This window comes from Micromonospora sp. M61, from assembly GCF_018070245.1.
In the GTDB taxonomy this organism is placed as follows: domain Bacteria; phylum Actinomycetota; class Actinomycetes; order Mycobacteriales; family Micromonosporaceae; genus Micromonospora; species Micromonospora zamorensis.
Genome location: NZ_JAGPYA010000007.1, coordinates 110,457 through 168,127, shown reverse-complemented (window position 1 = coordinate 168,127; position 57,671 = coordinate 110,457). Strand labels below are relative to the sequence as shown.

Below are 57,671 nucleotides of genomic sequence, written 5' to 3'. Positions count from 1 at the left end.
CGAGGCTGGCGTGCCGATGTCGGTGCCGGCGCTGACCATCAACAAGGTCTGCCTCTCCGGCCTGGACGCGATCGCCCTGGCCGACCAGCTGATCCGTGCCGGCGAGTTCGACATCGTGGTGGCCGGCGGCATGGAGTCGATGACCAATGCCCCGCACCTGCTGATGGGCCAGCGCACCGGCTACAAGTACGGCGACGTGGTGGTCAAGGACCACATGGCACACGACGGGCTCAGCGACGCCTGGGACTGCTGCTCGATGGGTGAGTCGACCGAGCGCCTCGGCACCAGGCACGGCATCACCCGCGAAGAGCAGGACGCCTTCGCCGCCGCCAGCCACCAGCGGGCCGCCGCCGCGCAGAAGAACGGCCACTTCGCCGACGAGATCGCCCCGGTGGTGATCCCGCAGCGCAAGGGCGACCCGCTGGTCATCAGCGAGGACGAGGGCATCCGCCCGAACACCACAGTCGAATCGTTGGCCAAGCTGCGCCCCGCCTTCGCCAAGGACGGCACCATCACCGCCGGCAGCTCGTCGCCGATCTCCGACGGCGCCGCCGCCGTGCTCGTGATGAGCAAGGCCAAGGCCATCGAGCTGGGGCTGACCTGGCTGGCCGAGATCGGCGCGCACGGCAACGTGGCGGGCCCGGACAACTCCCTGCACTCGCAGCCGTCCAACGCGATCAACCACGCCCTGAAGAAGGGCGGCCTGAGCGTCGCGGACCTGGACCTCATCGAGATCAACGAGGCGTTCGCCCAGGTCGGCGTGCAGTCCACCCGGGACCTCGGGATCAGCCCGGACAAGGTCAACGTCAACGGCGGCGCGATCGCGCTGGGGCACCCGATCGGCATGTCCGGCGCGCGTCTCGTCCTCACCCTCGCCCTGGAGCTGAAGCGACGCGGTGGCGGCACCGGCGCGGCGGCCCTCTGCGGCGGCGGTGGCCAGGGCGACGCGCTGATCATCCACGTGCCGGGAAGCGCAGCGGCGGACCGGTGAGCGCGAGGAGCGAGCCGGTTCTGCGAGCACCGCAGTCGCGAACGAAGACGGCACTGTGAGCGAGGCGGCCGAGCAGGTCCCGGCAGCTGGCAGCACGTCGGTGCGCCGCAGTCGGGACGTACCGCAGCTGGTCGAGCGGGCCCGCGCGGGCGACCCCCGCGCGGTGGCCCGGTTGATCACATTGGTGGAGAACGGCGACCCGCTGCTGCCGGCGGTCGCCGCGGCGCTGGCGCCGTACGCCGGGCAGGCCCAGGTGGTCGGGTTGACCGGCTCACCCGGGGTGGGCAAGTCGACCACCACGAACGAGCTGGTCCGCTCACTGCGCGCACGCGGGCACCGGGTCGGCGTGCTGGCGGTGGACCCGTCCAGCCCGTTCACCGGCGGCGCGATCCTCGGCGACCGGGTGCGGATGCAGGACCACGCCACCGACCCGGGCGTCTACATCCGGTCCATGTCCAGCCGGGGGCATCTCGGCGGGTTGTCCGCAGCGACGCCGCAGGCGGTCCGGGTGCTGGAGGGCGCCGGCTGCGACGTGGTGCTGGTGGAGACCGTCGGCGTCGGGCAGGCCGAGGTCGAGGTGGCGTCGCTGGCCGACACCACGCTGGTGCTGCTCGCACCCGGGATGGGCGATGCGATCCAGGCGGTCAAGGCCGGCATCCTGGAGATCGCCGACGTCTTCGTGGTCAACAAGGCCGACCGCGACGGCGTCGACGCGACCGTCCGCGACATCCAGGGCATGATCGCGCTCGGTGAGCGCGGCCCCGGGCAGTGGCGGCCGCAGGTGGTCCGCGCGGTCGCTTCGCGGGGCGAGGGCATCGACGACATCGCCGCCGCCATCGACAAGCACCGGGGCTGGCTGGTCGAGCACGGCGAGCTGCGCCGCCGCCAGGAGGCGCGGGCCGCCGCCGAGGTCGAGGCCATCGCGCTCGGCATCCTCCGGGCCCGGATCGGCTCCCTACGCGACGGTACGGAGCTGGCCACGCTCGCCGCGAAGGTGGCCGAGGGCGGCCTCGATCCGTACGCGGCGGCGGACACCCTGCTCGCCCAGCTCGCCCGCTGACCCGCCCGCTCGTTGGTCGCCGTCTCGCGCGGTCTGCTGAGCCGAAACGACCCGGCGGGTCGCGTCCCGGCGACGTCCGGCGAGGTGCTGGCAGTCAGGTGCGTGTGAGGGCGTCCCGTTCACACCTGCTGAGCAGCCACGGAAGGTGCGGGGCGCCCACCCGCCCGCCGCCGAGCGCGGTGAGGACCAGCGTGGTGTCGCCGACGCGCATCACCACCCGGTTGCCGCTGGCGTACGCCTCGTCGCCGATGCCCGGCAGCGGGGTGGCGACACCGCGCGCGTTGGCCCGCCACGCGATCCGTCCCGCCGTACCATCCGCCCACGCGGCCCGCAGCACAGTGGTGTCGTCGAGCTCGGAGCGGAAGTCGACGCGCTGCGGGCGGCGTTCCACGCGTACCGGTTGACCGACGAACCGCGCGACGTCCTCGACGGACACCGGAAGCGGCCCGGCCCGCACATGACGTACCTCCCCGAAGACGTCGGTGACCAACGGGCCGGTCAGTTCGCTGTCGGGTCCGGCCGACGGCCGGGGGCCCGGGTCTGCCGGTGCGTGCGCGCTGACCGCGATGACGCGTCGGCTCCACGGCCGAACGGTGATCGTCACGACGTCGCCCTGCCGCCAGCGGTCGCCCCACTCGTGGGGCAGCGCCCAGGCGGTGGTCTCGTCGGCGGTCCCGTCGTCGATCACGAGGTGGCTGACTCGTGGGCTGTCCTGCGCCCGCCGCAGGTGGAGCGCGAGCACCCGGCCGGTGATGGTCACGGACCGCGTCCGGTCCACCAGCGTGCGGATCAGCAGGTAAGCGCCGCCGGTGAGCAGCACGTACCCCGGCAGCGCGTACCAGCCCGCGTGGCCGGCCACGATCAGCACGAGCGTTCCCGCCAGCACGACCAGCAGCGCCTGGAGGAACAGGGCTGGGGTGCCGCTGCCGTACCAGGGGCGTCCTCGCGGATAGCGCACCCGGATCCTGCGACAACCGCCGTGGTAGGTCGACCAGAGGTTGCGCCGGACACCGGCGCTGAGGTCGAGGACGTCGCTGGCCTGCCGGGTCACGCCCAGCGCGGCGCCGTACGCGAGGTAGCGGTCCCAGATCGCCACCGCCGACGGCGGCAGCTCGGCGAACTGCTGGTGGTTTCGCAGCCAGGACCGCACCCCGAGCCAGCGGGCGGTGGCTTTCGACCCGGCCGGAGTGGCGCGCTCGCCGATGCGCTGCACCAGGCCCGCGAGCACAGCGGCGACGGTGAGGGAGACGAGGAACGTCCAGCGGAGGTGGGTGCGGTGCACAGCCACGAGGCCGCAGACCACGCCGACCGCGAGTGCCCCGAGGTACAGCGCGGTCATCATCGTCGGCCCGAATCGGCGTTGCGACAGCCCGGCCGCGCGGGCATCGGCGACCACGGCGGCGCGCAGCCGGCTGTTCCAGGTCCTGGACTCGTTGTCGTCCCGGAAGGTCAACGCCGTCAGCGGCACCACACCGTCGACGGCGAGCTCGCGGACCCGCGCCAGCACCTGCCGTTCGTACGGCCGTAGGCCGCCCTCGTCGGGATGCTCCCCGGCGAGATGGATGGTGGTCCCATAGGGGTCGGCGTCCGGCTGTCGCAGCTCGTAGTAGCCGGCCGCGGCCAGGTCGAGCAGCGTCGAACCCGCTGCGCCCGCGTGAGTCGACCCGCCGTCGACCAGCAAGCCCGCCACGGCGGGCGGCTCCGGGCCGAGATCCATGGTGGCCGGTAGGGCGGCAGGCGGCAGTGGGCGGGTGGCGACCCGGCAAGCCGCGTACGCGAGGAGCCAGAGCCCGAGACTGGCACCGGCGAGGAGGAGGTCGGGCACGGCCTAGAAACCGATCGCGATCACTGCACGGTCGGAGTCGGCCACGGTGAACAACTCACGCCGATGGAAGCCGAGCATGCCGGCGACCAGGTTCGTGGGGAAGCTCTCGATCGCCGTGTTGTACTGCTGGACGGCGTACGTCAGGAACTGCCGTGAGTAGGCGATCTTGTCCTCGGTGGTGGCCACCTCGCTCTGCATCGCCGCGAAATTCTCGCTCGCCCGCAGCTGCGGATATGCCTCGGCGAGGGCGACGAGACGACCCAGAGCCCGGCTCAGCGCGTTCTCGGCGTCGGCCCGCCCCGCGTCGCCGCCACTGTGCGCGATCGCCACCCCGCGTGCCGCCACCACGGCGTCCAGGGTGCCGCGCTCGTGCGACGCGTATCCCTTGACGGTCTCGACAAGGTTCGGGACCAGGTCGTGCCGTCGCTTGAGCTGCACGTCGATCTGGGACCAGGACGCATCGACCTGGTTGCGCATGCGGACCAGCTTGTTGTAGACCCGGATCAGCCACACCGCGACCAGCAGGACCACCGCCGAGCCCACGAGGCCGGCGGCAAGGATCGATGTCATCTGGGCAAGATAGCGAACGGGGCGTGCCGCACCGACCGGGCGTCCACAGCGGACGTCGCCCTAGTACGCTCGCACGGCCCCCACGCCGCCGGCGCGGGGCCGGTGCGACGGGTGGGTGGGAGAGCATGGCTGACGACGCGACCCAGGAGCTGTCGGTGACCCCGGACGCGGTGGCGGGCGGGAGCACGCACGTCTCCGACGAGGTGGTGGAGAAGATCGCGGCGGCCGCCGCCCGAGCGGTGCCCGGGGTGGCCGAGCTGGGCGGCGACGTGGCCCGGTTCTTCAACACGGTGCTCGACAAGATCGGGCTCGACCAGGTGGGCGACGCCCGGCGCGGCTGCTCGGCGCACGTCACCAACGGTGCGGCGGTGATCAACCTGGTCATCGTGATCGACGCTGGCCGTCCGGTGCCGGAGGTGACCGACGCGGTCCGGGCGAGGGTGACCGAGGCGGTCGAAGCGTACGGGCTGCGAGTTGACGAGATCAACATCCGGGTCGACGACGTGGCGATGGGTGCACCCTCGGCTTCGACGGTCTGACCTGAGCGCGCACCGGTGGGTGCCCTAAGCTCCTGACGTCAAGATCCTCAGTGGAGGGTCCACCGGAATGGAGTAAAGATGCCGAAGATTCTGCGTCGTCCGCGCCGCCGCACCCTCATTGCTGCTGCCGCCCTGGCCGGCGGCATCGTGCTGGGCACCGCGTCGCCCGCTCTCGCGGACTACAACAGCCCGATGTACCCGACGATGTCGGCGTGCAAGGCGGCCCGGCCGACGTACGTCTCGTCGTGGACGTCGCCCCAGCAGTGCTGGCCGATGTACAACAACAGCGGCACCGTGGTGGTTGGTTACCAGTTCCTCGTGAAGACCCGTTACTGAGATCAGTCTCGTGACCTCGGGTGGCGGTGGGCGGCAGGTGCCCGTCGTCGGGGAATGACGGACGTCCGTCGTGCCACCGGGGTCCCCTCGTGCCGGTGCGGCGGTGGCAACGGCCACCGCCGCACCGAAACCGGGCGAGAGTTGGACGTCGGCGATCCACGCACTCGGCCTGCCGCCGCTCCGGAGTCGGCCCAGCGCACGTTACCCGTCGGTACGACGTGACTTAGCGATCGTTCAGGTGAGGGCCTTACACTCGACGTGCTGTCGAGGAACCGAGGAGGAGCCCTGCTCATGGACGCCGACGAGATCGACGCCGGACGCGCGCGCTGGCAGGCCCGCTACGACGCCGCGCGCAAGCGGGACGCCGACTTCACCACGCTTTCCGGCATGCCGGTGGAACCGGTCTACGGGCCGCCGGAGGGCGCCACCTATCCCGGCTTCGAACGGATCGGCTGGCCGGGCGAATATCCGTACACCCGGGGTCTGTATCCGACCGGATACCGCGGACGGACCTGGACGATTCGGCAGTTCGCCGGCTTCGGCAACGCCCAGCAGACCAACGAGCGTTACAAGATGATCCTCGGCGCCGGCGGCGGCGGCCTCTCGGTCGCGTTCGACATGCCGACGCTGATGGGCCGCGACTCGGACGACCCACAGGCGCTCGGCGAGGTCGGTCACTGCGGCGTCGCCATCGACACCGCCACCGACATGCAGGCGCTCTTCGACGGCATCGACCTGGCCGACGTCACCACCTCGATGACCATCTCCGGCCCGGCCGTGCCGGTGTTCTGCATGTACCTGGTCGCCGCCGAGCGGCAGGGCGCCGACCTGTCCAAGCTGGACGGCACACTGCAGACCGACATCTTCAAGGAGTACATCGCGCAGAAGGAGTGGCTCTTCGACCCGGAGCCGCACCTGCGCCTGATCGGCGACCTGATGGAATACTGCGCCGCCGAGATCCCACGCTACAAGCCGCTGTCGGTCTCCGGCTACCACATCCGTGAGGCCGGCTCGACCGCCGCGCAGGAGCTGGCGTACACCCTGGCCGACGGTTTCGGCTACGTGGAGCTGGGCCTTTCGCGCGGGCTGGACGTGAACGTCTTCGCGCCCGGGCTGAGCTTCTTCTTCGACTCGCACCTCGACTTCTTCGAGGAGATCGCGAAGTTCCGGGCCGCCCGCCGGATCTGGGCCCGCTGGCTGCGCGACGTCTACGGCGCGACCAGCGAGAAGGCCCTCTGGCTGCGGTTCCACACGCAGACCGCCGGTGTGTCGCTGACCGCGCAGCAGCCGGTCAACAACGTCGTACGCACAGCCGTCGAGGCCCTCGCGGCGGTGCTCGGCGGCACCAACTCGTTGCACACCAACGCGCTGGACGAGACCCTGGCGCTGCCCACCGACGAGTCCGCCGAGATCGCCCTGCGTACGCAGCAGGTGCTGATGGAGGAGACCGGTGTGGTCAACGTGGCCGACCCGCTCGGCGGCTCCTGGTACGTCGAGGCACTGACCGACAAGATCGAGGCCGAGGCGGAGGAGATCTTCGCCCGGATCCGGCAGCTCGGCGGTGACGGGCCGCACCAGATCGGCCCGATGACCTCGGGCATCCTGCGCGGCATCGAGGACGGCTGGTTCACCGGGCACATCGCCGAGTCGGCCTTCGTCTACCAGCAGGCTCTCGAAAAGGGCGACAAGAAGATCGTCGGGGTCAACTGCCACACCGGCACGGTCGCCAAGGAGCTGGAGATCCTGCGCATCTCGCACGAGGTGGAGCTGGAGCAGCGCCGGGTGCTCGCCGAGCGCAAGGGCGCCCGGGACGATTCGGCGGTCCGTGCGGCGGTGGCCCGGATGGTCGACGCCAGCCGCACCGACGAGAACATGATCCCCGCCATGCTCGACGCGGTCCGCGCCGAAGCGACCCTGGGGGAGATCTGCGACGCGCTCCGCGCCGAATGGGGCACCTACCGCGAACCCGCCCGCTTCTGACCCATACCACCACCCCCGTCGATCACGCATCCGCTGCCCGCTTCCGGGCGGCAGAAATGGCCGATCGCCGGGGGTGGGGGTGGGGCGTGAGAGTTGCAACGTCGGGGTTGCGGGTGAGCTGAGATCGGGGGCTCACGTGCGAGACTAGGTAACCATGAGCGACCCACGGATCACCTCGTCGATCTTCACCCGCGGCGCGGTCGACCTCAGCACGCTGCGTGGCCCCGCACCAGCAAGTCCCCGCCCCGGCACGCCCCCGCAGGGCGGCCCGTCCAACGGCGCCCCGGGCGCGCCCACCGCAGGCGGTAACACCGCCATCGTGGACGTCACCGAGGCGACAATCCAGTCCGACGTGCTCGAACGGTCGATGGCCATGCCCGTCGTCGTGTTCTTCGGCGCCGCCGGCTTCCCGGAGAGCGACGAGTTCGCCCCGGTGCTGGAACGGCTGAACGCCGAGGGCGACGGCCCCTGGGTGCTGGCACGGGTCGACGTGCAGGAAAACCCGCGAATCGCCCAGATGTTCCGGGTCCAGGGCATTCCCATGGTCTACGCGGTCGTCGGCGGGCAGCCCGTCGACGCCTTCTCCGGGGTCGTGCCCGAGGCGCAGCTTCGGCAGTGGCTCCAGGCCGTCCTCAAGGCCGGCGGCGTGGCCGTCGCCGAGCCGGAGGACCCCCGCCTCGACGAGGCGGACGACGCGCTGATGAGCGGGGATCTGGACGCCGCCGAGCAGGCGTACAGGAAGATCCTGGCCGACGCGCCCGCGGACGCCGCTGCCACCGCGGGGCTGGCCCAGGTAGGGGTGGCCCGCCGGGTGGCCGGCGCAGACCCCACCACCGCCATGGCTGCCGCCGAGAGCGCCCCCGACGACGTGGCCGCCCAGCTGCTGGCCGCCGACATCGAGGTGCTCAGCGGCCTGGCCGAGCAGGCGTACGCCCGGCTCGTCGGTCTGGTCCGGCGCACCGCCGGCGAGGACCGCGAGACCGTCCGCCAGCACCTGGTCTCGCTCTTCTCCATCGCCGGCCCGGACGATCCGGCGGTCGCCTCGGCACGCCGGGCCCTGGCCAGCGCCCTGTTCTGAGTTCGTAGCACGCCAGCGCGGGCCGGCGTTCCGGCCGGCCCGCCCGACCACCGAGGACGGGAGCTCATGATGCGCCGGATCGCCGTCCTCGACGCGCCGACAAACCTTGGCCTGCGGCCACCGACGTCCACGTCGGTCCCCGGTTGCGGCAAGGCGCCCGGCGCGCTGCGCGACCACGACCTGCTGGCCCGGCTGCGTGCCCGCGACGCCGGCTGCATCACCCCACCCCGGTACGACCCGGGCGACTGGCGGCCCGGCGACGGCGTGTGCCACGCCCGGGAGATCGCCGACTACTCGCTGGCGCTCGCCGAACGGATCGGCTCGATCATCGACCGGGGGGAGTTCCCGGTGGTGCTGGGCGGCGACTGCTCGGTGCTGCTCGGCTCGGCGCTGGCCATGCACCGCCTCGGTGAGGCCGTCGGCGGGCGGATCGGGCTGGTCTTCGTCGACGGGCACTCCGACTTCCGGCACCCCGGCAACGCCTCCTACGTCGGCGCGGCTGCCGGTGAGGACCTTGCCCTCGTCACCGGGCGTGGGCAGGCCGACCTGGCCGCCCTGGAGGGCCGCCGACCCTACTTCCGCGACATCGACGTGGTGGTGCTCGGCATCCGCGCGCAGGACGAGTATCGGCTCGACCTCCAGGCCGCCGGGATCACCACCCGGCCGGTCCCCGCGCTGCGCGCCGAAGGTGCCGCCCGCACGGCCCAGTGGGCGCACGAGCAGCTCGCCGACTGCGCGGGCTACTGGGTGCACATCGACGTGGACGTGCTCGACCCCGCGGTGATGCCCGCCGTGGACGCTCCCGACCCGGGTGGCATCGCCTTCGCCGAGCTGGAGATCCTGCTCGCCGGCCTGGTCGACACCCCGCACTGCCTCGGCGTGGAGCTGACCGTCTTCGACCCCGACTACGACCCGGACGGCTCGTACGCTGCCGAGATCGTCAACACCGTGGTCGCCGGCCTGGCTCCGGTCAGCGCACCGGAAGCGGTGCCGCCCCGACTGCTCTCGGTCCGGCCGACCCCCGGCCCCCGGCGCGGCAACGGCCGGACCCCGGGCACCACCGAACGACCCGACCGCTCCCAGCGGCTCGACGGGCCGGACCGTGCCGACCAGCTCGATGGGCTCGTTCGTGGTGCGCGCCCTGATGGGCTGGAGCGGGGCGAGCGGTTCGATCAGCTCGTTGCTGCCGAGCGGCTCGATGCGCTGCCGAGCGCGATTCATGGCGAGGAATCGTTCGCCGACGTTGCCCCGTGGGACCCGTCCGTCGACGCCAGGTCGCTCGCGGAGGCCGGACCCTCCGATCTCGGGTCTGCCGGCGACGCACCCTCGGGCTTCGGGTCTGCCGGCGTTGGTTCTTCCGACGGCCGCTTCTTCGGGGGCACAACGCCGCATGACATCGTGGCCGAGACGGAACCAGCAGTCACCAACGGTCAGGCCCGGTCCGAGCAGTCGACCGTCGCAGCGGACATCGCCGCCACGTTCGAGCGGGAGCCGGTCGAGCGGGAGCTGGTCGAACCGGAGCCGGTCGGTCCGCCCGCGTCGGCCGGCCCAGGCCTGCTGCGGCGACCTTCCGCACCGGCCCAGGACCCCTCGGACCACCACAAAGCTGACACGGCCTGACCCGTCTGGCGGCCCCTCCGGGCCGTGATCGACTCGGTTTCACGGAAGTCGCGGTATCCAGGTGGCTCGGACACCGCAGTTTCCGTGAAACCGAGTGGATCAACGCCTTCGTGGTGCGCGGTGCTTTGGGCCGCTCGCTGCGGGGCGCGCTTGTCGCGCGGGTGTCAGGACTGTGGGAGGGCGCGGAGGAAGCGCTCGGCGATCGGGACGGCCGAGGCCGTGCTGGCCCCGCCCTTCTCCACGAACACGGCGAACGCCACGTCGCCCCGCCAACCCACGAACCAGGCGTGGGTGTGGGCCGGGTTGTCGTCGTACTCGGCGGTGCCGGTCTTGCCGTACACCTCGCCCGGCACATCCTTGAGCGCGCTGCCGGTGCCGCTGGTGACCACCTCGCGCATCATCGAACGCAGCGCCGCGACCGATTCCGGCTTGAGCTGCTCACCCGCCGCGGCCGGCTTGGCCGGCGCCGGGTCGAGCAGGAGCTTCGGCTGCTCGAACCGGCCTCGGGCGACGGCGGCGGCGGCACCGGCCATGGCCAGCGGGCTGACCAGCGTGGTGCCCTGCCCGAACGATGCCGCGGCCTGCTCGGCCGGGCTGCCGCCCGTGGACACCTTGCCGGTGAAGGCGTCGGTGCCGAGGTCCCATTGACCCTCCAGGCCCAACGTGCGGCCGGCAGCGGCCAGCCCGTCGCCGCCGAGCTTCGGGGCCAGCGAGGCGAACGCCGTGTTGCAGGACTTGGCGAAGTCGGTGCGGAACGGCACCGAGCCCAACTCGAAGTTGTCGGAGTTCTTGAAGGACCGACCATCGACGGTGAAGGTCTTCGGGCAGGCCACCGGCCCGTCCAGAGTGACAGCGCCCCGGTCCAGCAGGCCCAGCGTGCTGACCACCTTGAACGTGGAACCCGGCGGCACCTGGGCGGTGAAGGCCAGGTTTTCACCGGCCGGCCCGGGACCGTTCGCCGCGGCGAGCACCGCGCCATCGCTGATCCGGAGAGCCACCAGGGCGGAGCGGCGGGACTCGGCGCGCAGCGCCCCGTCGGCCGCGTTCTGGGCGGCGACGTCCAGCGTGGTCTTCAGCGTCTGCCCGGGCTGCGGCTCCCGACGGAAAAGCTCAGTGCCGGTGGACTCCAGTTTGCCGCCCTCGGCCGGCCGCTCGACCACCACGGTCAGCCCGGGCGCGCCGCGCAGCCGTTCGTCGTAGCGGCCCTGCAACCCGCCGTGCCCGACCAGGTCACCGGCGACGTACCGGTCCGGGTGTGCGGTGAGGTCGTCCGCCTGCGCCGGGTCGACAGTGCCGAGCACCGCCCGGGCGAACTCCCGGGTCGGCGCCAGGTCGACCTTGGCGGAGATGAACTTGGTGCCGTCCAGGTCGTAGATCCGGGGCTTGATCTGGAGGTACGCCTCCTCGCGCAGCGACACCACCTCGACGAAGGCACCCGGCTCGGCCTTGTCGACCCGCTCGGGCAGGTCGGCCAGGTCGACGGCGGGCACCAGCGCCGGGCGGATCGCCCTGAACGCCCCGTCGAGGTCCTTGACCAGCTTCTTGATGTCGGTGACCCCGTCGGGCTGCACGCCCACCCGGACCACCGGGCGCGGAGTCACGAGCGGTTGCCCCGCGGCGTCCAACACCGCGGCCCGGGCACCGGCGTCGCGGCGCAGCGCCAACCGGTCACCCTTGGTGAGCTGCTCGTGCACCACCCTGGGCTCCCAGATCACCTGCCACTGGTCGTCATCGCCGTGCGCGAGGCGTAACTCCCGGTCGTACGTCCAGCGGGTCTGACCGGGCAGGTTCCACTCCACCTGGACCGTCGCGGTCGCGATGTCCTTCGTGACCTTCGGCTCGCCGCGCCGCTTCAGCGTGGGCGGGGTGGCCGCCAGCTCGCCGGAGAGCTCCTTGATCTCGCGAGTCACCTCGGCCGAGGGCAGCTTGTTGCCGGTCGGGTCGATCATGCCGACCGCCTGGAGATCGCCGCTGCGCCAACCGCTGAGGAAGGCGTCGACGGTGCTCTGCGGCCCGTCGTCACCCGAGCAGCCGGCGAGAACACCGGCCGTGAGCAGCGCCGTGGTGAGGGCGGCGGTCAGGCGGCGGGCGCGGTTCGGCCGGTGGGGCCGGGGGTACGACAAGGGCATGGAGCTTGTCCTTCCGATCTCAGACTGCCCCCGCACGGTAGTACGCCAACGCCGTCCCCAACGTCCCCCAGGCGTGCGAGCGCGGGTAAAGACGGGCCCCGCCCGTGTGATGAACATCGCGTGGCGGGGTATCCCGCAGCCGGCCAACCTCGGACCCGCAACGGGTGAAAGGACAAAGTCCCGATCCGGACGTCTGGCCAGTGGTCCGCCGACGAAGGCGAAGAACGGCAGGGCCTAGGCTGGGCGGCAGAGTGACCCACAACGCGGTGGGTCGAGGGGAGTGGCACCGATGGACCGGCGTCCGGCGATCAAACCGGAACCCGACCTCCGGCAGGATGACTCCGGCCGGGACGATGACAGCTTCGATTCGGCGACCGACGGGGACGGCTACGGCCGGCTCGACACGGGAGTCACCGGGCTGACCGGGTCGAGCATCGACACCATCTACGATCTGGGCCTGCCGACCGAGGCGTTGGCCGACGACGTGGAGGACGCCGAGCTCGACGAACCAGTTCCCAACGCGGAGCGCCTGGTGGCCCAGGCTGTCGCGCTCGCCGGGGACGACCACGACGCGGCGACACTTGTCGGCCGTTTCTGGCGGTTCGCCCCGGACGAGGAACTGGTCGGTTTCACGGCAGAGGAGATGCTCGACGCGGCCCGGGCACACCGGGACCTCGCCCAGCAGCGGGTTCCCGGCGAGTTGAAGCTGCGGATCCACGAACCGCACGCGGACCAGCACCACACCGTCGTCGAGATCGTCACTGACGACATGCCGTTCCTGGTCGACTCGGTCACCGCGCTGCTCAACTCGTACCACCTCGACGTGCACCTGCTGGTGCACCCGCTCGTGGTGGTCCGGCGTGAGCCGCTGGGGCGGCTCACCGAGGTCTCCGCGGACGTGGAGCCGGATGACGCGATCTCCGGCGACATCATCGAGAGCTGGATGCGGATCGAGATCGACCCGGTCCGGGACGCGGCCGAGCGGGACCGGCTGCGTCGCGAGTTGCAGCGGGTGCTCACCGATGTGCGGGAGGCTGTCGAGGACTGGCCGAAGATGCGTCAGCGGGCCCTCGCGCTCGCCGACGAGCTCGCCTCGGCCCGCACCTCGGACAATCGCCCACCGGTGCCGGAAAAGGACATCACGGACTCGGTGGAGCTGCTGCGGTGGCTCGCCCACGACCACTTCACGTTCCTCGGCTACCGGGAGTACCGCCTGGTGGACGCCCCCGGGGGTGACGCCACCGACCCGGTGGACGGCAAGGCGTTGGAGGCGGTGCTCGGCACCGGGCTGGGCATCCTGCGCTCGGATTCGCCGGACCCGCGGTCGTTGTCGTCGATGACGCCCGAGGCGCACGAGAAGGTGCTGGAGAAGCGCCTGCTCATCATCACCAAGGCCAACTCGCGGGCCACCGTGCACCGCTCGGCCTACCTCGACTACATCGGCTTCAAGATCTTCAACTCGGACGGCGAGGTGATCGGCGAGCGGCGGTTCCTGGGCCTGTTCTCCACGGCCGCGTACCGGACCAGCGTCCGCGAGCTGCCGGTCGTACGCCGCAAGGTCGCCGAGGTGCTGGACCGCTCCGGCCTGAGTCAGCGCAGCCACTCCGGCAAGGATCTGATCCAGATCCTGGAGACGTACCCGCGCGACGAGCTGTTCCAGATCAAGACCGACGACCTGTACCACGCGGTGGTCGGTGTGCTGCGGATGGCGGGCCGCCGGCAGCTGCGGGTCTTCCTGCGCCGGGACGCGTACGGGCGGTTCATCTCCTGCCTGATCTACCTGCCCCGGGACCGGTTCACCACGCAGAACCGACTTCGCATGCAGGACATCCTGCTGCGCGAGCTGAACGGTGTCGGGGTGGACTACACCACCCGGGTCACCGAGTCGATGCTGGCCCGGGTGCACTTCATCGTCCGCACCGACCCGACCCGGCCGCCCAGCGACATCGACGCCGATCTGTTGGCCGAGGAGCTGGCCGACGCGACCCGGCTCTGGGACGACGACTACCGGCTGGTGCTGGAGCGCAAGCTCGGCGACGAGCAGGCCAAGCACCTGTTCACCCGGTACGCCGACGCGTTCCCGGAGGGCTACAAGGACGGGCACACGCCGTACGAGGCGATGAAGGACCTGGCGAAGCTGGAGCTGCTGGAGGAGCCCGGCCAGCTGGAAATGCACCTGTTCCGCAAGCAGCTCGCGCCCCGACCAGGGACCCGGGTGCCCGGTGCGGACCTCGCCGAGGCCATGGACGTCCGGTTCAAGGTCTACCGGTACGGCGAACCGATGATGCTCTCCGCCGTGCTGCCGGTGCTGCACTCACTCGGCGTACGAGTGGTCGACGAGCACCCGTACGAGGTGGACCGGATCGACGGTCGGGTCTACCTGTACGACTTCGGCCTCCTGCTGCCCGAGGGGCACCACGAGCTGTCCGAGGTGCGCCCACACGTGGAGAACGCGTTCGCGGCGGCGTGGCGCGGCGAGGCCGAGGTGGACCGGTTCAACGAGCTGGTGCTGCGCGGCGGGCTGACCTGGCGGCAGGTGGTGGTGCTGCGGGCGTACGCGAAGTACCTGCGGCAGGCCGGCACGGTCTTCTCGCAGGACTACATGGAGCAGACCTTTGTCGCGTACCCGAAGATCGCCGCGTTGCTGGTGGATCTGTTTGAGACCCGGTTCGCGCCGGGCGAGCAGACGACCGAGCAGCGGCAGCAGCGCAGCGGTGAGCTGGTGGAGATGATCCGGGAGGCGCTGGACGACGTGTCCAGCCTCGACCAGGATCGGATCCTGCGCTCGTACCTGACGTTGATCGAGGCGACCCTGCGGACCAGCTTCTACCAGAAGCGCGCCGACGGGCGGCCGAAGGCGTACGTGGCGTTCAAGCTCGACCCGCAGGCCATTCCGGACCTGCCGGCGCCGCGACCGAAGTTCGAGATCTTCGTCTACTCGCCCCGCTTCGAGGGTGTGCACCTGCGGTTCGGGCCGGTGGCCCGGGGCGGGTTGCGCTGGTCCGACCGTCGGGAGGACTTCCGGACCGAGGTGCTCGGCCTGGTCAAGGCGCAGATGGTGAAGAACACCGTGATCGTGCCGGTGGGTGCCAAGGGCGGCTTCGTGCTGAAGCAGAAGCCGGGTGACCGGGACGAGGCGGTCGCCTGCTACCAGGAGTTCGTCGGCGCGATGCTGGATGTCACCGACAACATCGTCAGTGGGCAGATCGTGCCCCCCGTGGACGTGGTCCGGCACGACGGCGACGACCCGTACCTGGTGGTGGCCGCCGACAAGGGCACGGCGACGTTCTCCGACGTCGCCAACGAGATCTCCAGGACCCACAACTTCTGGATGGGCGACGCGTTCGCCTCCGGTGGTTCGGCGGGCTACGACCACAAGAAGATGGGCATCACCGCCCGGGGCGCCTGGGAGTCGGTCAAGCGGCACTTCCGGGAGCTGGGCCTGGACACCCAGACCCAGGACTTCACGGTGGTCGGCGTCGGCGACATGTCCGGTGACGTGTTCGGTAACGGGATGCTGCTCTCCGAGCACATCCGCCTGGTGGCCGCCTTCGACCACCGGCACATCTTCCTCGACCCGGACCCGGACGCGGCCACCTCGTACGCGGAGCGGCGGCGGCTGTTCGATCTGCCCCGCTCGTCGTGGGAGGACTACAACCCGGAGCTGATCTCGGCAGGCGGCGGCATCTTCCCGCGTACCGCCAAGTCCATCCCGATCACGCCGCAGGTCCGGGCGGCGATCGGCCTGGACGACGACGTCACGCAGCTGTCGCCGCAGGAGTTGATGAAGGCGATCGTGACCGCCCCGGTGGATCTCTTCTGGAACGGCGGCATCGGCACCTACGTCAAGGCGTCCACCCAGACCAACGCCGAGGTGGGCGACAAGTCCAACGACGCGATCCGGGTGGACGGGCGCAGCCTGCGCTGCCGGGTGGCGGGCGAGGGCGGCAACCTGGGCTGGACCCAGCTCGGCCGGATCGAGTACGCGTTGACCGGTGGCCGGATCTACACGGACTTCATCGACAACGCGGCCGGGGTGGACACCTCCGACCACGAGGTGAACATCAAGATCCTGCTGAACACCGCGGTGGCCGACGGCGAGTTGACCACGGCCGAGCGGGACGAGCTGCTGGCCGGGATGACCGACGAGGTCGCCGAGCTGGTGCTGAGGGACAACTACGACCAGGCGCGGGCGATCAACAACGCCCAGGCCCAGGCCGCCTCCCTGCTGCCGGTGCACCGCCGGATGATCAACGAGTTGGAGCGGTCGGGCGGGTTGGACCGGGCGCTGGAGGCGCTTCCTCCGGACGAGGAGCTGGCGGTCCGCAGCGAATCGGGCCTGACCGCGCCGGAGTTCGCGGTGCTGCTCGCGTACGTGAAGATCGTCCTGGAGCGGGAGATCCTCACCGAAGGGCTGGCCGACGAGGAGTGGACGACCGAGGTCCTGGTCAACTACTTCCCGACGCCGATGCGCGAACGGTTCGCCGACCGGATGGGCCAGCACCGGCTGCGCCGGGACATCGTCACCACAGTGCTCGTCAACGAGGCGATCAACCGGGGTGGCATCTCGTTCATCTTCCGGGTGGTCGAGGAGACCGCGGCCAGCGCGGCGGACGTGATCCGTGCGTACGTGGTGGTCAGCGAGGTGTTCGGCCTGCGGGACCTGTGGGACGCGGTGGAGGCGCTGGACAACAAGGTCGCACCCGAGTTGCAGACCAGCGTCTACCTGGACACCCGCCGGCTACTCGACCGGGCGGTGCGGTGGCTGGTCTCCAACCGCCGCTCGCCGATCGACGTGCCGGCCGAGATCGCCCGGCTGCGGGACGGGGTGACCCGACTGCTCCCGGGTCTGGAGGACCTGTTCTACGGCGACGAGCGGCAGGGCATCGCCTCGCACATGGACTCGATGACCGAGCGTGGGCTGCCCCGCGAGCTGGCCGAGCGGGCGACCCGACTGATGTACAGCTTCGGTCTGATGGACGTGGTGGAGACCGCGAACGTCAGCGGACGGGACGTCGGCGAGGTGGCCTCGGTCTACTTCGTGCTGTCCGACCTGTTCCGGGTGGACTCGCTGCTGTCGAAGATCTCCCTGCTGCCGCGGGAGGACCGCTGGCAGACGCTGGCCCGGATGGCGCTGCGTTACGACCTGTACGCCGCGCTGGCCGCGCTCACCGCTGAGGTGCTGGACTCCACCCCGGGCGACCTGCCGCCGCACGAGCGGGTGCAGCAGTGGGAGCAGTCGAACGCCACCTCGATCCACCGCGCTCGACGGGCGATGGGGGAGTTCGACGAGTCGCGGGCGGACCTCGCCGCCCTCTCGGTGCTGCTGCGCCAGATCCGCACCCTGGTGCGGACCTCCGCGGCCGCCTGAGTCAGGCACACCGGACGCGGTCCGGCCGATCGGGTGACCCCGACCGGCCGGACCGCGTTTCGTTTCGTCCCCGCTCAGGCCACCAGGCTGGCGAAGACGACGATGTTGTCCGGGTAGCTCTTGGCGACCGCGTCGAACTGACCGCCGCAGGTGACCACCCGCAGGCCAGGCCGGTCGCTGGGCCCGTACACCAACTCGGTGGGGAAGGCTGTCTTCGGGTACGACTTCACCGAGTCGACGGTGAAGGTGGCCGGCACCCCGTCGGCCCGGCGCACGGTGACGGTGTCACCGGGGGTGAGCGCGCCGAGGTCGAAGAAGACGGCCGGACCGAGCACCGCCGAGTCCACATGCCCGACGATGACCGCGTTGCCCGTCTCGCCGGGACTCGCACCCGGCTCGTACCAACCGGCCTTGTCGGCCTGGTCGAGCGGAGGGACCTGGACGGTGCCGTCCGGGTTGGTGCCCAACGACATGATCGTCGCGTCGACACCGATCCGGGGGATCTCGATGCTGGTCGGCGCCGAACGGGCCAGTCCCGCCGGCGCGTCTCCGACCGGCTGCCCGTCGACCGGCGGGGCGTCGTCGGTGGTGCTCGCCGACCCGGTGACCTCGGGACCGGCCTGAGCCAACGGCTGCGGCGGTCGGGGAGCGGGTGTGTCCTTCAGACTGGCGCCGATCATCCCGGCGCCAATCATGGCCATGGTGACGACGACGGCCGCGCCGGCGGCACGCCACGGTCTCCCGTGACGGCCGCCGGCCCGTGTCGTCGTCACGTCAGACGAGCGAACCATCGGTCCGCCGGCGACGCATCAGCACGATCCCGCCCAGCGCGGCAGCGCCGAGCAGGCCCGCCCCGCCGGTGGCCAGGCCACGGTCGGTGCCGGTGCTGGCGCCACCGTCACCACCGTCGACACCGCCGTGCGGCAGCACGACGAGCTCACCCTCGCCGCACGAGCCCTTGAGCTCGTAGCGACCCGGCTTCGCGTCCTTGTCGACCTTGGCCTCGCCGTAGTAGACGAACTCGCGCTCCTTGTCCCAGTCGCGCTCGTCGGAACGGCCCTCTTCCGAGCCGTAACCGCCGTGCTCGTCCTTGGACTCCCAGCCCTTGTCCGAGCCGTACTCGTCGGAGCCGTGCTCGTCCTTGGACTCCCAGCCCTTGTCCGAGCCGTACTCGTCGGAGCCGTGCTCGTCCTTGGACTCCCAGCCCTTGTCCGAGCCGTACTCGCCGGAGCCGTGCTCGTCCTTGGACTCCCAGCCCTTGTCCGAGCCGTATTCGCCGGAGCCGTGCTCGTCCTTGGACTCCCAGTCCTTGTCCGAGCCGTACTCGTCGGAGCCGTGCTCGTCCTTGGACTCCCAGCCCTTGTCCGAGCCGTATTCGCCGGAGCCGTGCTCGTCCTTGGACTCCCAGTCCTTCTTGCCTTCGTCCTTGGAGTCCCAGTCCTTCTTGTCGCGGCTGTCGTCCGCGTCCTGGCCGTGCTCCTCGCCCTTCCAGTCCTTGCTGCCCTCGTCGCCGTAGGCGTCGGCGGCAGCGCCGCCACCCTGGCCACCGGGCTGGGCGCCGTCGGCGGGCGGCTGCGGCTTGTCCTTGCCGTCTTCGCCCTTGCCCTCTTCGCCCTTGCCGTGCTCGTCCTTGCCCTCGTGGTCCTTGCCCTTGTCGTCCTTGCCCTTGTCGTCCTTGCCGTGCTCGTCCTTGCCGTGCTCGTCCTTGCCGTTTTCGTCCTTGCCCTCGTGGTCCTTGCCCTTGTCGTCCTTGCCGTGCTCGTCCTTGCCCTTGTCGTGGTCCGAGGAGTTCTCCTCCTCGCGCCACTCGCGGTCCTCGCCCCGGTCTTCGTGGGCCGGCTTGAGCTTGACCTTGCCGGTGACCTTGGACCACACGTACGCGTGCTCCTGCCGATCCGGGCAGATCTCGAGGAGCTTGACCTCTTCGCCAGCCTTTACGACGTGCGGCTTGGCGTAGACCTTGCCGTCGCGGTCCTTGGCGTCGTCGTGGCCGTCCGCGAACGCGATCCCCGGCGCGAACACCAGGAGCGATGCACCGCCGAGCGCGGCGCCCGCAACGACCTTCCCGAGCATCTTCTTAGCCATGACCTGCGTCACTCCATCCCTGTTGTCCTGTGCCCGGCGACAACCGAGCTAAGACCGACGTTAGACGGTTTCATGACTTATGAAGTGAAAGATTCGCGTTTTGACCTTTGGTCCAGGTAAGAGGTGAAGGGGTGCTACGCGGCTTTCGCCGCGCTCAGTGTCGTCTCAGGTGCGGGAAGCCCTTGCGTGCGGCGCACGGCGTTCCGGCCTCCCCGTGCCCGACCCGCGACGGTCATCCCGGTCGCGGCGGCTCCGGTCCGCAACGTGCTGCCCGAGCGCACTCGGGGGTATCGTCCCAAACGGGTTCGAGGGACGGCCGGCGCGCGCAACGCATCGAGCCATTGCCATGGAAGCGCTCCCATGCGAGAATCGTCCAACGCGGTGAGGTGAGCCACACCGCGCAGGCTGGGAGTCGAGGGCACCGGTTCACCGGGCGACGTCCCGCCGCCGATCGACCGGCCGACGCATCGGCCGCGCACCACCACCACCATCGCCCGTCCGGGTCGGGCGCCCCCCAAAGATTCCCGTTGGCGCCGGAGGCCGTCCGTGCAGGACGCCCGCCGGGCCGTCTCGCCGGGCCGTACGCGGGCCCGGTCTCGCCCAAGGAGATCAGTGGCATGAATGTGTGGAGAAGGCTGTCCGGCCCACGCCGGACCATGGCGCTCGCCGGCGCGGGTGTCCTGGTCGCCGGCGGGTTGGTGACGATTCCGGTCACCGCGGCGCAGGCCGCGACTCAGTGCGACATCGCCTACACGAGCAACGAGTGGCCCGGCGGCTTCACCGCCAGCGTCACCATCAAGAACGTCGGTGACCCGCTCAACGGCTGGACGCTGGGCTGGACCTTCCCCAACTCCAGCCAGCGCGTGCAGCAGGGCTGGTCGGCGGAGTTCACCCAGTCCGGCAGCCAGGTCACCGCCAAGAGCCTGTCCTACAACGGCACCCTCGCCACCGGCGCGTCGACGAGCATCGGCTTCAACGGCGCGTGGAGCGGCAGCAACCCGAAGCCGACCTCGTTCACCCTGAACGGCGTGGTCTGCAACGGTGGCACCACCCCGCCGACCACGCCCCCGCCGACCACGCCTCCGCCCACCGACCCTCCGCCCACCGACCCGCCGCCCACCACGCCGCCGCCCGGCACCAAGGTCGACAACCCCTACGCCGGGGCGCGCGGCTACGTGAACCCGGAGTGGAAGGCCAAGGCGGGCGCCGAGGCCGGCGGAAGCCGGGTCTCCAACAACCCCACCGCCGTCTGGCTGGACCGGATCGCCGCGATCAACGGCACGCCGGACAGCAGCTCCAACGGCGCCTTCGGTGTGCGTGAGCACCTGGACGAGGCGCTGCGTCAGGGCGCCGGCTACATCCAGTTCGTGATCTACAACCTGCCCGGCCGGGACTGCTCCGCGCTCGCCTCCAACGGTGAGCTGGGCCCGGACGAGCTGCCCAAGTACAAGGCCCAGTACATCGACCCGATCGCCGCGATCCAGGGTGAGTCGAAGTACAGCAGCCTGCGGATCATCAACGTCATCGAGATCGACTCGCTGCCGAACCTGGTCACCAACACGTCCGGTCAGCCCGGCGGCACTGTCATGTGCGACACGGTCAAGGCCAACGGCGCGTACGTCAACGGCGTCGGCTACGCCCTCGCCAAGCTGGGCGCGATCGGCAACGTCTACAACTACATCGACGCCGGTCACCACGGCTGGCTCGGTTGGGACTCCAACTTCGGCCCGACCGCCGACATCCTGAAGACCGCCGCGGTGGCCTCCGGCAGCACTGTCAACAACGTGCACGGGTTCATCACCAACACCGCCAACTACTCGGCGCTGACTGAGCCGTACTTCAAGGTCACGGACAACGTGAACGGTCAGACGGTGCGGCAGTCCAAGTGGGTCGACTGGAACTTCTACGTCGACGAGCTGTCCTTCGCCCAGGCGTTCCGCACGAAGCTGGTCTCGGTCGGCTTCAACTCCAACATCGGCATGCTGATCGACACCTCCCGCAACGGGTGGGGCGGCTCCGCGCGGCCCACCGGGCCGGGCGCCACGACCAGCGTCGACACGTACGTCAACGGAGGCCGCATCGACCGTCGGGCCCACCTCGGCAACTGGTGCAACCAGGCCGGCGCCGGCCTCGGCGAGCGGCCGCGGGCCAACCCGGCGACGGGCATCGACGCCTACGTCTGGGTGAAGCCGCCGGGTGAGTCGGACGGCTCCAGCAAGGAGATCCCGAACAACGAGGGCAAGGGCTTCGACCGGATGTGCGACCCGACGTACGGCGGTAACGCCCGCAACGGCAACAACCCGTCCGGGGCTCTGCCGGACGCGCCGATCTCCGGTGCGTGGTTCTCCGCCCAGTTCCAGGAGCTCATGCGCAACGCGTACCCGGCTCTCTGACCGGAACGCTGCACACCCACCGGCCGCCGGCAGTTGGTGAGGCACTGCCGGCGGCAGGTTCCCCCCGGGTCCCCGGTCCGACCGTTCTGGTCGGGCCGGGGACCCCCCTTGCCCGATCAGGGCACGGTGCGCTCGATCGCCGCCCGGCCCTGCTCGGCCAGGTCACGGCGGGCCTTCTCCAGGTTTTCCGGCGTGAGGTCCTGCCCGCGGGCCATCACCAGGTCCTCCGGCTCCCAGGGCTGCTCGCTCCCGGTGCGGATGTTGTCCCCGCCAGCGCCGGTGCCCGTCCCGGTCGCCCCGGTGCCGGCGGCGTACGGGTCGCCGATCAGCTCGTCGGTGTCCGGAGCGAGGTCGTCGGGTCGGCTGCGGGGTTCGGCGAAGCCCGGAGTGTCCCGGTCGGGCCCACCTCCGGTCCGAAACTGCGAGACGGTGATGTCATCATCCACCGCCGAGGCCACCTCCGGGCTGTCCTCCAGCGGCGGTTGGCGATCGCGATCGGTCATGGTGCTGCCTCCTGGGTCCGACACGGTGCCTGGATTCCCTCGCGTACCCCTTCGTGCCGCGCTCATGCCGCACGGCCCGGCGGTCAGGCCGGGCCGTGCCTCATGCCGTGCGGTCAGGCCGTGCGATCAGCTCCCGGGAGGCTGCTCGTTCGGGGCCGGCGGGTCCGCGGGACGCAGCCACTGCCAGAGCAGCATGAGCAGGCCGAAGACGAGCATCGACAGCCCGGCCCACAGGTTGATCCGCACACCCTCGGCCTTGTCGATCTCGGCCCGGCTGTCGAAGATGCCGATCAGCGTCACGATGATCCCGTACGCCACGAAGAGGCCACCGATCACCCGGCGGATGTCGAACAGCCGGGCCGCAGCGGACCGCCGTTGCTCCGCCTCCGACTCGTCGATCAGCGGGTCCTGTGCCGGCTGGCTGTGGTTGTCCATCTGCCGACCCCTTTCCTAGAAGACCGGGATGTAGAAGAGGGCGGCCAGCGCGACCGCGATCACGCCGAGGAGCACGGGGGAGCGGTACCAGACGGCGTCGCCGGCGAGCACGTCGCCCTTCAGGTCGATGCCGCCCATCCCGTAGACCAGCCCGCGCAGTTCCTCGTCCCGCTTGGGCGCGGTGAGCGGGGTGATGATCGCGGCGACCACCACCGCCGTGACGAAGGCGAGGCCGGCACCCCAGAAGCTCTCCTCCAGGTCGGAGTTGAAATCGATCACTCCGCCCTTGTAGAGCAGGTAGAGGCTCAGCGACACCAGGGTGCCCAGCAACAGCGACCAGAAGCCGGCCAGCGCGGTCATCCGCTTCCAGAACATGCCGATGATGAAGGTGGCGAACAGCGGCGCGTTGAAGACGGAGAAGAGCGCCTGGATGTAGTTCATGATGTTGCTGAACCCGGCCGCGATGAACGCGGTGCCGATCCCGATCACCACGGCGCCGACCGTCGCCCACCGGCCGATCCGCAGGTAGTACTCGTCCGACCGGTCACGGCGGATGTACGCCTGCCAGATGTCGTAGGTGAAGACGGTGTTGAAGCCGCTCACGTTGGCCGCCATGCCAGCCATGAACGAGGCGAGCAGGCCGGTGACCGCGACCCCGAGCACGCCGTTGGGGAGCAGGTCGCGCATCAGCAGCGGGATGGCGTTGTTGTACTGGAGGTCGCCGCTCTCCGCGCCGAGCCCCTTCACCGTCACCAGGGCCACCAGACCGGGGATGATCGTGACCAGGGGGATGAACAGCTTCGGGTACGCGGCGATGATCGGCGTACGCCGGGCGGCGCTCATGTTCTTGGCCGAGAGGGCCCGCTGCACCTCGGCGAAGTTCGTCGTCCAGTAGCCGAACGACAGGACGAAGCCCAGGCCGAAGACGATGCCGATCCAGTGCGCGCCCAGCGGGTTGGCGGTGCTGCCGGTGTCCTGCCACGCGTGCAGGCCCGCCTCGCCGAGTTTGGTGTCGCCGACCGCGTCCATCAGACCGTTCCACCCGCCGACCTTGACCAGGCCGATCACGGTGACCGGGATGAGACCGGCCAGGATGACGAAGAACTGGAGCACCTCGTTGTAGATCGCCCCGGACAGGCCACCGATGGTGATGTACGCCAGCACGATCGCCGCGCCGACCACGATCGCCGTCCAGAGCGGCCAGCCGAGCAGCGCCTGCATGACGAGGGCCAGCGCGTAGAGGTTGACACCGGCGATCAGCACCTGGGCGACGGCGAAGCTGAGCGCGTTGAGCAGGTGGGTGGGGCGGTTGAACCGCAACCGCAGGTATTCCGGCACGCTGCGGACCTTGGAGCCGTAGTAGAAGGGCATCATCACGATGCCCAGGAAGACCATGGCCGGGACGGCACCGATCCAGTAGTAGTGGACCGTCATCACACCGTACTGGGCCCCGTTTGCGGCCATTCCGATGATCTCCAACGCGCCCAGGTTCGCCGAGACGAAGGCGAGACCGGTGACCCAGGCCGGCAGGGAACGGCCGGAGAGGAAGAAGTCGACGCTGGTCCGGATCGCGCGGCGAGCGGCGAAGCCGACCCCGAGGACGGTGACGAAGTACAGCGCCAGAATCAGGTAGTCCAGGCCGTTCATGTTGAGCCGGAGACCGTCGCCGTCCATCCCGTCACCCCTCGTGCCGACGTCCGCGCTGGCTGTACGCGCGCGCCGTATTACCCCGGACGGGCGGTTTCAATCCCCCTGGAGGGATCCGGTGTGTTCGGGTCCGTTCGGGCGGTCCGGCAGGCTGCCGACGACAAGGGGGCGCCCCGGCCATCCGGCCGGAGCGCCCCCTTGTCGGTCGTGAGACTCAGCGACCCAGTACGCGGTCCAGGAAGTCCCGGTAGTTGCGTACCGCCATCCGCAGTTGCTCGGTGTCGGCGGAGCCGGCGTCCTGCCACCCGCCCAGCGTGGTCTTCTGCGCGGCCAGTGCCGAGGAGAGGGCCTGGATGGCCTCCTCCACCAGCGACTGCGCCTCGCCGGCTGCGGCCTGCGGATCGTCGACGAAGCGCAGCTGCACGTCCCGCCAGCGGTCCCGGAAGCCCTGCGCGGTGTCCGTGTCCAGGAGCGTGGCCGCCCCGGCCGCGACGGTCGACCCGGCGGGCTGCGACGTCCCGGCGGACTCCAGCGAGGTGCTGGTGCCGTCGGTGGTGACCGGTTCGCCGTCCGCGTCCGGGTCGACCATCTCCGGCGTGGCGCTGCCGTAGCCGGCCGTGACGTCCGGGTCGCCGGTCAGGTCGTCGCGCCGCTCGGGGGCGCCGTCCGTGCTCCCCGGCGCTACGAAGGTCCGCGCGGAGGTGTCCGCGTCGGCGCGGTCGTCGAGGTCCGCGTCGTCGTCGACATCGGTGTCGCGGCGGTGCAGCTCTGCGGTGGGGTCGGCGCGCAGGCCCTCACGCTCACCGTCCTCGGCGCCGTCGCCCGGCTGGGCGGTCCGCTCGGCCCGGGGGTCCGGCTGGTCCTGCGGGCGCGGGCTGGCCAGCGCGGAGGCGGCGACCGCGTCGGCCACCGTGGTGGCGCCGAACGTCGTCGGCAGCGGCCCCGGCTCGTGGAAACCGCCCTCGTCGGTGGACCGGTCGTCCCGCCGCTGACGCGGGTCGACGTCGTCGGCCCGCTCGTCGTCGGCCGGGTCGTACGCGGCATCCCGTTCGGTGCCGTTCGTCCGGTCCGGGTCGCTGGTCTGCTCGTCGAAGGTGTCCCGCTCGTTGAGGGCGTCCCGCTCGTTGAGGGCGTCCTCCGGGGCGTCGGAGCGGTTGGTCCGGTCGCCGGCCGGGGGTACCGGCACGGGTGCGGACCGGACGGCCTCCGGATGGTCGTTGCTCACCTGTTGCTCATCCTGGCGCATCGGTGGCCTCCTCAGCGGCTCGTGGCGTCGTGGTCCGGGTGGTGGGGCTGGTCGGGCGTGTGCTGCCCGAGCGGTTCCTCGCCGAGCAGGTCGGCGAAGAGTGCCCGGTAGTGGACGACCGCCTGCCGGAGCTCCTCGGTGCTGGCCTCGCCTCGGGTGTTGCGCAGGTGGATGTCGTGCGCGTCCCGGTAGTTGCTCAGCGTGCGGGCGTGCTCGACGGAGAGGTGGGCGATCTGGTCGGAGAAGTCGCCGGTCGGGTAGCCCTGCTCCTCGATGAGCCGGGTGACCAGTTCGTCCGCGTCGCCGACGGTCTCGCCGGGTGAGTCGATGAAGCGGACCTGGAGTTCCTCCCAGGCGGCGCTGTAGCGGGCCCGGGACTCCGGGCTGAGCGGGGTGAGCGAGAGCTCGGCGTGCCGGCGTTCCCGATCGCGCAGTTCGCGCTCCGCGGCGGACCGGCTGTCCTGCTCCGCCACCACCCGGTCGTACTCCGGCCCGAACTTGCTGCGCAGCGCGCGACGACGGCCGAGCTGCCGCACGGCCACGGCGGCCGCCGCGACGAGCACCAGGACGACGAGCACGATGACGATTACCTGAGTGGGCGACATGGGCTCCTCCTTCGTCTCCTGGTATTCCCTCCGCACACTGATCGCCAATCCCGATTCGGGACACTTTCCTGACGAGAGACGCAGCTCACCGTCCCACTGAAACTTGACTCATTCCAGAAAAGGCGGTTGGGTGGGGTGATGCACCCACAGACCAGCAAGCCGATCCTCACCACCCGGCAGGGTCACCCCGTGCACAACAACCAGCAGCAGCGGACGGTTGGCTCCCGGGGGCCCGCGACGCTGGAGAACTACCACTTCCTGGAGAAGATCAGCCACTTCGACCGGGAGCGGATCCCCGAGCGGGTGGTGCACGCGCGCGGTTTCGTCGCGCACGGCGAGTTCGAGGCGTACGGGACGATCGGCGACGAGCCGGCCGCGACCTACACCCGGGCCAAGCTGTTCCAGACCCGGGGCACGAAGACCCCGGTCAGCCTCCGCTTCTCCACCGTCATCGGCGGGCGGGACTCCTCCGAAGCCACCCGCGACCCGCGTGGCTTCGCCGTCAAGTTCCGCACCGAGGACGGCAACTGGGACCTCGTCGGCAACAACCTGCCGGTCTTCTTCATCCGGGACGCGATCAAGTTCCCCGACGTCATCCACTCGCTGAAGCCGGACCCGGTGACCTTCCGGCAGGAGCCGAACCGGATCTTCGACTTCATGTCCAACACTCCCGAGTCGATGCACATGCTGACCTGGCTGTTCAGCCCGCGCGGCATCCCGGCCAACTACCGGACGCAGGACGGCTTCGGCGTGAACACGTACCGCATGGTCAACGCCGCGGGCGAGGGCGTGCTGGTCAAGTACCACTGGAAGTCGCGGCAGGGCATCGAGTCGCTGACCGAGGAGCAGGCCGCCGCCATCCAGGCGCGCGAGTTGGGCCACGCCTCCAAGGACCTCTACGAGGCGATCGAGCGCGGCGAATACCCGCAGTGGGAGCTGAACGTCCAGCTCATGAGCGACGACGAGCACCCGGAGCTGGACTTCGACCCGTTGGACGACACCAAGACCTGGCCCGAGGACGTGTTCCCGCTGCTTCCGGTCGGCCTGATGACCCTCAACCGCAACGTCGGCAACTTCCACAACGAGAACGAGCAGATCGCGTTCGGCACCGGCGTGCTGGTCGACGGCCTCGACTTCTCCGACGACAAGATGCTGGTCGGGCGCACCTTCTCCTACTCGGACACCCAGCGTTACCGGGTCGGCCCGAACTACCTCCAGTTGCCGATCAACGCCCCCCGCGAGGACGTCCAGGTGAACACCAATCAGGACGGTGGTCAAATGGCGTACGGGGTGGACAGCCGGGGCGGCAACCCTCACATCAACTTCGAGCCGTCCTCGGTGGCCGGTCTGCAGCAGGCTGACGAGTCGTACCGGGAATACCAGCCGTTCGTCTCGGGCCGGGTCATGCGGGCGCCGATCGAGCGGCAGAACAACTACGCCCAGGCCGGTGAGCGCTTCCGCACCATGCCGCAGTGGGAGCGCGACGACCTGGTGAAAAACATGATCAACCTGTTGGGTCAGTGCGACAAGCAGATCCAGGAGAAGATGGTCTGGCACTTCAGCCAGTGCGACGACGCCTACGGCCGGCGGGTCGCCGAGGGCCTCGGCATCGCCGACAACGCCTGACCCGCCCCCAGCACGACGAACGCCCCGCCGGTCCGCCAGCGGGGCGTTCGCCGTCTGCCCGCAGGGCACAGCCTCCGACGCGGCGCGTCTCGGAGCGTCGATCTCGACGCCGCGCGTCTCGGAGCGTCGATCCCGAGGCGACGGGCGGTAGTGCAACCGCCCCTGATTACGTATCCTGCCCAAGGCGCCCGCGCTGGTGCCCGACGTCGACGCCGGGCACGCAACCGGCCGACGCGTTGCCCGGCGGTGCCGGCACCCCTCCTGCCACCCCTGTACGGGCGAGGTCTGATGAGAACCCGCGACTGGCCGATCCGCTCGAAGCTGACCGCCCTGGTCGTCGCGCCGGTGAGCGCGCTCCTGGCGTTGTGGATCTTCGCGACCACGTTGACCTTCGGGCCGGCCCTCAATCTGCTCTCCGCCCGCACCCTGCTGTACGACCTGGGCCGCCCCGGCGAGGCGGTGGTCACCGAGTTGCAGCGGGAACGCCGCCTCTCGGTGGTGCAGCTCGCTGGCAGCGCCGATCTGCCGGCCCTGGCCGAGCAACGTCAGCGCACCGATCGCGCGGTCGCCGAGCTGCGCCGCCGGGTCGACGGAGAGGCGCTGCGCGACGCCGCCGACGACCTGCTGGAGGACCGCGTCGACCGGCTGGTCACCGCTCTGGCGGCGCTGCCGACCGGCCGGGACTTCATCGACGACCGGATGATGGACCGCCCCGGCGCGATCGGTCTCTACAGCGGCATGGTCACAGCGGCCTTCCAGGCGTTCTCCGCGATGGCCACCCTGTCCGATCCCGACCTCAACCGGCAGGCGCTGGCGCTCACCGCGCTGGGCCGATCCCGGGAGCTGCTCGGCCAGACCGACGCCATGCTGGCCGGCGTACTGACCGTCGGCCGCTTCGCCGACGGGGAACACGCCCAGCTCGTGCAGTCCATCGGCAACCAGCGGTGGCTCACCGAGAGCGCCGTGGCCGACCTGCCCGAGGCCGGGCGCGTCGCGTACCAGCGACTGACCGAGAGCCCGGCGTTCACCAGTCTGCGCGCCATGCAGGACGCATTGGTCGCGGCCAACCGGCCCGGCCGGCCGCCGGTGGACGCGGCGTCCTGGCAGGCCAGCCACGACGCCGTGCAGCAGCAGCTGCGTGACTTCGAACTGGCCGAGGCCGACGGTCTCACCGACCGTTCGGTGCCGATGGCGGTCCGGATCCTGATCCGGCTGGCCGCCGCCGGGGTGCTCGGACTCGCCGCCGTGGTGATCTCGGTGCTGGTGGCGGTGCGGGTCGGCCGCACCCTGGTCCGACGGCTCAGCGGCGTCCGCACCGCCGCGCTGGAGCTGGCCGAGCACCGGCTGCCGGACGTGGTGGCCCGACTGCGCAGAGGTGAGCAGGTCGACGTCGCCCGGGAGGCGCCACCGCTGGAATACGGCAACGACGAGATCGGCGAGGTCGGGCGCGCCTTCACCGAGGTGCAGCGCACCGCCGTCCAGGCCGCGGTGGACGAGGTCACCCTGCGTCGCGGGCTCAACGAGGTCTTCCTCAACATCGCCCGACGGAGCCAGAGCCTGGTGCACCGTCAGCTGCACCTGCTCGACCGGATGGAGCGGCGCGCGGAGGACCCGGACGAGTTGGCTGAGCTGTTCCAGGTCGACCACCTGGCGACCCGACTCCGCCGGCACGCCGAGGACCTGGTCATCCTCGCCGGCTCCGCGCCCGGCCGCGGGTGGCGAAACCCCGTCGCGATGGTCGACCTGATCCGCGGCGCGATCTCCGAGGTCGAGGCGTACGACCGGGTGGACATCACCGCCGTGCAGCCGGCCGGAGTGCTGGGCCGGGCCGTCGGCGACGTCATCCACCTGATCGCCGAGCTGGTCGAGAACGCCACCGCCTTCTCCCCGCCGGACACCCGGGTCACCGTCGTCGGGGAGCAGGTGGCCAACGGGTACGCCCTGGAGATCACCGACCAGGGGCTGGGCATGTCCGAAGCGGCGCTGGAAACCGCCAACATCCGACTCGCCAGCTCACCCGAGTTCGATCCGGCGCAGAGCGCACGACTCGGCCTGTTCGTGGTGGCCCGGCTGGCGGCCCGCCACCACGTACGGGTGCGGTTGCGGCCCTCCGGCAAGGGTGGAATGACCGCTGTGGTGCTGATCCCCACCGACCTCGTCACCGCCGAGCCTCCGGCCGGCCCCGACCCGGCCACCCTGGGTGCCGCCTCGGCCGACGCGGGCCGACGGCTGGCGCGCCCGGTACGCCGGGGCAGCGTGCCCCGCGCACGCACCCGCCCGTCCACGTCCACGCCCGCCGCCAAGTCCCCGCCCGCTCCGGCCGCCGTCGCGACGCCGGCCGCCTCCGGCGGGGGTGCTGCCGCAGGCGGCCTGGCGCCTGCCATCGGGGCGTCGACCTCGGACCCGTCCGCGCCGAACGGGACCGGCGACGCGGGGCCGGAATCCACCCCCGCGACGACCGACGACGGGCTGGACGGCCTGCCCCGCCGGGTGCGACGCCAGGCTCCCGTCGCCCAGCCCCGGTCGACCGTCAGCGACACCCCCTCGCCCCGATCCCCGGAGGAGGTCCGCCGAGTGATGGCCGCCCTCCAGGCCGGCACGGCACGCGGACGCGCCACCGTGATCACCCCGGCGGCGCCGAACGGCCCGGAGGCCACGGCTGACCCCACCGACCCGGCGACGACCGCCGAACTCCCCAACCGCGACTGAGAGGGACGCCTAGTGCGGCATTCGACGAAGCAGAGCGCCGGCCTCGACTGGTTGCTCGACGAGCTGGTGCAACGGGTCCCGGCCGCCCGGGAGGCGGTGGTGCTGTCCGCCGACGGTCTGCTGCTCGGCTGCTCGGCCGAGTTGGAGCGCTCCGACGCAGAGCACCTCTGTGCCCTAGCCGCCGGCTTCTCCAGCCTGGCCCGAGGCGCCAGCCGACACGTGGACGGCGGCCCGGTCCGCCAGACCGTGGTGGAGATGGAGGCGGCGTACCTCTTCGTCACCGCCGCCGGGCAGGGCGCCTGCCTGGCGGTGGTGAGTGACGCCGACGCGGATATCGGGCTGGTCGCGTACGAGATGGCGATGCTGGTCATCCGGGTGGGGGAGAGCCTCGCCGCGCCGGCCCGATCGTCGGTGGGAACCGGTGATGCGGACTGAGCCGCCCGGGCCGCAGCACGAGTGGCTGGACAGCGACGCCGGCCCGGTGGTGCGGCCGTACACCCTCACCCGAGGGCGGGTACGCTCCGCCGTCGACGGTTTCAACCTGGTCGCGTTCGTGCTGGCCGGCTCGGACGTCGACGCGGCGAGCCGTCCGCACCTGCTCCCGGAGCATCGACGGCTGATCGCGTTGTCCCGCCAACCGGTGTCGGTGGCCGAGTTGGCAGCCGAGCTGGACCTCGCGGTCGGTGTGGTCCGGGTCCTGCTCGGTGATCTCCTGACTGAAGGCCTGGTCGCGGTGCACGAGCCGCCGGCCGCCGGCATCCTTCCCGACGACGACATCCTCAAGGCGGTGGTCAGTGGACTCCGTGCGCTATGACCATGTGGGCACCAGCACCACGATCCCGCTGGCACTGAAGATCCTCATCGCGGGAGGCTTCGGCGCTGGCAAGACGACATTGGTGAGCGCCCTGAGCGAGGTCCGCCCGTTGCAGACCGAGGAGGTGTTGACCGGCGCCGGGATCGGCACCGACGACATCTCCGGGGTGGAGGGCAAGTCGACGACCACTGTGGCGATGGACTTCGGCCGGATCACCATCAACGAGGACCTCCAGGTCTACCTGTTCGGCACCCCCGGTCAGGACCGGTTCTGGTTCCTCTGGGACGAGCTGGCCTTCGGTGCGCTCGGGGCGGTGGTGCTCGCCGACACCCGTCGATTGGCGGACTGCTTCCCCTCCATCGACTACTTCGAGCAGCGGGGCATCCCGTTCGTGGTGGGCGTGAACTGCTTCGACGACTCGCGCAGGTTCAACCTGGAGACCGTACGCCGGGCGCTCGACCTGGACCCGGATGTGCCGATGGTGCTCTGCGACGCCCGGGACCGGCAGTCCGGAAAGATGGTGTTGATCTCTCTGGTCGAGCATGTGGCCCGGCAGCGTGGGGAGCCGGTGCCCACGGCCTGAGATCCGGGCCGGAAAGCCGGTTAAGGGCCGGGCAACGCGGGCAGCCTCTGATTGGATCAGCGGGGGACGCCAGCGGAGGAGTCGGACGTGAGTGGTCAGGGTGAGATCGTCCACATCGGGGGTTACACCGCGCAGAGCGGTGGGCGGGGCAGCGGCATCGTCGCGGCACACCGCGACCCGACGACGGGGGCGCTGACCCCGCTCGGCACGGTTGCGGTGACCGCGTCCCCCTCCTTCCTGGCGCGGCATCCCACCCACCCGGTGCTCTACGCGGTCAACGAGCTGACCGACGGCGAGGTCAGCGCCTGGCGGGTCGGGTCGGAGGGCAGACTGGACCCGCTCGGCAGCCGGTCGACCGGCGGTGCGGAGCCCTGTCACCTGGCGGTGCTGCCCGACGGCGGTCACCTGGTGGCGGCCAACTACGGCAGCGGCAGCGTCGCGGTCTTCCCCCTCGACGCGCAGGGCGTGCCCGGCGAGCGCACCGACCTGGTGGTGCACGAGGGGCACGGCCCCGACCCGGAGCGCCAGGACGGCGCGCACGCCCACATGGTCTCGCCGGGTGCCGGCCGGGCGCCTCTCCTCGCTGTGGACCTCGGCACCGACTCGGTCTACCGCTACGACCTGGACGACGCGAGCGGGCGCCTGGTGCCCCGTGGACCGCGCATCCGTACGGCACCCGGCACCGGGCCCCGGCACCTGGCCCGACACCCGGACGGACGACGTTGCTACCTCGTCGGTGAGCTGGACGCCTCGGTCACCGCGTACGAGCTCACCGACGACGGCGCGTTGCACCAGCGCGGTCGGGTCGAGGCCAGCGAGCGGTCCGGTCATGTCCAGCCGTCGGAGGTCGCGGTGGCCCCGGACGGTCGCTTCCTCTATGTCGCCAACCGGGGGGTGGGGACCCTGGCGGTCTTCACCCTGGCCGGGGATCTGCCCGAGCTGGTGGCTGAAGTGGACACCGGTGGCGAGTGGCCCCGGCACTTCGCGCTGATCGGCGAGCACGTCTATGTCGCCGACGAGCGGGCAGACATGGTGCGCGTTTTGCGGCGAGATTTCGAAACCGGCGTCCCGGAGGCGGTCGGGGAACCGGTGCTGGTGCCGAGCCCGACGTGCGTGCTGCCCTGAATCTGCGCCGCCGAAACGCGAGGGCGGCACCGATTAGGCAACGCCCCGGGGCCGGTGCATCACTCTGTGTTGCTAAATGGAGGTCAACTGTTTCTCCTGCGTAACTTTAGTCCGAACGGATGTGGCAGAGAGGGCACCTTGTACGCAAGATGGTCACCGTGTCAGCAGGCCGCCATCGCATGCGTTCGAAACTCCACCTAGCAGCCGCCGCCGCGACGGCGACGGTGCTCGTCGTCACGACCGGTGTGTGGTTCGGCTATCGGGAGTTGATCCAGCCCGACTGCTCGGGCGAGATCCGGCTCGCCGTGGCGGTCGCCTCCGAGCTGGCCCCCGCTGTGGACGCCGCCGCGTCGCAGTGGGTCAAGGACGGCGCCGCGGTAGGCCCCACCTGCATCCGGGTGGACGTCTCCGCCTCCGACCCGGTGGACGTGGCCGCGGTGGTGGCGGCGAAGCACGGTGCGGTCCTGGCCGGTGTGGGGCAGGCCAGCGGCACCGCCGTCAGCCCTGACGTCTGGGTGCCCGACTCCTCGACCTGGTTGCTGCGCTTGAAGAAGGACGCGACGGCGTTCGCTCCGACCAACGGCGCGTCCATCGCGCGCAGCCCCATCGTCGTGGCGATGCCCGAGCCGATCGCGACCCGGCTGGGCTGGCCGGACAAGAAGTTCAACTGGACCGACCTGCTCAAGCAGGTCAACAACACGAGCGCGCCGCTGCGGACCGGGATCGTCGAGCCGACCCGGGACGCGGCAGGCCTGTCCGGCCTGATGTCGCTCACGGCGGCAGCCAACGGCGCTGGCGGAGCCGACGCCCAGCGCAACACCGTCGGCGCGCTCCGCGCACTGGCCACCGGGCGCTCCTCGCTCCGCAACGACCTGCTGGCCCGCTTCCCGACCGCCAACGACGCGACCTCCATCGCCAGCGGTCTCGGCGCGGCGGCCCTGTCCGAAGAAGACGTGATCGCCTACAACAGCAAGAAGCCACCGGTGCCGCTCGCCGCGCTCTACATGGAGCCGGCGCCGATGCCGCTGGACTACCCGTACGCGGTGCTGCCCGGCATCGAGCCGAGCAAGGCGTCGGCGGCCCGGGTGCTGTTCGAGCTGCTCACCAGCCCCACCTTCCGCAACCGGCTCGCCGCGCAGTCGCTGCGCGCGCCGGACGGCAACTGGGGTGAGGGCTTCAAGGCGCCGCAGGGTGCCCCCAGCCCGTCCGGCGGCGCGCCGACCGCACCGGCCAACGGCGGCACCGCCGCGGGTGGCCTCGACCCGGCTGCGATCCAGCGGGTCGTCTCCAGCTGGTCGATCGCCACCCAGTCCGGTCGGATGCTGGCCGTCATCGACGTCTCCGGCTCGATGAAGGAGCCGGTGCCCTCCGCCAGCAACCGGAGCCGGGAGGAGGTCACCGTGGACGCGGCACGCCGCGGCCTCGGCCTCTTCGACGACTCCTGGTCGATCGGCCTGTGGACCTTCTCCACGAAGCTGGTCGGCAACCGGGACTACCGACAGCTGATCCCGATCGGACCGCTCTCCGGTCAGCGGGCCCAGCTGGAGGGGGCGCTCGCCACGATCAAGCCCTCCAGCGGCGACACCGGCCTCTACGACACGATGCTGGCCGCGTACCAGGCCGTGCAGGAGGACTGGCAGCCCGGCCGGGTCAACTCGATCGTGCTGTTCACCGATGGCAAGAACGAGGACGACAGCGGCCTCAACCAGCAGCAGCTGCTCGCCAAGCTCAAGGAAATCGCCGACCCGGAGCGGCCGGTCCAGGTCATCATGATCGGCATCGGCGAGGGCGTCAGCAAGGCCGAGCTGGAGTCGATCACGAAGGTGACCGGCGGCGACGTCTTCGTCACCAAGGACCCGAGCGAGATCGGCAGCATCTTCCTCAGCGCCATCGCCCGGCGTCCGCCGGCACCGCGCTGATCCGGCGCTCAGACGCCAGAGGGCCTGCCGTACCGTCGATCCGGTGTGGCAGGCCCTTTTTGGCCACCGTGTTGAAGAAAAGTGACGGCAATACGTCCGAAGCAATCGGCCGTCATAGTTGTCAAGGCAGGATGTCGACTGTTCCGGCATAGTCGGTCCGCCTCCGGACCGACCCGTCGGCCGGGGCCATCCTGAACAGAGTGGGAGGGCCGGTGACCGCGGCGACACTGTTGACCCCCGCCACGTCGGCGGGGCCGAAAGGCCGTCCTGCTGGTCTGGTGGCGCGCGCCGACGAACGGTCCTATGTCCGGGTTCTGGTGGTGCTGGACACCACCATCCTCATCATCGCGCTGCTCGTCGGCTACGTCACCCGTTTCGGCGACGACGAGCCGACCGGCTCGGACGTCCCGTACGTGTTGGTCGCCCCCGGGTTGGTGCTGGCCTGGCTGATCTCGCTCAAGTTTCTCGGCTGCTACGACGACCGGGTGATCGGCTACGGGGCGGACGAGTACCGGCGGGTCAGCTCCGCCAGCCTGCGCCTGGCCGGTGCGATCGCCATCGTCGGCTACATCGCCGATTTCGGCGTGTCCCGGGGTTTCCTCGGAATCTCCTTCGCGGTGGGCACCGTCGGGCTGGAGGTGGCGCGGTTCGCCGCCCGCAAGCGCCTGCACCGGGCCCGCTCGCTGGGCGCCGGGTGGTCCCGCAAGGTGCTGGTGGTCGGCGACACCGCCCACGTGTTGGAGTTGGTGCACACGTTGCGCCGCGAGCCGTACGCCGGTTACCAGGTGGTCGGGGCGTGCATTCCGGACGCGCTGCTCGCACCGGTGGCGCAGAGGTTGGGCGACGTGCCGGTGGTGGGGTCCTTCCGGGGCATCCCGGAGGCGGCCACCGCGATCGGCGCGGACACCGTCGCGGTGACCGCGTCGGGCGAGCTGACCGCGACCCGACTGCGTCGCCTCGGCTGGCAGCTGGAGGGGACCGGCGTCGACCTGGTCGTGGCGCCCGCGCTGACCGACGTCGCCGGCCCGCGGATCCACACCCGCCCGGTCGCCGGCCTGCCGCTGATCCACGTCGAGGCCCCCGAGTTCCGCGGGGCACGCAAGCTGGTGAAGGGTCTCGTCGACCGGTCCGTCTCGTCGCTGGCGTTGGCGTTGCTGCTGCCGCTGATCGCGTTCATCGCCCTGGCCATCAAGGTGGACAGTCGGGGTCCGGTGCTGTTCCGGCAGGTCCGCGTCGGCCGGGGCGGGCAGGAGTTCGGCGTGTTCAAGTTCCGCACCATGGTGGTCAACGCCGACGCCATGCTCGCCGAGCTGACCGCTCGCAACGAGACCGACGGCCTGATGTTCAAGATGCGCCACGATCCCCGGGTCACCCGGGTGGGCCGGTTGCTGCGCAAGTGGTCCCTGGACGAGCTGCCGCAGCTCGTCAACGTGCTGTTGGGCCAGATGAGCATGGTCGGGCCCCGCCCGCCGCTGCCCTCGGAGGTGGCCCGCTACGACGGCGACGTGGCCCGGCGGCTGCTGGTCAAGCCGGGCATGACCGGCCTCTGGCAGGTCAGCGGTCGCTCGGATCTGAGCTGGGAGGACGGCATCCGGCTCGATCTCTACTACGTGGAGAACTGGTCCCTCGCCGCCGACCTCACCATCCTCTGGAAGACCTTCGGAGCGGTGCTGAACGGCCGCGGAGCGTACTGACCGCGCCGGTCACGGTTGCGGGCCGTACCAGTCCAGGCAGACGACCACCGCGTCGTCGACCAGGTCACCGGCCACGAACGCGCGCAGGTCACCGATCAGCGACCGGACGGCGTCCAGTGGCGCCATCGGCCCCGTCCGGCGCAGGAACCGGTCCAGTGCCGTCTCGCCGTAGCGCATGTGCTGCCCGGTGGCCTCCAGCACTCCGTCGCTGACGACGAAGAGCCGGTCGTCGCGCTCCAGCGGGAACTTCTGCTCGTGGTAGTCGGTCGCCTCGAACATGCCGAGCGGGAACTGCGCCTCCAGGGGCTGCTCGGTGACGTCCCCGCCGCGCAGCAGAACCAGTCGGGGTGAGCCCGCGTCGACGACGGCCATCGTCCCGGAGCGCAGGTCCAGCTCCATCAGCAACGCGGAGAGGTGCTGCTCGCCCCGGTGCAGGTCGTAGATGGCCTGGTCGGCGAGGGCGGCCTGGTCGGCCAGGCTCAGCCCGGCCCGGCGCGCGTTGCGCAGCGCATGGGTGGCCAACGAGGTGAGCAGGGAGGCGGCGACGCCCTCACCGGTGCCGTTGATGGTGGCCAGCCAGAGCCGCTCTCCGTCGTCGGACCAGTCGAAGCTGTCACCGCGCACCGTGTACGCCGGCTCCAACTGCCCGGCCAGGCTGAACGAGGGTCGGATCCGGCTGCGGCCGGGAAGCAGGTCCCACTGCATCTCGGCGGCCAGGGTGAGGCGCTGGCTGCGCCGGGCCGCCCGGTAGACGTCGGTGCCGGCGGATACCGCCGCCACCTCGTGGGCGAGCGCCGTGGCGATCTCGGCGAGCGCGGCGAGGACGTCCGGGTCGTCCGGGTCGTCCGGGACGGGCGACAGGCACAGCACCCCCCGGCGCTCGCCACGCATGGTGACCGGGAACCACCCGTTGCCGTCGGTGAGTATCGGTGACTGGTGGTCGAAGGCCCGCCAGGCGGGGTGCCCGGGGCTGTCGATCGGCTCACCGTCGCCGAGCGGCAGGAGCTCCGCGAGCCGGTAGTCGACCTGGTACAGCTCGACGTCGGTGATCCCGTACGACCGGCCGAGCACCTCGCCGACGCCAATGACGAGCCGGTCGGCCGGTGTCTGGTTCAGGGCGCGCCGTGCCTGACTGACCGGTTCGCTCATCGTCGCTCCCTTGCTAAAGCTCGACCACCAGCGGGTTCGGAGTATTCTCGGCCCACCATGGCCGATGTGAGCGGTCCGACGGACCCCGAGACGAGTATGGCTGCCGCGCTGGACGCGGTGGCCGCAAGCCTGCTGGGCATCTGGGAATCTGCCCGGGAGGGGACCGCCAGTCGTGTCTCCGGCGCCCAGCTACGGGCCGTGATGGTGGTGGAACAGTCCGACGGGATCAACCTGCGTCGGCTCGCCACCCAGCTCGACATGTTGCTCAGCTCAGCCAGTCGCCTCTGCGACCGGCTGGTCGCCGCCGGCATGCTGGAGCGCGAGCCGGGCCGCTTCGACCGGCGGGAGATCTCGCTGCACCTCACCCCGGAGGCCCGCCGGCTCCTCGCCGAGCTGCGGGCGGATCGTCAGGAACAGCTCGGGGCCGTGCTGGCGAGGATGAGCCCGGAGGGTCGCGACGCGCTGCTGCGCGGGATGCGGGAATTCGACGAGGTCGGTCGCCGTCAGCAGGCGCACGCCACGTCGGCACTGGGCGAGCCGGCGGAGCAGGAGGGTTGGCCGGGCCCGGACCGGCCAGGTGGCCGGTCTCTGCCCACTGATCCGGGCCTGCAGACCCGTGGGGCCTGGGCCGGCTCGTCGGGTGACCAGGAACGCTCGGTCGGCCCCACCCGGGACTGGCCGGCCGGCGGCCCACCGGTGGCGCGAACCGCCTGATCGCGCCGCTGCGGGCTGGTGCGGCCGTGAGCGGGTCGCGCACATTCCGGCCGGGCCCACTCACGCCGGCACCGACGCACAGACGGCCAGCATCGCGACGTCGTCGTGGGCCTGCCCGTCCAACCAGTCGTCGACCGCCCCGAGCACCCGGTCGATCAGCGCCGCCGGCGGCTGCCCGGCCGCCGCCGCGACTGCTGCACGCAGCCGGGCCTCACCGAACATCACCCCGTCGCGGGGCCCGCGCGCCTCGGTCACCCCATCGGTGTACGCCAGCAGCAGGTCGCCGGGGTCGAGGTGCACCCGGGTCTCGGCGAACCGTGGGGCCGTCAGCGCCCCGACCGGCATGCCACCGACCGGGACCGGGGTGACAGTGCCGTCCGTGGTGACCAGCAGCGGTGCCGGGTGGCCCCCGCCGGCGATCCGGATGTCCACCCCGTCGGGCGCGCGCTGGAGGGAACCGAGCAGCAGAGTGGTGAGCTGGCTGCGCCGCGCCGCGTCCGGCGCATCGAACAACGCCCGGTTGAGCAGGTCGATCAGCTCCAGCGGGCGCTGCTCGACAAGCCGCAGCGTCTGCAACGACTGGCGGACCCGGCCGGTCAGCACGGCTGCGCCCACGCCCCTGCCGCACACGTCGCCGAGCGCGAACAGGGCGCCGCGCGGGTGCGGGAACACCTCGTAGAAGTCGCCTCCGATGCGCAGGCTGTCTCCGGCGGCCCGGTAGCCGCCGGCCAGGGTCACGCCGGGCACTGAGGGCAGCTCGGGCGGAAGCAGGCTGGCCTGCAGGACCCGGGCCAGATGGGCCTGCTCGCCATGGAGGTCGGCCGTGGCCAGCGCGGCACCCGCCCGGGCGGCGAACTCCCGGGCAAGCTCGATGTCGCGCGGGTCGAAGTCGGCCCGCCCGGCCCGTCGGACGAGCAGCAGAGCGCCGACCGACCCTTCGGCGCCGAGCATCGGGCTGACCAGCACCATGCCGGGGTGGCCGAACCCGGGCGGCAGCATGGCGGCCAGGTCGGCGAGCTCGGTGTCGCGCCAACGGCTCGGCTCGGTGACGTCGCCGGTCAGCGCCTCGGCGAGCCCGGGCACGGTGTCGGTCAGCGTCGCCGGGGCCAGCCCGCTGACCGGGGCGGGCTCGCCGTCGGCGTACCGGATCCAGCGGGCGTGCGGCTCGGCCGGCGCGGCCGGTCGGGGCAGGGCCACGGCGACGTCGGCCAGGTAGGGAACCGCGAGGGTGGTGGTTGCCAGGAGCACCTGGTCCCGGTGCAGGGACAGCCCGAGCCGGCTGCCGGCCTGGGCGAGGAAGGCGGTGCGGGAGCGTTCGGCGAGCAGGGCGTCGGCGCGGGCGTGCTCCTCGGTGGCGTCGCGCACGTACCACGCGAAGCGGGAGCCGGCGAGCTGTCGCCGGGCACCGCGCAGTCGTCGGCCGCGGTGGTCGGCGTCGAAGCGGTCGGCGTCGCTGGCGACCGCCCGGGCCAGGGCCGCCACCGGGCAGCGGGACAGCTCGGTGCCGACGGTGATCTCCGGGAGCAGCTCCGCCGCCATGGCGTTGAGCAGGGTGACCCGGCCGGTCTCGTCCGTCGTGAGGACCGCCTCGGCGAGACCGTCGAGCAGCTCGCGGGCCAACGGCGGGTCGGCTGGCAGCGGAGTGCCGCTGGGTCGCCGGGTCGTGGTCACCGCCGCACGCCGGCTCGCGTCTGACGACTCGTGCGCATGCTGCTTCTCGACTCCTCACACGGCATCGTTGCTGAGGGGCAAGGATACCGATCCGCACCGACAGGCGCCCAGCGCGCAGTGTCGATCAGCCGGAGCGGGCCAGCCACCCGGCGGGCTGGGCGACGATCCGGCGGACCACCGAGCCGGCGGCACCCACCGCGGCGGCCTCCGCGCCGAGCGTCGACGGCCGGACCGTGACCGGCGACCAGGCGGCGGTCAGCACCCGGCTGGCGATCTCGGCGAGCACGGGAGGGCACAGCCAGGGCGCGAGCGCCGCGTACCCGCCGCCGAGCACCACGGTGTCCAGGTCGAGCAGGTTCACGACGCCGGCCACCGCGACGCCGAGCGCCGTTCCGGCGTCGTGCAGCGCCCGGAGCGCGTCGGCGTTGCCGGCCTCGGCCAGCTCGGCCAGCCGCGCCGTCGCGGTGTCCGCCGGAAGCTCCGCCCGGGCCAGCCCGGCAGCGGTCACGATCGCCTCCTGGCCGGCGTACTGCTCCAGGCAGCCCTGCCCGCCGCAGCGGCACGGACGGCCCTCGGGGTGGACCGGAAGGTGCCCGATCTCACCGCTCCAACCGCGCACGCCGCGGAACAGCGCCCCGTCCAGCACGATGCCGGCGCCGATGCCCACCTCTCCGGAGATGTGCAGGAAGCTGGACGGGCCGGGTGGCCGGGAGTGCAGCTCACCGAGCGCGGCGAGGTTGGCCTCGTTGTCCACGACCAGGACGGGCACGCCGGGCACCTGCTCGACCAGCGGCGGATGCTCGGCGAGCAGTGCGGGGACGGGCACGTCGCGCCAGCCGAGGTTGGGCGCGAGCCGGACCATCCCGGCGTCGTCCACCAGGCCGGGCACCGCGAGCGCGGCCCCGACCAGGGTGAGGCCCCGCTCGGTGGCGTCGTCGCGGGCCGCCACGGCCATCTCGACCAGCTGGGCCAGCGCGTCGGCGGGGGCCACCGGGCGCAGGTCGGCCCGGTGCACGGTGCGATGGCGGACCTGGCCGGCGAGGTCCACCACGCACACCGCCAGGTAGTCGACGTTGACCTCCAGGCCGAGCCCGGCCGGCCCCTGGTCGGCCAGGACCAGCCCGCGTGCCGGACGGCCGGCGCCGGAGCGGGGCGCCGGGTCGGATTCGCTGACCAGGTGGCCGGCGAGCAGGTCCTCGACCACCGCGGAGACGGTGGCCCTGGTCAGGCCGGTCGCTGTTGCCAGGTCGGCCCGGGACGGAGGACGGTGGGCTGCGGCGATGCGGCCGAGCACCAGGGCGAGGTTGAGCTCGCGCAGACTGCCCTGACGGACTGCGCCGGCCGGGGCGTGGGTGAGGCTCACCCCTTGACAGTGCCATAGGGCGAGCAAATAATTCAATGGCTGAACAAATAGCGGACAACACCACCACCCGGAGGTCGCTCATGGCACCCCGTCCCACTCCCGCCGACAAGTTCTCCTTCGGGCTCTGGACCGTCGGATGGCAGGCCCGCGACCCGTTCGGTGACGCGACGCGCCCCGAGCTCGACGCGGTCGAGGCGGTGCACCGGCTCGCCGAGCTGGGCGCGTACGGCATCACCTTCCACGACGACGACCTGATCCCGTTCGGCGCCGACGCCGCCACCCGTGACCAGCACATCGCCCGGTTCCGCAAGGCTCTCGACGAGACCGGCCTCGTGGTTCCCATGGTCACCACCAACCTCTTCACCCACCCGATCTTCAAGGACGGCGGTTTCACCAGCAACGACCGCGACGTCCGCCGGTACGCGCTGCGCAAGGTGCTGCGCAACGTCGACCTGGCCGCCGAGCTGGGCGCGAGCACCTTCGTCATGTGGGGTGGCCGCGAGGGCTCCGAGTACGACGTCGCCAAGGACGTCCGCGCCGCGCTGGACCGCTACCGCGAGGCGGTGGACCTGCTCACCCAGTACGTCATCGACAAGGGCTACAACCTGCGGTTCGCCCTGGAGCCCAAGCCCAACGAGCCGCGCGGAGACATCCTGCTGCCGACCATCGGGCACGCGCTCGGTTTCATCTCCCAGCTGGCGCACCCGGAGATGGTGGGCCTCAACCCGGAGGTCGGTCACGAGCAGATGGCCGGGCTCAACTACGCCCACGGCATCGCCCAGGCGCTCTGGCAGGGCAAGCTGTTCCACCTGGACCTCAACGGCCAGCGTGGCATCAAGTACGACCAGGACCTGGTCTTCGGTCACGGTGACCTGATGAACGCGTTCGCCCTGGTGGACCTCCTGGAGAACGGCGGCCCGAACGGCGGGCCTACCTACGACGGCCCCCGGCACTTCGACTACAAGCCCTCCCGCACCGAGGACATGGACGGTGTCTGGGCCTCGGCGGCGGCCAACATGAGCACCTACCTGCTGCTCAAGGAGCGGGCAGCGGCGTTCCGCGCCGACCCCGAGGTCGTCGAGGCACTTGCCGCCAGCAAGGTCGGCGAGCTGAACACGCCGACGCTCGGCGCGGGCGAGAGCTACGACGAGTTCCTGGCCGACCGGTCCGCGTTCGAGGATGTCGACGTCGACGCGGTGGCCGCCCGGGGCTTCGCCTTCGTCCGGCTCAACCAGCTCGCCGTCGAGCACCTGCTCGGCGCCCGCTGAGGCCCCGCCATGCCGTTGGTCGCAGGCGTCGACTCGTCCACCCAGTCCTGCAAGGTGGTCATCCGGGACGCGGAGACCGGTGCCCTGCTCCGGCAGGGCCGGGCGCCGCACCCGGATGGCACCGAGGTCGACCCGGAAGCCTGGTGGCAGGCACTGCGTAGTGCCGCCGACCAGGCCGGTGGGCTGGCCGACGTGGCCGCGATCTCGGTCGCCGGCCAGCAGCACGGCATGGTGTGCCTCGACGAGGACGGCCAGGTGGTCCGCCCGGCGCTGCTGTGGAACGACACCCGATCCGCCGACGCCGCCGCCGACCTCGTCGAGGAGGCCGGCGGCGGCGCGGCCGGGCGTCGGTTCTGGGCCGAGGCCACCGGAAGCGTGCCGGTGGCCAGCTTCACCCTCACCAAGCTGCGCTGGCTGGCCACACACGAGCCGGAGCGGGCAGCCCAGGTGGCGGCCGTCTGCCTGCCGCACGACTGGCTGACCTGGCGGCTGGCCGGCGCACCGGGGCTGGACGCGCTGCGTACCGACCGGGGTGACGCCAGCGGCACCAGCTACTGGTCGCCGGCCACCGGGCAGTACCGACTGGACCTGCTGGAGCGGGGCTTCGGCCGGCGGTTGGTGCTGCCCGAGGTGCTCGGTCCGGCGGAGTCGGCGGGAAAGCTGTCCGACGTGCTGGGTGGGCCGGGCGGCGCGCTGCTCGGCGCGGGCACCGGGGACAACGCCGCTGCCGCGCTCGGCGTCGGCGCCGGGCCCGGTGACGTGATCGTCTCGATCGGCACCTCCGGCACCGTGTTCAGCGTCGCCGACGTGCCGGCCGCCGACGAGAGCGGTGCGGTGGCGGGCTTCGCCGACGCGTCCGGTCGCTTCCTGCCGCTGGTCGCCACGCTCAACGCGGCCCGGGTGCTGGACGCCGCCGCCGCGATGCTCGGGGTCAGCCTGGACGAACTGGCCGAGCTGGCGCTCTCCGCGCCAGCCGGTGCGGACGGGCTGGTCATGGTGCCCTACCTGGAGGGTGAGCGGACGCCGAACCGTCCGCTCGCCACCGGCGCTGTGCACGGCCTGACCCTGCGCACGTCGACCCCCGCGCACCTGGCCCGGGCCGCCGTGGAGGGCATGCTCTGCGCCCTCGCCGACGGCCTGGACGCGCTGACCGCGCAGGGTGCCACCGCCCGCCGGGTCATCCTGGTCGGCGGCGGAGCCAGGTCGGCCGCGGTCCGTCGGATCGCGCCGCAGGTCTTCGGCTGCCCGGTCGTCGTCCCGCCCGCCGGGGAGTACGTCGCCGACGGCGCCGCCCGGCAGGCCGCCTGGGTCGCCCTGGGCGGTCCCACGCCGCCGGTCTGGGCGGTCGAGGGCACCGAGGAGTACGCCGCCGAGCCCGTCCCCGCGGTGCGTGAGCAGTACGCCGCGGCTCGCGGACTGGTTCTCGACCGGCGCTGACCGTCGGGATCGACGTGGGTGGGTGCCGGTCGACGGTGACCGGCACCCACCCGCGTGACGACCTGCTCGACGGAGTCTGGTTGGCTGCCGGTCATGACGGTGACCAGTGGCGGGCCCGGCCAGGGGCGGGCGCAGTCCGGCCCACGCCCGCCTGGCCGGGGCGGTGGCCCGGCACACCGGCTGTACAGCGTCGTGGTGTTCGTGCTGCTCGCCTCCCTGGACAACGTGGCGATCGGGCTGGTGCCGCCGCTGTACGGCCCGATCTCCGACGCGTTCGGCGTGTCGGGGCGGCTGCTCGGTCTGGTCACCGCGGTCAGCTTCCTGGTCAGCGCAGTGGCGGCGGTCGGCTGGGCGTACGTCGGCGACCGGACCAACCGCAAGCCACTGCTCATGGTGGGCACGCTGCTCTGGGCGGCGGGCACCGGCGGCAGCGCGCTCGCCGGCGGCTACCTCACGTTCCTCGCCGCACAACTGGTCGCGGCGGTCGGCCTCGGTGCGGTCGGCTCGGTCGGCTTCTCGGTGGTCACCGACCTGATCTCACCGACCCGGCGGGGGTTGGTGATGAGCTTCTGGGGGCTGTCCCAGGGGATCGGCACCCTGGCCGGCACGCTCCTCGGCGGGCTGCTCGGGGCGGCTGACTGGCGGCGACCGTTCCTGCTCCTGACCGGCGTCGGCCTGGCGGCCACCCTCGCGTACCTGTTCACGTACGACGTCCGCCGTGGCCAGAGCGAGCCGGAACTGGCTGGCAGGCTGGACGCCGGCGCCGAGTACGACTATCGGATCAGCCGCGCCGACCTACCGCGCATCCTGGCCCGACGGACCAACCGGTGGCTGATCCTGCAGGGCCTTACCGCGCAGGCCGCCTTCGGCTCGCTGGTCTGGCTGCCGGTGCTCTTCGCCGAACGGGCCGAGGCCCAGGGATATTCGACGTCGACAGCTGTGGTCGTGGGCAGCGTCTTCGCCACACTGTTCCAGCTCGGCGGGGTGCTCTCCATCGTGGGCGGCCTGATCGGCGACGCGGCGCAGCGGCGTACGCCGAGAGGGCGGGCCCTGGTCGCCGCGGTCGGCATCCTCGCGGCGCTGCCGTTCTACCTGGTGTTGTTCTTCGTCCCGGTGACCATCGACGTGCCGGACGGCGCGAGTGGCGGCGCGGTCGTCGGCGCGGTACTGGCCAGCGTCTTCACCGAGCCGTCGGTGGGGCTGAGCCTGCTCACCGCGATCGTCGCGCTCGCGCTGACCTCGGCCAACTCGCCGAACTGGTTCGCGCTGATCGCCGACGTCAACCCACCCGAGCACCGGGGCACGGTCTACAGCCTGGGCAACCTGGTCAACGGGGTTGGTCGCGCGGCCGGTAACGGGCTGGTCGGGGTGGCGTTCCAGGGGCTGCGAGCGGCATTCCCGCCGCCGTTGAACTTCGCCGTCGGGCTGGCCGCGTTCCAGCTCTTCTTCATCCCCACTGGTGTCATGTACTGGCTCGCCTCGCGGACCTCACCCGAGGACATCGACAACGTGCACGACCTGCTGCACACCCGCGCCGACCGCCTCTGACCCGCGTGCGCCGCCCCCACCCCCACCGTCCGCCCCGCCCGCACGCCCGCCCTGATCCGCGCAACATCTCCGAAAGTGCTGCCTCGGGCGAGCGTGAGGGGCCAACATCCCTGATGTTGGCCCCTCACGGGCTGGGGTCAGGGTCAGCGCAGCCAGACCGTCACGTCGGTCGGGACCGCGTTGTCGTCGTTCAGGGGTGCGCTGGTGGCTAGCACCTCGGCACCGGTCGGCAGCGGCACCGGGGCCGCACCGAAGTTGGTCAGCACGGTCAGCTCACCGTTGCGGAAGGTCAGCGTCTCGTCGCCCGAGGACACCCACTCCAGGGTGCCGCGACCCAGCCCGTGCTCGCGGCGCAGCCGCAGCGCCGCGCGGTACAGCTCGTACGTGGAGCCGGGCACGTCGCGCTGGCGGTCCAGTGCGTACTCCGCCCAGAGCGCGGGCTGCGGCAGCCAGCTCGCGTCGGTGGGCCCGAAACCGTACGACGGGGCGTCGGCCTCCCACGGAATCGGCACCCGGCAGCCGTCCCGGCCACGCTGGGTGTGCCCGCTACGCTCCCAGGTCGGGTCCTGCCGGGCCTCGTCGGGCAGCGTGGTGTGCTCGGGCAGCCCCAGCTCCTCGCCCTGGTAGAGGTACGCCGAGCCAGGAAGGGCGAGCATCAGCAGGGTGGCTGCGCGGGCCCGGCGCAGGCCGAGGGCCGCGTCCGGCTGCGGGTCGCCGGTGCCGATGCCGTTGGGCCGGCCGCCGCCCACCGGCAGGCCGAGCCGGGAGGCGTGCCGGACCACGTCGTGGTTGGACAGCACCCAGGTGGTCGGCGCGCCGACCGAGTCGGTCGCCTCCAACGAGCGGGTGATCACCGCGTACTGGGCCGGTGCGGTCCACGCGGCCAGCAGGTACTCGAAGTTGAACGCCTGGTGCATCTCGTCCGGGCGGACGTAGCGGGCCAGCCGCTCGGCCGGCTCCACCCACGCCTCGGCGACGAGCACCCGCTCGCCCGGGTAGCTGTCCAGGACCTGCCGCCACTGCCGGTAGATCTCGTGCACGCCGTCCTGGTCCCACATCGGCGGGCGCGGCTTGTCGATCTCGTTGCCGGAGAGAATCTCCTGCGGCTCCTGCCAGTCGGCCAGGTCGGCCTGCTTGATCAGGCCGTGCGCCACGTCGACCCGGAAGCCGTCCACGCCACGGTCCAGCCAGAACCGCAGGACGTCCAGGAACTCCGCGTGGACCTCCGGGTTGTCCCAGTTGAGGTCCGGCTGGCCGGTGTCGAACAGGTGCAGGTACCACTGGCCGGGTTTGCCGTCCGGGTCGACCGTCCGGGTCCAGGCCGGGCCGCCGAAGACGCTCTGCCAGTCGTTCGGCGGCTGGTCACCGGTCGGGCCGAGGCCGTCCCGGAAGATGTACCGGGCCCGCTCCGGGCTGCCGGGCGCGGCGGGCAGGGCGGCCTGGAACCAGCGGTGCGCGGACGAGGTGTGGTTCGGCACCAGGTCCACGATCACCCGCAGGCTGCGGGACCGGGCCTCGGCGATCAGCTTGTCCGCGTCGGCGAGGGTGCCGAACAGCGGGTCGATGTCGCGGTAGTCGGCCACGTCGTAGCCGGCGTCGGCCTGCGGCGACGGGTAGAACGGGGAGAGCCACACCGCGTCCACGCCCAGCTCGACGAGGTGGTCGAGGCGGGCGGTGATGCCGGGTAGGTCACCGATGCCGTCCCCGTCCGAGTCGGCGAACGAGCGGGGATAGATCTGGTAGATGGTCGCCTCGGTCCACCAGCCGGTGACCGGGTGACCGGAGGGGGTCTGCTGCGTCGGATCGGTGTTCAGGGTCTTCTCCCGTGTCGAGCTGTGGGTGGACTGCCGGCGGTGCTCCTGCCGGCCGCGTCGCCGCCAGCCGCCGGCCGGCGGCGATGGTTGAAGTTCTTCAGTGTGCCCGGGGTGGTGCGGTCGAGTCCCGGACCACCAGCCGAGTGGGCAGGATCACCGGCGTGGCGCCGTCGGTGCCCTGGTGACCCACGAGGGGGCCCGGAGGTCGGGCTTCGAGCGGGTCGAGCAACATCCGTGCGGCCAGTCTCCCCTGCTCGGCGGCGGGTTGGGCGATGGTGCTGAGCCCGAGCACGCCGGCCAGGTCGTGGTCGTCGATGCCGATGACGCTGACGTCCTGCGGCACCCGCAGTCCGGCGTCGCGCAGCGCGGTCATCGCGCCCATCGCCATCTCGTCGCAGGCGGCGACGATCGCGGTCGGCGGCTCGCCGCGGGCCAGCAGCTCCTCGGTGGCCCGGGTGCCGCCGTCGATGGTGAACGTGGATTCGACGTCCAGGGTCGGGTCGAGCCGCAGACCGGCGGCGCGCAGTGCCGCCTGGTAGCCCCGGCGGCGGTCGAGGTGGGTGGTGAAGGCCAGCTCGTCGTCCGGGTCACCGGAGATGTGCGCGATGCGGTGGTGCCCGAGGTCGAGCAGGTGCCGGGTGGCGGCCCGGGCGGCGGCCACGTCGTCGATGCGGACGCAGGGCCAGTTGGGCACCCTGCTTCCCGAGCTGATGGTCACCCCGGGGAGTTCCAGGGCGGCCAGCGCGGTCATGTCGGCCGGCCGCAGTGGCGTGGCGACCAGCATGATGGCGTCGACCCGCTTGTGCAGGTTGGCCGTACGCAGGACCCGCTGGCGGACCTGCTCCCGGCCGCCCAGGTTGTAGAGCAGCAGGTCGTAGCCGGACTGGTGGAGGTATTCCTCGACCGCCTCGACGATGGTGCTGAAGAACCAGCGGGTGATTCGGGGGACCACCACCGCGACCGTGCCGGTCCGGCCCCCGGCCAGCCGGGACGCGCTCGGTGAGACCTCGTAGTCGAGCTGCTCGGCGGCGGCGAGCACCCGGCGTCGGGTGGCGGCCGAGACCGTCGGCAACCCGCGCAGGGCCCGCGAGACGGTGGCCGTGGACACTCCGGCCAGCCGGGCCACATCATCAATCCTCGTCACGGTTCCCCCGCTCGGTGCCCGGAGCGCCCGCCGCCGCCCGAGGGGCCAGGCGGCGGCGGGCAAGCGGGTCAGCCCTTGACGCTGCCGGCGAGCAGACCTCGCACGAAGAAGCGCTGCAGGGACAGGAAAACAATGAGCGGTACGACGATGCTGACGAACGCACCGGCGGTGAGGCGCTGCCACTCGTTGCCCCGGGTGCCGGCCATCTCGGCGAGCCGGACGGTGAGCGGGGCGGTCTCGTTGCTGCCGCCGGCGAAGATCAGCGCGACCAGCAGGTCGTTCCAGACCCAGAGGAACTGGAAGATGCCGAACGCCGCCAGCGCCGGGGTGATCAGCGGCAGCACGATGGTGCGGAAGATCTTCGGGTGGGTGGCCCCGTCGACGCGGGCCGCCTCCATCAGGTCACCCGGCAGTTGCGAGATGAAGTTGTGCAGCAGGAAGACGGCGAACGGAAGCGCGAAGCAGGTGTGCGCGAACCACACCTGGGCGAACTTCTGCTCGTCGACCAGGTCCCAGGCCGGCATCAGGGTGACGCCGCCGAGGCTGACCCCGGTGGAGAAGAACCTCAGCAGCGGCACCAGGGCCATCTGCAGCGGCACGATCTGCAACGCGAAGATCGCGATGTAGACCCAGTCCCGGCCGCGGAAGTTGATCCAGGCCAGCGCGTACGCGGCCAGGCAGGCGAAGGCGAGCGGGAAGAGCACCGACGGGATGGTGATCGCCAGGGAGTTGATGAAGGACCCGGCGAGCTGCCCGGAGGACGACGACCGCCCGAACAGGACCTGCTGGTAGTTGTCGAACGTGAACTGCGGGTTGGTGAAGGCCGTCCACCAGCCGGTGGTCTTGATCTCGTCTTCCGGTCGGAGTGAGGAGACGAGCAGGCCGAAGGTCGGAATGGTCCAGGCCACCGCGATGATGACTGAGACGAGGGTGGCGGTGCGGCTGTTCAGCCGCTTGCGGACCCGTCCGGCAGTGGTGGTCGGGGTGCCGTCGGTCTTCTGGGTGCCAGCGGCGACAGTTGGCGTTGCGGTGGTCATCTCAGCCCTCCCGCTGTTGACGGAGGTTACGGATCTGGTAGATCACGACCGGGATGACCAGGATGAAGAGGAAGACCGCGAGCGCGGAACCCCGCCCGTTCTCGCTGTACCGGAACGCCTGGTTGTACATCTCGTTGGCGATCACGCTGGTGTCGTAGTTGCCGTTCGTCGAGGTCCGGACGATGTCGAAGACCTTGAGCGTGGCGATCGTGAGGGTCACCATCACGACGATCAGCGCCGGTCGGATGCTCGGCATGGTGATCTGCCAGAACATCTGCCACGGGCTGACCCCGTCGAGCCGGGCGGCTTCGACGATGTCGCCGGGGATCGCCTTGATCGCGGCGGAGAGCACCACCATGGCGAAACCGGCCTGGATCCAGATCATGATGACGATGAGCAGCAGCGTGTTCAGTGGCGATTCGAGCAGCCACTGCTTGGGCTCACCGCCGAGGCTGACCACGATCTGGTTGAGCAGACCGATCTGGTCGCCCTCACCTCGGTAGGCGTAGACGAACTTCCAGATGATGCTGGCGCCCACGAAGGAGATGGCCATCGGCAGGAAGATCAGTGACTTGGCCACGGACTCGAACCGGGCCTTGTCCACGAGTACGGCGTAGATGAGGCCGAACCCGGTCGCCACCAGGGGGACCAGGAGCACCCAGATCAGGGTGTTGATCAGGACCCGGACGATCGCGTCGTCGGAGAACATCCAGCCGAAGTTGTCCAACCCCACCCACTCGGTGCTGTCCCTGTTCATCAGGGAGAGCACCGTGGTGCGGATGGCCGGCACGACCAGGCCGATGGTGAGCAGCAGCAGCGTCGGCAGCAGGAAGAAGAGCGCGAAGAGCCCCTCCCGCGGCTTGGTTCGGCGGGGGAGTGGAGCTCCACTCGCCGAGGCGGCGACGAGTTGTGCCTCCCGTCGCCGGGCGAACCAGGCCGGCACCATGTCGAGCAGCAGGAGCAGACCGCCCACCACCACGACGAAGGCGACCAGCCCGTACATCAGCATGAGGAGCTTCGGCTGCTGATCGGCGAAGTCGAACTCCATCAACCCTCCCTCTCGGGTCCACCGCCGGGATCACTTAGGCCAGCTGCTCTCGATGCCCTGGAGCACCGGGGCGGTCGCCTTGCCGTTCAGCCACTCGACCATGCCCTTCCAGAACGTTCCCGCGCCGACGGCTGCCGGCATCAGGTCGGAACCGTCGAAGCGGAAGGTGCCGCTCTTGTCCTGGAGGATCTGGACGGAGAGCTTGTCGATCGGGCTGGCCACGTTGGCGATGTCCAGCTTGTTGTTCGCCGTGACCCAGTTGCCGAGCTTCGCGCGGCTGTTGACGTACTCGGCCGAAGCCAGGTAGGTCTGCACCGCCTGGACCTCGGGACGGTCGGCGTAGCCGACGACGAACTCGCCCGCGCCCAGCACCGGCTTGCCCTTGGCGGGGTCGATGGCCGGGAAGTAGAAGGCGAACGCGTCGCCGTCCGCAGCCACCTTGGTGCCCTCGGGGAACTGGTTGGCGTAGAACGACGCCTGCCGGTGCATCGCGCACTTGCCGTTGGTGACCGGCACGCCCGCCTCCTGGAAGGAGGTGGTGGTGATGCTCTTGACGCCGCCGAAGCCGCCGTTCATGTACTTGTCGTTCTTGAGGATGGTGCCGGCGCGGTCGACCGCGTCGACGATCTTCGGGTCGTTGAACGGGATCCCGTGGGTGGTCCACTGGTCGTAGACCTCGGGGCCCTGGGTCCGCAGGATCACGTCTTCGATCCAGTCGGTGGCCGGCCAGCCGGTGGCGTCACCGGACTCGACGCCCGCGCACCACGGCTTCATGCCACTGGCGGCGATCTTGTCGCTCAGGGCAATGAGCTGGTCCCAGGTGGTCGGAACCTCCCAGCCCTTCTCCTTGAACGTCTTCGGCGAGTACCACACGAAGGACTTGACGTTGGCGCCGAGCGGCACGCCGTAGAGCGTCCCGTTGACGGTGCCGTACTTCAGCCAGTCGGCCGGCATGTTCTGCTCGGCGAGGGCCTTGGTGTCGGCGCTCAGGGACTTCAGCTTGCCGGCGTCCGCGAAACGCTTCACGAGGCCGGGCTGCGGCACGAAGGCGATGTCGGGGGCGTTGCCGCCGTCGACCCGGACCGGGAGCTGCGCCTCGAACTCGCCGCTGCCCTCGTAGTCGATCTCGATGCCGGTGCACTTGGTGAAGTCCGACCAGGAGCGCTCGAGCAGGTCCGCCTCGGCGTCACGGATGGACGCGTAGATCGAGACCTTCTTGCCGTCGTGGCCCTCGTACTTGTCGTATGCGGCGCACTCCGCGGAGCCCGCGTTGTTGCTCTTCTTGTCGTCGCCGGTACCGCAGGCGGTGGCGCTGAGCGCCAGCCCGAGTACGCCGGCGATCACGAAGGCCTGGCGTGGTCTGGTAAAGACCGCCATGCCGTCCTCCTTCCTAGCCGGCGCGGTCGTGCTGGTGACCCGTCGCCGGTCCGATTGGGCGTGCACACATGTAAGCGCTTGCATCCGGTCCGGTCCACCCCCTGTCAGACACGAGCGAGTAACAATCCGGAAACCTGCGGGCTGCCTCGTGGGCGCGCTCCCGGGGCGGATCCCCGACTCTTTCGAAGATTGACGATATCTGTCAGGCTAGGGCCACCCCATCGAAGGTTTTCGACATAGGAGGAGCTGTATGCGAAAGCGGTGGATCAGCCTGCTGGTGGCGGGTGTGCTCGTCGGAGGAGTCCTGGCGCCGGCCAGCCCGGCGCTGGCCGCGCCGACCTTCAAGGTGCCGTTCCCGTGCGGCCAGTCCTGGTCCGGGCAGACCCGATCGGGTCACAGCCCGGCGAACGCCGTCGACTTCAACCGCACCGACGATCAGGGCGACCCGGTGGTGGCGAGCGCGCCCGGCACCGTCGACCGCGTGACCGACCTCGGTGGCACCAGCTACGGCAAATACGTCCGGATCAACCACGGGGGCGGTTACAGCACCTACTACGCCCACCTCAACGGCTTCAACGTCTCCGTCGGGCAGACGGTCGGCTACGGCAAGGTGCTCGGCTGGGTCGGCACCACCGGCGGGTCGACCGGCCCGCACCTGCACTACGAGCAGCGCCTCGACGGCGCCGACATCAAGGTGCGCTTCAACGGCACCCTCGCCCTGTACTGGGGCACCAAGACCTACACCAGCAACAACGGGTGCTCCTCGGGCGGCGGCAACGGCACTGTCGACACCAGCGGCACCCCGTTGACCGTCCGCTCCGGCCCCGGCACCGGGTACGCCTCGGTGGGCACTGTCGCCGACGGCACGCGGGTGACCATCGCCTGCCAGACCAGCGGCACCACGGTCACCGGCACGTACGGCACCAGCTCGATCTGGGACCGGATCGGCAGCGGTCGGTTCATCGCCGACGCGTACGTGTACACCGGGTCCGACGGATACATCCCCGGCGTGCCCCGCTGCTGACCCGGGGACGGCCACGGTCCCCGGCGGGCGCCGCCGTCGGGGACCGGTCAGGTCAGGAGTTCAGCTGCCAGATCGACAGGTTCAGGGCGGCGGCGAAGGTGACCCAGGCCCAGTAGGGCAGCAGCAGCGCCGCCGCCACCCGCGACACCCTGGCGAACAGCACCACGGTGAGCCCGATCGCCAGCCACATCACCACGATCTCGGCGAACGCCAGCCCATACTGCCCCGCGCCGAAGAACAGCGGGGTCCAGATGGCGTTGAGCACCAGTTGGGCGGTCCACGCCCAGAGGGCGGGGCCGAAGCCGACCCGCTGCCACACCAGCCAGGCGGCCACCGCGATCAGCGCGTAGAGCAGCGACCAGACCGGGCCGAACAGCCATGAGGGCGGTGCCCAGCTGGGCTGCTGGAGGCTCGCGTACTCGCCGGTGGTGCCCTGCACCCCCAGACCGCCGATCGCGGCCGCGACGAAGACGGCCGCCGCGAAGCCCACGAGAGCCCACCACCGCCGCCGGCCGGAGGTCCTCGACGCGTCCTGGGATGTCTCCATGGTCGAGATAATTTCCATCCAGCGTCAGGTCAAACCGGCGGTAGGGCGCACAAGTCATCCGGCACCGTCATCAGGGGGTGGGAGCGCCCACAAGAAAGCGCCGGGATCGCCCCGGCCGGTGCTCCTGTCGGGAGGACGGAGCTCCGGTCGCGGCGACCCCGGCGGGTCCCGGTTTTTTTTAGGAGGTACGCACGCTAATTGAAGATGCTGACACCACCCGGGCCGACCAACAGCCCGACAACGATGAGGACGATGCCCCACAGGATCTGCCGGCGGAACAGCGCGAGGATGCCGGCGACCACGAGTACGACTGCGAGAATCCAGAGAATCAGCTCCATGACCTCTGACTACCCGACTGGCCGATCGGGGAAACCTGGTCGGTGTCGAGTTGATCGCCGACGTGGAAGACGCTGTACGCCTGCTTGATCACCGGGTGCGCGACGTTGCGGACGCGTACGCCGCCGGGGGTCGTGCCGCGCTCGGTGCCGGCGTGCGCGTGCCCGTGCAGGGCCAGCGCCGTGGGCGCCGAGTCGATCGCCTGCCCCAACTGGTACGAGCCGAGGAACGGGTAGATCTCCAGCGGTTCACCGGCCAGCGTGTCCGGCACCGGGGAGTAGTGGGTGAGCGCGACCAGCATGTCGCAGTCCAGCGAACGGAGCGCCGTGCCGAGAGCCTCGGCGCTCTCGTTGGTGGTCCGGACGAACGCCTTCATCTCCGGCTCGCCGAAGTCGCTGGCGCACCGCCCGGCGAACCCGCCGCCGAAGCCCTTGACGCCGGCGATGCCGAGCCGACCGCCGGCGCAGTCCAGCACGACGCCGTTGCCTTCCAGCACGGTGATGCCCGCGTCCTCGAGGACCTTCACCACCTGCGGCACCTGGTCACACTGGTGGTCGTGGTTGCCCAGCACGGTCACCACCGGCACGGCCAACCCACCGAACTCCTCCGCCACGCAGCGCGCCTCGGCCTCGGTGCCGTGCCGGGTCAGGTCCCCGGCCAGCAGCAGCACGTCGGCACACTCCGGCAACTCCTCCAACGCGGGACGGAACCGACCGACCACGTCCTCGTCCAGATGTACGTCGCCCACGGCGGCGATCCGGATCACCATGGAACCTCCCTCAGGGCAGTTGCTCGATCTCCGTGGGCGCCTCGACGCGGATCACCCCGATGTCGCTGGTGATCGGGACGTCCGGGAAGCGCTCGGACACCCGGCGCAGGATCTCCTCGCGTCGGTGTGGGCTCTCCACCTCGCCGTAGAGCACGATGGCGCGTTCCCGCCGCACCACGGTGATCCCCTGTTCGGCGACGGCGGGGTCCTCGGCGAGGAGCCGTTGGATCTCCGCCTCGACGTACTCGTCCGGTGGCCCGGCGCCAATGTCGCGTTGGTGGGTCACGATGTCCCCTCTCCGGTCGGGGTGCCGGCGGCCGGCACCACCTCCAGCCGGTCCAGCAGCACCAGGAACGCCTCGGCGTACGGCGAGTGCTCCGTCTCCTTGCGTACCCGCTCCCAGTCGATCTGCTCCCGCAGGGAGCGGGCCAGCGGCAGGCCGCGGGCGAAGTCGCAGTAGTGCTGGGAGAAGCTGAGCAGTTTGTGCACCATCAGCTGGGAGGCGGACAGGACCGGCATCTGGATCGCGTCCACCGGCCGGATGACCGTGTCGGCGAACGTCTCCTCCGTCACCGGTGTCTCGATCGGCCGGTGGATCAGATCCACCATCCGGCCGTCGTCGAAGACCTTGACCAGCCAGTCCTCCGGGGGGCGCTCGGCGACGAACCCGGCGGCGACCAGGGCCTCCAGTGCCTTCTCCACGTCGACCTCCCGGATCAGGAAGTCGACGTCGTGCTCGCTGGAGTGGCCCCCGTGGGCGTAGACGGCGAAGCTGCCGCCCAGGGCGAACGGGATCTCGGACTGCTTGAGCACGGCGGCGACCTTCTTGAGGGTGTGCACCAGACTCTCGTCTCCGCGCTCAGCCATCTGGTTCTCCCGTCGTCGTGTTGGTGGACCGGCGGTTGGATACGAACTCCGGTACCCGGCATTCCGGTCGGCCACACCTGCGGGTGTCCCGGTCGGGTGTCAACAGGGATAAACCATCACATACCTCACGGGTCGGGTGCGCGGGTCGGATAACCTGTCGAGGGTGGCCAGATCATCGGGGATGCGACGACGCAGGGCCCGGTTGCGCACTGTCGCCCTCATCGGCATCGACGGCTCGGGCAAGACCACTCAGGCTCACCGACTGGCCGACGCGCTGAACGCGGCCGGCCGCCCCGCGAAATACCGCCGCAACGCCAGCGGCCGTCGTTGGCTCGGCCGGCTCGCCAACCGGCTCGGGCGGCCCGACGCCCAGCGGCTGGTCGGGCGCGATGGTGTGCTGGCGGTGGAGTCCGTGCTGCGCTGGCTCGCCATCGCCGTAGCCCTGATCAGCTGTCTGCTCACCGGCCGGACGGCGGTGATGGACCGTTACTCGGCCTGCCAGTACGCGAGCATCCGGGCCCACGGTGGGCAACGCTGGGAACGGTTCGCACGGGCCGGCTACCGGCTCTTTCCGACGCCGCAGGTGACCTTCCTGCTGGCCGTGGACCCGGCGGAGGCGTACCGGCGCATCGAGGAACGCGGCACGGATCACGAGACGATGGGCTGGCTGACCGCGGCGGACACCGCCTACCGGGCCCTGCCCGAATACCCGAGTTTCGTGCTGGTGGACGCGGGCCGCCCGGCCGAGGAGGTCACCGAGCAGATCCAGGCGCACCTGGAGACCTGGCTGCCAGCGCCCTCCAAGGTGGCACCCGGTGAGGTGCCCCCGCTGGTGACTCAGGCCCGCCCGTAGACCGGAACGGTGGCACCGCTGGTCGGGGCCGACTCGTCCGACGCGAGGAAACGGATCACCGATGCGATCTCGGCCGGCGCGACCCAACGGGAGTGGTCGGCGTCGGGCTGGGCGGCCCGGTTGGCCGGGGTGTCGATGACGCTGGGCAGCACGGTGTTGCAGCGGACGTTGCGGGGCCGGTATTCCACCGCGACCGCGTTGGCGAAGGCCAGCACCCCGGCCTTGGCCGTCACGTAACCGGCCGCGCCGGCGAACGGGGCGACCGCCGCGCGGGCCGAGACGCACACCACCGCGCCACCACCGGCCGCCACCAGATGAGGCAACGCGGCCTGGGTGACCAGGTAAGTGGGCCGCAGGTTGACGGTGAGCATCCGCTCGAAGACCTCGATCGGGGTCTCGTGCACCAGACCTTCGCTGGCGTACCCGCCGACGAGGTTGACCACGGCCCGCAGGGGCGCCGCCGGGTCGCCGGCGGCGGCCTCGACCGCCCGCGTCGCGCCCGCCGGGTCGCTGAGGTCCGCGACCAGCCGGAGCACCCCCGCCGCCGGCTCCGAACCGGGACGGGCCTCCCGCTCCGGTACGACCACCCGCCAGCCCGCCTCGACGAACGCGGCGACGGCCGCCCCGCCGAGCCCGCCAGCCCCTCCGGTCACCAACACGCTGCGCTCCGCCATGCGCCTCACGCTAGCGTCCCGTCCGGCCGGCGCCTGCCGGTGCTCCACAGCCGACGCTCTGCCCAGAGCAGAGTGGCTGGCCGAACCGCCTACCGGCAGCGCAGGATCGGCGGATGCAGATCCTCATTCTCGGTGGCACCCGGTTCCT

47 protein-coding genes and 1 pseudogene (2 of these 48 cut by a window edge) are annotated in these 57,671 nt (G+C 71.2%); 24 read left to right on the top strand and 24 right to left on the bottom strand.

Features of this window, described 5'->3' with window-relative positions:
- Positions 1-991 carry the 3' portion of an acetyl-CoA C-acetyltransferase gene (locus KBX34_RS06790; protein ID WP_141910917.1) on the top strand. Its footprint begins 209 nt before the window's first position, so 991 of the gene's 1,200 nt are visible here — the last part of the coding sequence; its start codon lies beyond the left edge, outside the window; it ends in the stop codon at positions 989-991.
- 55 nt (positions 992-1,046) lie between these two features.
- Positions 1,047-2,051 carry a methylmalonyl Co-A mutase-associated GTPase MeaB gene (gene meaB / locus KBX34_RS06785; RefSeq protein WP_088949883.1) on the top strand — a complete coding sequence of 335 codons (1,005 nt, stop codon included), beginning with the start codon at positions 1,047-1,049 and terminating at the stop codon, positions 2,049-2,051.
- A gap of 94 nt (positions 2,052-2,145) precedes the next feature.
- Here the strand turns inward: meaB and KBX34_RS06780 are convergent, their stop codons facing one another.
- Together KBX34_RS06780 and KBX34_RS06775 are read right to left on the bottom strand one after the other, a co-directional pair.
- Positions 2,146-3,876: a DUF2207 domain-containing protein gene (locus KBX34_RS06780; RefSeq protein ID WP_210923799.1), complete on the bottom strand. Its 1,731-nt coding sequence runs from the start codon at positions 3,874-3,876 to the stop codon at positions 2,146-2,148.
- 3 nt (positions 3,877-3,879) lie between these two features.
- The gene (locus tag KBX34_RS06775) at positions 3,880-4,446 is read right to left on the bottom strand and encodes a LemA family protein (protein WP_210794802.1); all 567 of its coding nucleotides are present in this window, start codon (positions 4,444-4,446) and stop codon (positions 3,880-3,882) included.
- A gap of 125 nt (positions 4,447-4,571) precedes the next feature.
- On the opposite strand from KBX34_RS06775, the gene KBX34_RS06770 reads away from it, so the two are divergent.
- The 5 genes and pseudogenes from KBX34_RS06770 to KBX34_RS33395 all read left to right on the top strand — a co-directional run.
- Positions 4,572-4,985, top strand: a complete 414-nt coding sequence (locus KBX34_RS06770; protein WP_141910914.1) for an Asp23/Gls24 family envelope stress response protein — start codon at positions 4,572-4,574, stop codon at positions 4,983-4,985.
- Positions 4,986-5,063: 78 nt separating this feature from the next.
- Positions 5,064-5,321: a hypothetical protein gene (locus KBX34_RS06765; protein ID WP_088949879.1), complete on the top strand. Its 258-nt coding sequence runs from the start codon at positions 5,064-5,066 to the stop codon at positions 5,319-5,321.
- A 291-nt stretch (positions 5,322-5,612) separates the two neighbouring features.
- On the top strand, positions 5,613-7,301 hold the full coding sequence (locus KBX34_RS06760) for a methylmalonyl-CoA mutase (protein WP_210923797.1): 1,689 nt from the start codon (positions 5,613-5,615) through the stop codon (positions 7,299-7,301).
- A gap of 154 nt (positions 7,302-7,455) precedes the next feature.
- Positions 7,456-8,379, top strand: coding sequence for a tetratricopeptide repeat protein (locus tag KBX34_RS06755; protein ID WP_210923795.1), 924 nt, complete (start codon positions 7,456-7,458; stop codon positions 8,377-8,379).
- A gap of 66 nt (positions 8,380-8,445) precedes the next feature.
- Positions 8,446-9,453 (top strand): annotated as a pseudogene (locus KBX34_RS33395) (arginase family protein); the annotation flags it as partial.
- A gap of 710 nt (positions 9,454-10,163) precedes the next feature.
- Here KBX34_RS33395 and KBX34_RS06745 read toward each other — a convergent pair.
- Entirely contained in the window at positions 10,164-12,128 is a 1,965-nt protein-coding gene (locus KBX34_RS06745) for a penicillin-binding transpeptidase domain-containing protein (RefSeq protein WP_210923791.1), read from the bottom strand.
- Positions 12,129-12,417: 289 nt separating this feature from the next.
- On the opposite strand from KBX34_RS06745, the gene KBX34_RS06740 reads away from it, so the two are divergent.
- Positions 12,418-17,499 carry an NAD-glutamate dehydrogenase gene (locus tag KBX34_RS06740; RefSeq protein WP_210923789.1) on the top strand — a complete coding sequence of 1,694 codons (5,082 nt, stop codon included), beginning with the start codon at positions 12,418-12,420 and terminating at the stop codon, positions 17,497-17,499.
- Between the two features lie 74 nt (positions 17,500-17,573).
- On the opposite strand, the gene KBX34_RS06735 is transcribed toward KBX34_RS06740, so the two are convergent.
- Complete coding sequence (locus tag KBX34_RS06735) at positions 17,574-18,272, bottom strand: class F sortase (RefSeq protein ID WP_210794812.1); 699 nt, start codon at positions 18,270-18,272, stop codon at positions 17,574-17,576.
- Position 18,273: 1 nt separating this feature from the next.
- The gene (locus KBX34_RS06730) at positions 18,274-19,584 is read right to left on the bottom strand and encodes a hypothetical protein (RefSeq protein WP_210923787.1); all 1,311 of its coding nucleotides are present in this window, start codon (positions 19,582-19,584) and stop codon (positions 18,274-18,276) included.
- Positions 19,585-20,201: 617 nt separating this feature from the next.
- Between KBX34_RS06730 and KBX34_RS06725 the strand changes: the two genes are divergently transcribed.
- A complete protein-coding gene (locus KBX34_RS06725; protein ID WP_210923784.1) occupies positions 20,202-21,977 on the top strand; it encodes a glycoside hydrolase family 6 protein in 1,776 nt (591 codons plus the stop codon).
- A 116-nt stretch (positions 21,978-22,093) separates the two neighbouring features.
- On the opposite strand, the gene KBX34_RS06720 is transcribed toward KBX34_RS06725, so the two are convergent.
- From KBX34_RS06720 to KBX34_RS06700, 5 genes are all read right to left on the bottom strand, one after another.
- The gene (locus KBX34_RS06720) at positions 22,094-22,480 is read right to left on the bottom strand and encodes a hypothetical protein (protein ID WP_088949871.1); all 387 of its coding nucleotides are present in this window, start codon (positions 22,478-22,480) and stop codon (positions 22,094-22,096) included.
- A 126-nt stretch (positions 22,481-22,606) separates the two neighbouring features.
- Positions 22,607-22,915, bottom strand: coding sequence for a hypothetical protein (locus KBX34_RS06715; RefSeq protein ID WP_088949870.1), 309 nt, complete (start codon positions 22,913-22,915; stop codon positions 22,607-22,609).
- Between the two features lie 15 nt (positions 22,916-22,930).
- Positions 22,931-24,589: a sodium:solute symporter family protein gene (locus KBX34_RS06710; RefSeq protein WP_088949869.1), complete on the bottom strand. Its 1,659-nt coding sequence runs from the start codon at positions 24,587-24,589 to the stop codon at positions 22,931-22,933.
- A gap of 187 nt (positions 24,590-24,776) precedes the next feature.
- Entirely contained in the window at positions 24,777-25,808 is a 1,032-nt protein-coding gene (locus KBX34_RS34375; RefSeq protein ID WP_210923782.1) for a hypothetical protein, read from the bottom strand.
- An 11-nt stretch (positions 25,809-25,819) separates the two neighbouring features.
- Positions 25,820-26,413 carry a hypothetical protein gene (locus KBX34_RS06700; protein WP_099848125.1) on the bottom strand — a complete coding sequence of 198 codons (594 nt, stop codon included), beginning with the start codon at positions 26,411-26,413 and terminating at the stop codon, positions 25,820-25,822.
- A gap of 138 nt (positions 26,414-26,551) precedes the next feature.
- Between KBX34_RS06700 and KBX34_RS06695 the strand changes: the two genes are divergently transcribed.
- The 8 genes from KBX34_RS06695 to KBX34_RS06660 all read left to right on the top strand — a co-directional run bounded on the left by KBX34_RS06695 (position 26,552) and on the right by KBX34_RS06660 (position 36,883).
- A complete protein-coding gene (locus KBX34_RS06695) occupies positions 26,552-28,039 on the top strand; it encodes a catalase (protein WP_088949866.1) in 1,488 nt (495 codons plus the stop codon).
- 288 nt (positions 28,040-28,327) lie between these two features.
- Entirely contained in the window at positions 28,328-30,748 is a 2,421-nt protein-coding gene (locus tag KBX34_RS06690) for a nitrate- and nitrite sensing domain-containing protein (protein WP_210794822.1), read from the top strand.
- A gap of 12 nt (positions 30,749-30,760) precedes the next feature.
- Positions 30,761-31,183: a roadblock/LC7 domain-containing protein gene (locus tag KBX34_RS06685; protein ID WP_210923779.1), complete on the top strand. Its 423-nt coding sequence runs from the start codon at positions 30,761-30,763 to the stop codon at positions 31,181-31,183.
- Positions 31,173-31,562 (top strand): DUF742 domain-containing protein, encoded by a 390-nt coding sequence (locus tag KBX34_RS06680; protein WP_210794826.1) that lies wholly within the window; start codon positions 31,173-31,175, stop codon positions 31,560-31,562. Before KBX34_RS06685 ends, KBX34_RS06680 begins: the two co-directional genes overlap by 11 nt.
- Entirely contained in the window at positions 31,543-32,145 is a 603-nt protein-coding gene (locus KBX34_RS06675; RefSeq protein WP_099848118.1) for an ATP/GTP-binding protein, read from the top strand. The genes KBX34_RS06680 and KBX34_RS06675 overlap by 20 nt, the downstream gene beginning before the upstream one ends.
- 87 nt (positions 32,146-32,232) lie before the next feature.
- Entirely contained in the window at positions 32,233-33,270 is a 1,038-nt protein-coding gene (locus tag KBX34_RS06670) for a lactonase family protein (protein ID WP_210794828.1), read from the top strand.
- Between the two features lie 158 nt (positions 33,271-33,428).
- Positions 33,429-35,189, top strand: a complete 1,761-nt coding sequence (locus tag KBX34_RS06665; protein WP_210923777.1) for a substrate-binding domain-containing protein — start codon at positions 33,429-33,431, stop codon at positions 35,187-35,189.
- Between the two features lie 212 nt (positions 35,190-35,401).
- Entirely contained in the window at positions 35,402-36,883 is a 1,482-nt protein-coding gene (locus KBX34_RS06660; RefSeq protein ID WP_088951978.1) for a sugar transferase, read from the top strand.
- 9 nt (positions 36,884-36,892) lie between these two features.
- Here the strand turns inward: KBX34_RS06660 and KBX34_RS06655 are convergent, their stop codons facing one another.
- On the bottom strand, positions 36,893-38,032 hold the full coding sequence (locus KBX34_RS06655; RefSeq protein WP_210923775.1) for a PP2C family protein-serine/threonine phosphatase: 1,140 nt from the start codon (positions 38,030-38,032) through the stop codon (positions 36,893-36,895).
- A gap of 66 nt (positions 38,033-38,098) precedes the next feature.
- Here KBX34_RS06655 and KBX34_RS06650 point away from each other — a divergent pair, with 66 nt between their 5' ends.
- Positions 38,099-38,746, top strand: coding sequence for a MarR family transcriptional regulator (locus tag KBX34_RS06650; protein WP_307871336.1), 648 nt, complete (start codon positions 38,099-38,101; stop codon positions 38,744-38,746).
- A gap of 60 nt (positions 38,747-38,806) precedes the next feature.
- Here KBX34_RS06650 and KBX34_RS06645 read toward each other — a convergent pair whose 3' ends face one another.
- Positions 38,807-40,417 (bottom strand): PP2C family protein-serine/threonine phosphatase, encoded by a 1,611-nt coding sequence (locus tag KBX34_RS06645; RefSeq protein WP_210923773.1) that lies wholly within the window; start codon positions 40,415-40,417, stop codon positions 38,807-38,809.
- A gap of 124 nt (positions 40,418-40,541) precedes the next feature.
- Complete coding sequence (locus tag KBX34_RS06640) at positions 40,542-41,780, bottom strand: ROK family transcriptional regulator (RefSeq protein ID WP_210794836.1); 1,239 nt, start codon at positions 41,778-41,780, stop codon at positions 40,542-40,544.
- 80 nt (positions 41,781-41,860) lie between these two features.
- Between KBX34_RS06640 and xylA the strand changes: the two genes are divergently transcribed.
- The 3 genes from xylA to KBX34_RS06625 all read left to right on the top strand — a co-directional run bounded on the left by xylA (position 41,861) and on the right by KBX34_RS06625 (position 46,033).
- Complete coding sequence (gene xylA, locus KBX34_RS06635; RefSeq protein WP_141910899.1) at positions 41,861-43,048, top strand: xylose isomerase; 1,188 nt, start codon at positions 41,861-41,863, stop codon at positions 43,046-43,048.
- 9 nt (positions 43,049-43,057) lie between these two features.
- A complete protein-coding gene (gene xylB, locus KBX34_RS06630; RefSeq protein ID WP_210923771.1) occupies positions 43,058-44,485 on the top strand; it encodes a xylulokinase in 1,428 nt (475 codons plus the stop codon).
- Positions 44,486-44,578: 93 nt separating this feature from the next.
- Complete coding sequence (locus KBX34_RS06625; RefSeq protein ID WP_247671503.1) at positions 44,579-46,033, top strand: MFS transporter; 1,455 nt, start codon at positions 44,579-44,581, stop codon at positions 46,031-46,033.
- Positions 46,034-46,176: 143 nt separating this feature from the next.
- Here KBX34_RS06625 and KBX34_RS06620 read toward each other — a convergent pair whose 3' ends face one another.
- The 5 genes from KBX34_RS06620 to KBX34_RS06600 all read right to left on the bottom strand — a co-directional run bounded on the left by KBX34_RS06620 (position 46,177) and on the right by KBX34_RS06600 (position 52,453).
- Positions 46,177-47,847, bottom strand: a complete 1,671-nt coding sequence (locus KBX34_RS06620) for a glycoside hydrolase family 13 protein (RefSeq protein WP_210923824.1) — start codon at positions 47,845-47,847, stop codon at positions 46,177-46,179.
- 97 nt (positions 47,848-47,944) lie between these two features.
- On the bottom strand, positions 47,945-48,991 hold the full coding sequence (locus KBX34_RS06615) for a LacI family DNA-binding transcriptional regulator (RefSeq protein WP_099848102.1): 1,047 nt from the start codon (positions 48,989-48,991) through the stop codon (positions 47,945-47,947).
- A 68-nt stretch (positions 48,992-49,059) separates the two neighbouring features.
- Positions 49,060-50,028: a carbohydrate ABC transporter permease gene (locus KBX34_RS06610; RefSeq protein WP_210923764.1), complete on the bottom strand. Its 969-nt coding sequence runs from the start codon at positions 50,026-50,028 to the stop codon at positions 49,060-49,062.
- 1 nt (position 50,029) lies between these two features.
- Complete coding sequence (locus tag KBX34_RS06605; RefSeq protein ID WP_210923762.1) at positions 50,030-51,076, bottom strand: carbohydrate ABC transporter permease; 1,047 nt, start codon at positions 51,074-51,076, stop codon at positions 50,030-50,032.
- A gap of 30 nt (positions 51,077-51,106) precedes the next feature.
- Positions 51,107-52,453, bottom strand: coding sequence for an ABC transporter substrate-binding protein (locus tag KBX34_RS06600; RefSeq protein ID WP_088949851.1), 1,347 nt, complete (start codon positions 52,451-52,453; stop codon positions 51,107-51,109).
- Positions 52,454-52,703: 250 nt separating this feature from the next.
- On the opposite strand from KBX34_RS06600, the gene KBX34_RS06595 reads away from it, so the two are divergent.
- Positions 52,704-53,477, top strand: a complete 774-nt coding sequence (locus KBX34_RS06595; protein ID WP_088949850.1) for a M23 family metallopeptidase — start codon at positions 52,704-52,706, stop codon at positions 53,475-53,477.
- A 52-nt stretch (positions 53,478-53,529) separates the two neighbouring features.
- Here KBX34_RS06595 and KBX34_RS06590 read toward each other — a convergent pair whose 3' ends face one another.
- The 5 genes from KBX34_RS06590 to KBX34_RS06570 all read right to left on the bottom strand — a co-directional run bounded on the left by KBX34_RS06590 (position 53,530) and on the right by KBX34_RS06570 (position 55,996).
- Positions 53,530-54,024, bottom strand: coding sequence for a TspO/MBR family protein (locus tag KBX34_RS06590; protein ID WP_088949849.1), 495 nt, complete (start codon positions 54,022-54,024; stop codon positions 53,530-53,532).
- Between the two features lie 194 nt (positions 54,025-54,218).
- Complete coding sequence (locus KBX34_RS06585) at positions 54,219-54,362, bottom strand: GPGG-motif small membrane protein (RefSeq protein ID WP_007464364.1); 144 nt, start codon at positions 54,360-54,362, stop codon at positions 54,219-54,221.
- Positions 54,353-55,129, bottom strand: coding sequence for a metallophosphoesterase (locus tag KBX34_RS06580; RefSeq protein WP_088949848.1), 777 nt, complete (start codon positions 55,127-55,129; stop codon positions 54,353-54,355). The genes KBX34_RS06585 and KBX34_RS06580 overlap by 10 nt, the downstream gene beginning before the upstream one ends.
- 10 nt (positions 55,130-55,139) lie before the next feature.
- Positions 55,140-55,415 carry a hypothetical protein gene (locus KBX34_RS06575; RefSeq protein ID WP_088949847.1) on the bottom strand — a complete coding sequence of 92 codons (276 nt, stop codon included), beginning with the start codon at positions 55,413-55,415 and terminating at the stop codon, positions 55,140-55,142.
- Positions 55,412-55,996 carry a nucleotidyltransferase gene (locus KBX34_RS06570; protein ID WP_088949846.1) on the bottom strand — a complete coding sequence of 195 codons (585 nt, stop codon included), beginning with the start codon at positions 55,994-55,996 and terminating at the stop codon, positions 55,412-55,414. The genes KBX34_RS06575 and KBX34_RS06570 overlap by 4 nt, the downstream gene beginning before the upstream one ends.
- A 181-nt stretch (positions 55,997-56,177) precedes the next feature.
- On the opposite strand from KBX34_RS06570, the gene KBX34_RS06565 reads away from it, so the two are divergent.
- Positions 56,178-56,849, top strand: a complete 672-nt coding sequence (locus KBX34_RS06565) for a dTMP kinase (RefSeq protein ID WP_210923817.1) — start codon at positions 56,178-56,180, stop codon at positions 56,847-56,849.
- Here the strand turns inward: KBX34_RS06565 and KBX34_RS06560 are convergent.
- Positions 56,834-57,523 carry an SDR family NAD(P)-dependent oxidoreductase gene (locus tag KBX34_RS06560; protein WP_210794848.1) on the bottom strand — a complete coding sequence of 230 codons (690 nt, stop codon included), beginning with the start codon at positions 57,521-57,523 and terminating at the stop codon, positions 56,834-56,836. The genes KBX34_RS06565 and KBX34_RS06560 overlap by 16 nt on opposite strands.
- Positions 57,524-57,636: 113 nt before the next feature.
- Here KBX34_RS06560 and KBX34_RS06555 point away from each other — a divergent pair, with 113 nt between their 5' ends.
- Positions 57,637-57,671: the 5' end (the start) of an NAD-dependent epimerase/dehydratase family protein gene (locus KBX34_RS06555; protein WP_210923760.1), read on the top strand. Its footprint extends 982 nt past the window's final position; 35 of the gene's 1,017 nt are visible here — the first part of the coding sequence; its start codon is at positions 57,637-57,639; its stop codon lies off the right edge, out of view.

Excerpts from the sequence above, each read along its gene's own strand:
- KBX34_RS06775 (WP_210794802.1), bottom strand. The coding sequence starts at position 4,446 with ATGACATCGATCCTTGCCGCCGGCCTCGTGGGCTCGGCGGTGGTCCTG.
- KBX34_RS06770 (WP_141910914.1), top strand. The coding sequence starts at position 4,572 with ATGGCTGACGACGCGACCCAGGAGCTGTCGGTGACCCCGGACGCGGTG.
- KBX34_RS06765 (WP_088949879.1), top strand. The coding sequence starts at position 5,064 with ATGCCGAAGATTCTGCGTCGTCCGCGCCGCCGCACCCTCATTGCTGCT.
- KBX34_RS06760 (WP_210923797.1), top strand. The coding sequence starts at position 5,613 with ATGGACGCCGACGAGATCGACGCCGGACGCGCGCGCTGGCAGGCCCGC.
- KBX34_RS06755 (WP_210923795.1), top strand. The coding sequence starts at position 7,456 with ATGAGCGACCCACGGATCACCTCGTCGATCTTCACCCGCGGCGCGGTC.
- KBX34_RS06745 (WP_210923791.1), bottom strand. The coding sequence starts at position 12,128 with ATGCCCTTGTCGTACCCCCGGCCCCACCGGCCGAACCGCGCCCGCCGC.
- KBX34_RS06740 (WP_210923789.1), top strand. The coding sequence starts at position 12,418 with ATGGACCGGCGTCCGGCGATCAAACCGGAACCCGACCTCCGGCAGGAT.
- KBX34_RS06730 (WP_210923787.1), bottom strand. The coding sequence starts at position 19,584 with ATGGCTAAGAAGATGCTCGGGAAGGTCGTTGCGGGCGCCGCGCTCGGC.
- KBX34_RS06725 (WP_210923784.1), top strand. The coding sequence starts at position 20,202 with ATGAATGTGTGGAGAAGGCTGTCCGGCCCACGCCGGACCATGGCGCTC.
- KBX34_RS06720 (WP_088949871.1), bottom strand. The coding sequence starts at position 22,480 with ATGACCGATCGCGATCGCCAACCGCCGCTGGAGGACAGCCCGGAGGTG.
- KBX34_RS06715 (WP_088949870.1), bottom strand. The coding sequence starts at position 22,915 with ATGGACAACCACAGCCAGCCGGCACAGGACCCGCTGATCGACGAGTCG.
- KBX34_RS06710 (WP_088949869.1), bottom strand. The coding sequence starts at position 24,589 with ATGGACGGCGACGGTCTCCGGCTCAACATGAACGGCCTGGACTACCTG.
- KBX34_RS34375 (WP_210923782.1), bottom strand. The coding sequence starts at position 25,808 with ATGCGCCAGGATGAGCAACAGGTGAGCAACGACCATCCGGAGGCCGTC.
- KBX34_RS06700 (WP_099848125.1), bottom strand. The coding sequence starts at position 26,413 with ATGTCGCCCACTCAGGTAATCGTCATCGTGCTCGTCGTCCTGGTGCTC.
- KBX34_RS06695 (WP_088949866.1), top strand. The coding sequence starts at position 26,552 with ATGCACCCACAGACCAGCAAGCCGATCCTCACCACCCGGCAGGGTCAC.
- KBX34_RS06690 (WP_210794822.1), top strand. The coding sequence starts at position 28,328 with ATGAGAACCCGCGACTGGCCGATCCGCTCGAAGCTGACCGCCCTGGTC.
- KBX34_RS06680 (WP_210794826.1), top strand. The coding sequence starts at position 31,173 with ATGCGGACTGAGCCGCCCGGGCCGCAGCACGAGTGGCTGGACAGCGAC.
- KBX34_RS06655 (WP_210923775.1), bottom strand. The coding sequence starts at position 38,032 with ATGAGCGAACCGGTCAGTCAGGCACGGCGCGCCCTGAACCAGACACCG.
- xylA (WP_141910899.1), top strand. The coding sequence starts at position 41,861 with ATGGCACCCCGTCCCACTCCCGCCGACAAGTTCTCCTTCGGGCTCTGG.
- xylB (WP_210923771.1), top strand. The coding sequence starts at position 43,058 with ATGCCGTTGGTCGCAGGCGTCGACTCGTCCACCCAGTCCTGCAAGGTG.
- KBX34_RS06625 (WP_247671503.1), top strand. The coding sequence starts at position 44,579 with ATGACGGTGACCAGTGGCGGGCCCGGCCAGGGGCGGGCGCAGTCCGGC.
- KBX34_RS06610 (WP_210923764.1), bottom strand. The coding sequence starts at position 50,028 with ATGACCACCGCAACGCCAACTGTCGCCGCTGGCACCCAGAAGACCGAC.
- KBX34_RS06605 (WP_210923762.1), bottom strand. The coding sequence starts at position 51,076 with ATGGAGTTCGACTTCGCCGATCAGCAGCCGAAGCTCCTCATGCTGATG.
- KBX34_RS06600 (WP_088949851.1), bottom strand. The coding sequence starts at position 52,453 with ATGGCGGTCTTTACCAGACCACGCCAGGCCTTCGTGATCGCCGGCGTA.
- KBX34_RS06595 (WP_088949850.1), top strand. The coding sequence starts at position 52,704 with ATGCGAAAGCGGTGGATCAGCCTGCTGGTGGCGGGTGTGCTCGTCGGA.
- KBX34_RS06590 (WP_088949849.1), bottom strand. The coding sequence starts at position 54,024 with ATGGAGACATCCCAGGACGCGTCGAGGACCTCCGGCCGGCGGCGGTGG.
- KBX34_RS06585 (WP_007464364.1), bottom strand. The coding sequence starts at position 54,362 with ATGGAGCTGATTCTCTGGATTCTCGCAGTCGTACTCGTGGTCGCCGGC.
- KBX34_RS06580 (WP_088949848.1), bottom strand. The coding sequence starts at position 55,129 with ATGGTGATCCGGATCGCCGCCGTGGGCGACGTACATCTGGACGAGGAC.
- KBX34_RS06570 (WP_088949846.1), bottom strand. The coding sequence starts at position 55,996 with ATGGCTGAGCGCGGAGACGAGAGTCTGGTGCACACCCTCAAGAAGGTC.
- KBX34_RS06565 (WP_210923817.1), top strand. The coding sequence starts at position 56,178 with ATGCGACGACGCAGGGCCCGGTTGCGCACTGTCGCCCTCATCGGCATC.
- KBX34_RS06560 (WP_210794848.1), bottom strand. The coding sequence starts at position 57,523 with ATGGCGGAGCGCAGCGTGTTGGTGACCGGAGGGGCTGGCGGGCTCGGC.